The 42,701-nt window shown below is 68.8% G+C and carries 36 protein-coding genes; 16 read left to right on the top strand and 20 right to left on the bottom strand.

The window, feature by feature from the left end:
• The 9 genes from VLF18_RS01755 to VLF18_RS01715 all read right to left on the bottom strand — a co-directional run.
• Positions 1-579, bottom strand: a 579-nt coding sequence (locus VLF18_RS01755) for a hypothetical protein (protein WP_325277894.1), incomplete at its 3' end; no start/stop codon positions are given.
• Positions 580-755: 176 nt separating this feature from the next.
• Complete coding sequence (locus tag VLF18_RS01750) at positions 756-1,574, bottom strand: hypothetical protein (RefSeq protein ID WP_325277893.1); 819 nt, start codon at positions 1,572-1,574, stop codon at positions 756-758.
• Between the two features lie 19 nt (positions 1,575-1,593).
• The gene (locus VLF18_RS01745; protein ID WP_325277892.1) at positions 1,594-4,644 is read right to left on the bottom strand and encodes a serine/threonine protein kinase; all 3,051 of its coding nucleotides are present in this window, start codon (positions 4,642-4,644) and stop codon (positions 1,594-1,596) included.
• Positions 4,645-4,812: 168 nt separating this feature from the next.
• Positions 4,813-6,117, bottom strand: coding sequence for a sensor histidine kinase (locus tag VLF18_RS01740; RefSeq protein WP_325277891.1), 1,305 nt, complete (start codon positions 6,115-6,117; stop codon positions 4,813-4,815).
• Between the two features lie 233 nt (positions 6,118-6,350).
• Positions 6,351-7,691, bottom strand: a complete 1,341-nt coding sequence (locus VLF18_RS01735) for a sigma-54 dependent transcriptional regulator (protein ID WP_325277890.1) — start codon at positions 7,689-7,691, stop codon at positions 6,351-6,353.
• 173 nt (positions 7,692-7,864) lie between these two features.
• A complete protein-coding gene (locus tag VLF18_RS01730) occupies positions 7,865-9,094 on the bottom strand; it encodes an ABC transporter permease (protein ID WP_325277889.1) in 1,230 nt (409 codons plus the stop codon).
• Between the two features lie 24 nt (positions 9,095-9,118).
• A complete protein-coding gene (locus tag VLF18_RS01725; RefSeq protein WP_325277888.1) occupies positions 9,119-10,426 on the bottom strand; it encodes an ABC transporter permease in 1,308 nt (435 codons plus the stop codon).
• Positions 10,427-10,436: 10 nt separating this feature from the next.
• The gene (locus VLF18_RS01720; protein WP_325277887.1) at positions 10,437-11,162 is read right to left on the bottom strand and encodes an ABC transporter ATP-binding protein; all 726 of its coding nucleotides are present in this window, start codon (positions 11,160-11,162) and stop codon (positions 10,437-10,439) included.
• 96 nt (positions 11,163-11,258) lie between these two features.
• Positions 11,259-12,536: an efflux RND transporter periplasmic adaptor subunit gene (locus tag VLF18_RS01715; protein WP_325277886.1), complete on the bottom strand. Its 1,278-nt coding sequence runs from the start codon at positions 12,534-12,536 to the stop codon at positions 11,259-11,261.
• A gap of 263 nt (positions 12,537-12,799) precedes the next feature.
• Between VLF18_RS01715 and VLF18_RS01710 the strand changes: the two genes are divergently transcribed.
• From VLF18_RS01710 to VLF18_RS01700, 3 genes are read left to right on the top strand one after another with little or no spacing between them, the layout of a single operon-like run.
• Positions 12,800-13,381 carry a sigma-70 family RNA polymerase sigma factor gene (locus VLF18_RS01710; RefSeq protein WP_325277885.1) on the top strand — a complete coding sequence of 194 codons (582 nt, stop codon included), beginning with the start codon at positions 12,800-12,802 and terminating at the stop codon, positions 13,379-13,381.
• Complete coding sequence (locus tag VLF18_RS01705; protein ID WP_325277884.1) at positions 13,351-14,037, top strand: hypothetical protein; 687 nt, start codon at positions 13,351-13,353, stop codon at positions 14,035-14,037. Before VLF18_RS01710 ends, VLF18_RS01705 begins: the two co-directional genes overlap by 31 nt.
• Before the next feature lie 8 nt (positions 14,038-14,045).
• A complete protein-coding gene (locus VLF18_RS01700; RefSeq protein ID WP_325277883.1) occupies positions 14,046-15,275 on the top strand; it encodes a PDZ domain-containing protein in 1,230 nt (409 codons plus the stop codon).
• Positions 15,276-15,400: 125 nt separating this feature from the next.
• Here the strand turns inward: VLF18_RS01700 and VLF18_RS01695 are convergent, their stop codons facing one another.
• From VLF18_RS01695 to VLF18_RS01680, 4 genes are all read right to left on the bottom strand, one after another.
• Entirely contained in the window at positions 15,401-15,985 is a 585-nt protein-coding gene (locus VLF18_RS01695) for a hypothetical protein (RefSeq protein WP_325277882.1), read from the bottom strand.
• A gap of 156 nt (positions 15,986-16,141) precedes the next feature.
• A complete protein-coding gene (gene hemP, locus VLF18_RS01690) occupies positions 16,142-16,345 on the bottom strand; it encodes a hemin uptake protein HemP (protein WP_325277881.1) in 204 nt (67 codons plus the stop codon).
• A 122-nt stretch (positions 16,346-16,467) separates the two neighbouring features.
• Positions 16,468-17,085, bottom strand: coding sequence for a glycoside hydrolase family 25 protein (locus tag VLF18_RS01685; protein ID WP_325277880.1), 618 nt, complete (start codon positions 17,083-17,085; stop codon positions 16,468-16,470).
• An 82-nt stretch (positions 17,086-17,167) separates the two neighbouring features.
• Entirely contained in the window at positions 17,168-17,998 is an 831-nt protein-coding gene (locus VLF18_RS01680) for a PhzF family phenazine biosynthesis protein (RefSeq protein WP_325277879.1), read from the bottom strand.
• 487 nt (positions 17,999-18,485) lie between these two features.
• On the opposite strand from VLF18_RS01680, the gene VLF18_RS01675 reads away from it, so the two are divergent.
• The 3 genes from VLF18_RS01675 (at position 18,486) to VLF18_RS01665 (ending at position 20,947) form a co-directional block, all read left to right on the top strand.
• Entirely contained in the window at positions 18,486-18,770 is a 285-nt protein-coding gene (locus tag VLF18_RS01675; RefSeq protein WP_325277878.1) for a hypothetical protein, read from the top strand.
• Between the two features lie 99 nt (positions 18,771-18,869).
• The gene (locus VLF18_RS01670; RefSeq protein WP_325277877.1) at positions 18,870-19,952 is read left to right on the top strand and encodes a hypothetical protein; all 1,083 of its coding nucleotides are present in this window, start codon (positions 18,870-18,872) and stop codon (positions 19,950-19,952) included.
• Positions 19,952-20,947 carry a hypothetical protein gene (locus tag VLF18_RS01665; RefSeq protein ID WP_325277876.1) on the top strand — a complete coding sequence of 332 codons (996 nt, stop codon included), beginning with the start codon at positions 19,952-19,954 and terminating at the stop codon, positions 20,945-20,947. Before VLF18_RS01670 ends, VLF18_RS01665 begins: the two co-directional genes overlap by 1 nt.
• A gap of 94 nt (positions 20,948-21,041) precedes the next feature.
• Here VLF18_RS01665 and VLF18_RS01660 read toward each other — a convergent pair whose 3' ends face one another.
• Positions 21,042-23,504 carry a CehA/McbA family metallohydrolase gene (locus tag VLF18_RS01660; protein WP_325277875.1) on the bottom strand — a complete coding sequence of 821 codons (2,463 nt, stop codon included), beginning with the start codon at positions 23,502-23,504 and terminating at the stop codon, positions 21,042-21,044.
• Between the two features lie 375 nt (positions 23,505-23,879).
• Here VLF18_RS01660 and VLF18_RS01655 point away from each other — a divergent pair, with 375 nt between their 5' ends.
• From VLF18_RS01655 to VLF18_RS01645, 3 genes are all read left to right on the top strand, one after another.
• Positions 23,880-24,179, top strand: a complete 300-nt coding sequence (locus VLF18_RS01655) for a hypothetical protein (protein ID WP_325277874.1) — start codon at positions 23,880-23,882, stop codon at positions 24,177-24,179.
• Positions 24,143-24,298 carry a hypothetical protein gene (locus VLF18_RS01650; RefSeq protein WP_325277873.1) on the top strand — a complete coding sequence of 52 codons (156 nt, stop codon included), beginning with the start codon at positions 24,143-24,145 and terminating at the stop codon, positions 24,296-24,298. The genes VLF18_RS01655 and VLF18_RS01650 overlap by 37 nt, the downstream gene beginning before the upstream one ends.
• A gap of 68 nt (positions 24,299-24,366) precedes the next feature.
• Positions 24,367-25,902, top strand: coding sequence for a hypothetical protein (locus VLF18_RS01645; RefSeq protein ID WP_325277872.1), 1,536 nt, complete (start codon positions 24,367-24,369; stop codon positions 25,900-25,902).
• Between the two features lie 9 nt (positions 25,903-25,911).
• Here VLF18_RS01645 and VLF18_RS01640 read toward each other — a convergent pair whose 3' ends face one another.
• On the bottom strand, positions 25,912-26,373 hold the full coding sequence (locus tag VLF18_RS01640; protein ID WP_325277871.1) for a DUF6985 domain-containing protein: 462 nt from the start codon (positions 26,371-26,373) through the stop codon (positions 25,912-25,914).
• Between the two features lie 83 nt (positions 26,374-26,456).
• On the opposite strand from VLF18_RS01640, the gene VLF18_RS01635 reads away from it, so the two are divergent.
• Complete coding sequence (locus VLF18_RS01635; protein ID WP_325277870.1) at positions 26,457-27,311, top strand: hypothetical protein; 855 nt, start codon at positions 26,457-26,459, stop codon at positions 27,309-27,311.
• Positions 27,312-27,601: 290 nt separating this feature from the next.
• Here VLF18_RS01635 and VLF18_RS01630 read toward each other — a convergent pair whose 3' ends face one another.
• A complete protein-coding gene (locus VLF18_RS01630) occupies positions 27,602-28,882 on the bottom strand; it encodes a flavohemoglobin expression-modulating QEGLA motif protein (protein ID WP_325277869.1) in 1,281 nt (426 codons plus the stop codon).
• A 113-nt stretch (positions 28,883-28,995) separates the two neighbouring features.
• On the opposite strand from VLF18_RS01630, the gene VLF18_RS01625 reads away from it, so the two are divergent.
• From VLF18_RS01625 to VLF18_RS01615, 3 genes are all read left to right on the top strand, one after another.
• Positions 28,996-29,682, top strand: a complete 687-nt coding sequence (locus VLF18_RS01625; RefSeq protein ID WP_325277868.1) for a fumarylacetoacetate hydrolase family protein — start codon at positions 28,996-28,998, stop codon at positions 29,680-29,682.
• A 413-nt stretch (positions 29,683-30,095) separates the two neighbouring features.
• The gene (gene mscL, locus VLF18_RS01620; RefSeq protein ID WP_325277867.1) at positions 30,096-30,500 is read left to right on the top strand and encodes a large-conductance mechanosensitive channel protein MscL; all 405 of its coding nucleotides are present in this window, start codon (positions 30,096-30,098) and stop codon (positions 30,498-30,500) included.
• A gap of 121 nt (positions 30,501-30,621) precedes the next feature.
• Positions 30,622-32,319, top strand: a complete 1,698-nt coding sequence (locus VLF18_RS01615) for a serine protease (RefSeq protein ID WP_325277866.1) — start codon at positions 30,622-30,624, stop codon at positions 32,317-32,319.
• 212 nt (positions 32,320-32,531) lie between these two features.
• Here VLF18_RS01615 and VLF18_RS01610 read toward each other — a convergent pair whose 3' ends face one another.
• Positions 32,532-35,903 (bottom strand): hypothetical protein, encoded by a 3,372-nt coding sequence (locus VLF18_RS01610; RefSeq protein ID WP_325277865.1) that lies wholly within the window; start codon positions 35,901-35,903, stop codon positions 32,532-32,534.
• Between the two features lie 114 nt (positions 35,904-36,017).
• Positions 36,018-38,231, bottom strand: a complete 2,214-nt coding sequence (locus VLF18_RS01605; RefSeq protein ID WP_325277864.1) for a hypothetical protein — start codon at positions 38,229-38,231, stop codon at positions 36,018-36,020.
• Between the two features lie 210 nt (positions 38,232-38,441).
• Between VLF18_RS01605 and VLF18_RS01600 the strand changes: the two genes are divergently transcribed.
• The 3 genes from VLF18_RS01600 to VLF18_RS01590 all read left to right on the top strand — a co-directional run bounded on the left by VLF18_RS01600 (position 38,442) and on the right by VLF18_RS01590 (position 41,418).
• Positions 38,442-39,869, top strand: coding sequence for a M28 family peptidase (locus VLF18_RS01600; RefSeq protein ID WP_325277863.1), 1,428 nt, complete (start codon positions 38,442-38,444; stop codon positions 39,867-39,869).
• Positions 39,870-39,969: 100 nt separating this feature from the next.
• Positions 39,970-40,938, top strand: coding sequence for a hypothetical protein (locus tag VLF18_RS01595; RefSeq protein WP_325277862.1), 969 nt, complete (start codon positions 39,970-39,972; stop codon positions 40,936-40,938).
• A 72-nt stretch (positions 40,939-41,010) separates the two neighbouring features.
• Positions 41,011-41,418 (top strand): GFA family protein, encoded by a 408-nt coding sequence (locus tag VLF18_RS01590; RefSeq protein ID WP_325277861.1) that lies wholly within the window; start codon positions 41,011-41,013, stop codon positions 41,416-41,418.
• A 21-nt stretch (positions 41,419-41,439) separates the two neighbouring features.
• Here the strand turns inward: VLF18_RS01590 and VLF18_RS01585 are convergent, their stop codons facing one another.
• Both VLF18_RS01585 and VLF18_RS01580 read right to left on the bottom strand, forming a co-directional pair.
• Entirely contained in the window at positions 41,440-41,826 is a 387-nt protein-coding gene (locus VLF18_RS01585; protein ID WP_325277860.1) for a VOC family protein, read from the bottom strand.
• Positions 41,823-42,638: a TrmH family RNA methyltransferase gene (locus VLF18_RS01580; protein WP_414717172.1), complete on the bottom strand. Its 816-nt coding sequence runs from the start codon at positions 42,636-42,638 to the stop codon at positions 41,823-41,825. Before VLF18_RS01580 ends, VLF18_RS01585 begins: the two co-directional genes overlap by 4 nt.
• Positions 42,639-42,701 lie beyond the last annotated feature (63 nt).

Here is a 42,701-nt window from a genome sequence, read left to right as displayed (position 1 = left end):
CGCGCAGGTACTGCTGACGAAACTGACCTCGGACGGCAGGGTCAGCGTCGTCGCCGGCGCGTTCATGCGGAACCCGCCGTTGTTGTTGAGCAGCATGGTGTAGTCGTAGGTGGCCGTCGGCCGCACCGGTCCCGGCGTGCTCGCCGACAGGCTCAGCGCGATGCGCTCGGCCGTCGGCGCTTCGACCGCAATCACGTCGATCGTCGAGGCGACCGACGGTCCGCCGGTGCTGACGCAGGTGACGACGAAATGGTAGTTGCCGGGCGTCGGCAGGAACAGCGACGCGCCGTGCGGCGTCGCGCAGCTCGAGAAGCTGTTGCAGGCCAGGGGCGGCGTCGAGCCGTTCGAATCGGCCGGCCACTCGTCGAAGCGCACGCCAGCCGGGAACGTGCTGCCGGCATAGGTGCAGGCCTGGGCGGTCGCCGCCCAGCCCAGGTTGATGCGAGTGCCGACCTGCACCGTGCCGGGCGCGTCGCCCTCGAGCCGATCGGTGAATGAAGGCGCGGGATTGCCCGCGATCGCCGCACCGCCGAACCATCCGCAAGCGACCGCGAAGGCCGCCAGTATCCACGCGCGCATAGTGCCTCCCATCACGGATTTTCGCCGGCATCCCCCCCGGGCTTCGTCACGCTAGCGCAGTCGCCGGTGCGTCGCAACGCAACGTCGCGGTTCGGCGCAAGCGAACACGTATGGCCGTGCATCTTCGCCGACGCGCCGTAACGCGGGCGTCAATCCGGGCGTGCCGGCCGGCGCATTCAGCGCGTCGCGTTGTACAGACTGCGAAAACGCGGCGAGAACAGCGCCGGATCGGGCACGAGATTCGGACTCGCCGCGCGCACGGCGCGAATGTCCGCACGCGCCGCGTCGAGTCCGGCCGGCGAGTTGTCGAGCTCGGCCTGGATCTGCCGCGCTGCGGCGCGGATCAGGTAGGCCTGCGCGCGGGAGCGCGCATCGGTATAGCTGTCCGGATTGATCCGCGCGACGTCGGCATAGCGCCCGCCGAGATAGTTGCGGAACGCATCGAGCAGCGGCCCCGGGACGCGTTGCGCGATCGGCGTCTCGGGCGGTTTCGGCGGCGGCTTCGGCGGCTCGGGCTTCGGTTCGGTTTTGGGAGGCTCCGGCTTCGGCGGCTCCGGCTTCGGCGGCGTCGGTTTCGGCGTGTCGCCGCCGTCGGGCGCGGTGGTCTGGCCGCTCTTCGGGTCGGTCTTCGGCGGTTCGGGCTTGGGCTGCTGCGCGACGCGCGTGTCGCAGCTCGCGGCGCTGCGATCCTGTTCGGCCTTGAGGTTCGGCACGCTGCCGATGACCGCCGTGTTCTGCGACGAGCGCCATTGCGCGAGCGCGGTCGCGCAGTCGCCCTGCTTGAACGCGGCGAGCCCCAGATAGAACTGCGGCACATACGGTTCCCAGCGCTGCCCGTACAGGCGCACGCGCGGCGCGGCCGTCGGGTTGTCCTGGACAGCCTCCTGCATGCGCTGTCGCACCGCCGCCCAGTCGCCGTCCTTCGCCGCTTCCAGTCCGCGGCTGTAACTGTCCTTGTAGTCGGCCGCGACCGGTACGGCCGCGATGAGCGCCACGGTCAGGGCGCAGATTCCTTTACCAGCCCGCACGCGAGAAATAGTCCTCTGCCGAGATGGTGGGGAATGCGGCATTGGCCACGGCGCGTCGCTGCGCCTCGACCTTGGCAATGACCGTGACCGGCTTGCTCGCCTGCGGATGGCGGAACGTGATGACGTAGTTGCCGGCCGGCAGCTTCAGCGCGAACGGCGTGCTCGGCTCGTTCGGCAGCGCGACCGTCTTGCGGTTGCCGTCGACGACGGATTCGACCTGCGCCCAGGGCTGCGCGTTGAGCACGAGTTCGCCCTGCAGTGCGGCGAGCCGGTCCTGCTCGACCTGTTCGAGTTTCTGACGCAGCGCCGGCGCGTCGCGCAGCAGCGCCGCGGCGGCCGGTTCGTCAGCGAGCAGCCTGCCGTTCGCGCGCAGGAATCCGGCAAAGGCATCGAAATCGGTGAGGTTCGCGGCGGCGCGCTGCGCCGCGGCCGTGGTTTCGGCGAGCCGCGCGCGCAGCGCGAGCGCATCGGCGTCGCGCGGGTCGGCCGCGAGCAGCGCGGTCAGCGACGCCGCCGCCGTATTCAGCGAGTCCACACGCACCGGCGTCGCGCCGATCGCGTTGGCGACACGCTCGCGCGCGGCCTTCGCCTCGGCGTCGCGCTGCTCGCCCTGGGCCTGCGTCTCGACGCGCGCGAGCAGCGTCTTGAGCGCCCCGTCATTCGGGAACGCCGCCGTGCCGCTGCGCGCGAGCTCGAGCGCGAGCGCGGTCTGCTTCGCCGTCGCGCGCGCCTCGATGCCTTCGGCGACGCGGCGCGGCAGTTCGGCGAGCAACTGGCGCGCCTCGGCATTCTGCGCGTCGAGCTTGAGCACGTTGTCGAGCGCTTCACGCGCGTTGTTGCCCGGCGGCGCGAGGTAGCGCTGCTCGGCGATCGCCTGCTTGGCCTGCGACAGCGCGCGGCCGATGTCGGCCAGGCGCTGTCCGAGGCGCTGTTCGATCTCGTTCTTGAGCGCGGTCGCGTCGGCGCGCGACGGATCGGCGCGCAGCGCGAGCTCGGCACGCTCGAGCGCACGCTGCGGCGCGGCCGCGGAGGACTGGCGTGCCTCGGCGACGAGCGCCGCGGCGAGCTGTCCGGCGAAGGTCTGCACGCGCTTGTCGGCGGCGGCGAGTTCGCGCAGCTGGCCCAGCGTCGCGAGCGCGTTCGCGGCGCTCGGTTCGGCAAGACGGCCGGCCTTGAGTTCGCCTTCGCCGCGCGCGAGCAGATCGACGATCTGCTTTTCGAGCCCCGCGGCACGCTGCGCCTGACCGGCTGACTCGGTCAGCGCGACGAACGGCGCTTCCTTGCCGAGTTCGGGCCGCAGGCCGATCAGCAGCAGACTCGCACGATCGCTGTTGCCCGCGGCGAGCGCTTCGCGCGCCGGCGCGAGCTGGGCCGCGATGAACGCGTCCATGCGCTGCTTGACGCCGGCGTCCTCGGGCGCGAGGTCGCGCGCCTTGACCAGCAGCGCATAGCTGCCGTCAGGTCCGAACGGCTTGCCGGCCTTGTCTGCGGCGGCGGCGCCGGCCAGCAGTTGTTCGATCTGCTTTCTGCGTTCTTCGGCGCCGACGGCCGCGTCGATGCGCTGCTTGAGCGCCGCGAGTCCGGCGTCGTCCTTGCGCACGAACAGCGCCTGGTCGGCACGGTCGCGCGCGAGCGGGAAATCGTTCCTGGCCAGCGCTGCCTCGGCCTCGGCGCGCAGCGACTGCGCGATGCGGTCGAGCAGCGCCTGCGCGGCGTCGTTGTCCGGATCCTTCTGCAGCACTTTCTGCAGCACTTCGTAGGCGTTGTCGCCCGGCGGCGAGACGAACTTGCTGTCGCCGGCCATGCGCTCGGCATCCTTGATCCAGTAGCCGACGAGTGCCTGTTCCTCGGCCGACATGCCCGAACCACCCTGCCAGCGCCAGAGGCCGAAACCGACGACGGCGACGAGCAGGACCGCCGCCGCCGTGATCCAGGGCCACAGCACCGGCCGCCGCGGCGGCGGGCGCGACGGTGGCGGCACCGTGGCTGCGGCCGGCCGCCGTGCGGGCGCCGCTGCCGGCGGCGGCCGGGCCGGCGACGATGCGCCGCCGGTCTTGCGTGCCGCAACGTCCTGCGGACGCGGCAGCGGCGTCGACACGCCGCTCGCGCTGCGCAGGCCGCTGCCGGACGGGTCGCTCGCGGTGAAGCCGAGCTGGCGCAGCTGTTCGGACGAGGTCATGCCCGGCGTGAGCTGCAGCCGCATGAGCAAGGTGTCGCTCTGCACGACGCGCTGCTTCAGCGCGGTGACGAAGTCGTGCAGCGTCGCGAAGCGCTCGTCGCGGTTCTTCGCGAGCATCCGGTCGAGCACCGGCTGGAAGTGCGCGAACTCCGCGTCGAGCGGCGGCGGCGCCTGCGTCAGGTGCGCCATCATCACCGCGATCGGCGTGTCGCCGGTGAACGGCGTACGCCCGGACAGCAGTTCGTAGAACATGATGCCGAGGCTGTAGAGATCCGAGCGGCCGTCGATGTCGCTGCCGCTGATCTGCTCGGGACTCATGTAGTTCGGCGTACCGACGAGCATGCCGGTCTGGGTCAGGCGCGTCGCCGCCTGGTCCTGCTGCCGTGCGATGCCGAAGTCGGTGAGCACCGGCGTCGCCGCGTCGCGGAACATGATGTTCGCGGGCTTGAGGTCGCGATGGATGATGCCCTGGCTGTGCGCGAAATCGAGCGCGCCCGCGATCTGCACGACGACGCTGATCGCCTCGGCCAGCGACAGCCCGGCCTGCATGCGTTCCGACAGCGTGCCGCCTTCGAGGAATTCCATCGCGATGTAGGCGACGTCCTCGGTCGACACGATGTCGTAGACCGCGACGATATTGCGATGCGGCAGCTTCGCCATCGTGCGGCCTTCGAGCAGGAAGCGCTTCTCGAACTGGCGCGCATCGTCGGACGCGGTGTCGTGCGTGCGGCGCATCAGCTTGATCGCGATCTTGCGCTGCAGCGACTCCTGCATCGCCAGCCAGACCGTGGACATGCCTCCCGCGCCGAGCTGGCGCAGGAATTCATATCCAGGGATCTTCACCGGCGTCTGGGGCATGGCGAACGGCTTCCTCCGTCGGCCGGATCATAGCAACAGGTGCCGGGGTCGCGGCGCGGTCGCGCCCCGTCCCGGAGCGGTCGCGCGACCGGCAAGGACTCTGCCCGGCGCCGGACCGCGGCGTCGGGCAGGCCCGCAGTCAACGCCGCGGCGCGCCGCGAGCGAACGTCAGCGCGGCAGGACCAGCGTCACGCTCAAGCCGCCGCCCTCGCGATTGGCCAGGACGATGCGGCCGCCATGCGCCTCGGCGATCTCGCGCGCGAGCGCGAGGCCGAGTCCCGACCCGGAGCGCTTGGTCGAATAGAACGGCAGCAGCGCATTGGCCAGCACGGCCTCGCTCATGCCGGTGCCGCGGTCGGCGACTTCGATGCGCGTCTCGCCGCCGCGCTGGGTGACCGCGACCTCGATCGCCTCGACCGCACCGCCGGCCTCGTGCGCATTCTTCACGAGATTGATGAGCACCTGCTCGATCTGCGCGCGGTCGAACCACCCCGGCTGTTCCGGCGCGGGCGCGACCTCGATGCCCGGAAACTGCCGCGCGATCGCGTCCAGCAGACCGCGCCAGGACACCTCGTCCATGCGCGGCTGCGGCAGCTTCGCGAACTCGGCATAGCCGTGGATGAAGCCGTGCAGGTGGCGCGCGCGGTCCTCGATCGTGTCGAACACGGCGCCGAGCCGCTGCACGTCGCCTTTGCCCGACAGCACGCGGCCGGAGTGGGCCAGCGACGTGATCGGCGCGAGGGAATTGTTCAATTCGTGACTGATCACGCGAATGACCTTTTTCCAGGTCGCCACTTCCTGGCGACTGAGCTCGCGGGTCATGCGCTTGATCAGGTACAGCCGGTGCAGCCGCCCCTGCAGCTTGAAGCTGCGCTCGGAGAAGTGGAAGGTCTCGTCCTCGCCGTCGAGCGAGACCGTGAACAGCGCGTCGCCGCCGTCGGCGACCGCCTGGGCGAACGCCGGCGGCGACTCGGCCACGACCGTCGCGAACGACAGTCCCTGCAGCACGCGGCCGCCGTTGAGCAGCTGGCGCGCGGCAACGTTGGCGTAGACCACATGGCCGTTGGGTTCGGTCAGCACGATTGCGGTCGGCGTGTTCTGCACGACCGTGTCGAGCAGCAGCTCGCGCTGGAACAACCCCTGGCGTTCGTCGCGCAGCACGCGTCCGAGTTCGTTGTGCGCCTGTACGAGTTCGGCCAGCTCGTCGTCCTGGTCGGTCGCGATCGAGAAGCTGAAGTCGCCGTCCTTGAAGCTCGTGACGCTGCCGGCCAGCGCGCGGAACAGCGCGGCGGTGCGCGCGGTCAGCGCCCGCGCGAGCAGCGGCAGCGCGAAGGCGAAGATCAGCGCGACCGACACAAGGCTGAGCCACGGCGTGTCCAGCCACTGCTGCAGCGCGACGGCGAGCGCCGCAGCCGCGAAAGCGACCGCAGCCAGCGCAAAGGTCAGCTTGCCCTGGAGAGAGAAAGAGCGCATCCGGATCCTAGTGCGCACGACGCGCGATGGCCGCGTAGGTTGCTGGTGAGCGCGGCGAACCGCAACACCGGGATCGCGACGCGTCGACGCAGGGGGATCGCAAGCGATCGGCGGAATAACGGCGGCGCGCCCGTGTGTCGACGGGCTTTCGATGGGACTTTTGCGGCGTGGCGACCGCGATGTGGCGGTGCGCCGCGCTTGCCGCAGCCCGCCCTTTTCCGGCGTTTTCCGCTTTATGCCGGCAGCGCGATGCCGAGTTTCTCGAGCCGGCGATACAGCGCCTGGCGCGACAGGCCGAGTTCGGCCGCGGCCTGGCTGATGACGCCGCGCGCGCGCGCGAGCGCCGCTTCGATCGCGGCGCGGTCGGGTTCGTCGGCGCCGCGCACGGGCGCGCGCACGGCGGCGGCGAGGCCGAGGTCGGCCGGCTGCACGATGCCGTCGCGGCAGAGCACGCGCGCGCGCTGGATCGAGTTCTTGAGTTCGCGCACGTTGCCGGGCCAGCCGTGCGCGAGCAGCGCGGCGCGACTCTCGTCGCTGAGCCGCGCGTCGTCGCCGAGAAAATGCTGCGCGAGCGGCAGGATGTCGTCGGGCCGGTCGCGCAGCGGAGGCAGCGCGAGTTCGATGACGTTGAGGCGATAGAACAGGTCTTCGCGGAAGCGGCCTTCGCGGATCATCGCCGGCAGGTCGGCGTTGGTCGCACTGAGCACGCGCACCTTGACCGTGCGCGTCTTGCCCGAGCCCAGGCGTTCGAACTGGCCGGTCTCGAGCACGCGCAGCAACTTGATCTGCCCCGACAGCGGCAGGTTGCCGATCTCGTCGAGGAACAGCGTGCCGCCGTCGGCGAGTTCGAAGCGGCCTTCGCGTGCCTTCGAAGCGCCGGTATAGGCGCCGGCATCGGCGCCGAACAGCTCGGCCTCGATGAGTTCGTTCGGCAGCGCGCCGCAGTTCACGGCGATGAACGGGCCCTGCTTCACAGCCGAATTCGCATGCACGATTTCGGCGATGCGCTCCTTGCCCGCGCCGTTCGGCCCAGTGATGAGCACGGGCAGGTCGGCGCGCGCGACCTGGCAGGCCAGCTCGATCACGCGCTCGGTCGCCGAGTCGGCGAACACGACCTGGCGCAGGTCGAAGCGCGCGCGCAGCGCTTCCTGGCTCTTGCTGCGCGCACGCTTGAGGCGCGTGACCTCGCGCGTCGATTCGGCGAGTTCGAGCAGGTTCTCGACGGTCGCGAGCAGCTTCTGGTCGTCCCAGGGCTTGGCCAGATAATCGGCCGCGCCGGCTTTCACGAGTTCGACCGCGGTTTCGAGCCGCGTCCAGCCGGTCAGCAGGATGACCGGCAGATCCGGATATCGCGAGCGGATCGCGCGGAACAGCGCGATGCCCTCTTCGCCCGAGGTCGTGTCGAGGTGGAAATTCATGTCCGCGATGACGAGGTCGACGGCCTCTCGCTCGAGCAGCGCGAGCCCTTCGTCGGGCGATGCGGCCGAAACGCTGCGGATTTCGTTGAGCGACAGCAGGACTTCGAGCGCCGTGGTCACGGCAGGATTGTCGTCGATGACCAGGACGGTGCGCATGGGCTCTTTCGGGCTGGAGAATTTCAGGTCGCGCATGGGCTGCTTGGATGCAGCCCGACGCGGGTTGGTTGCGCACGATACAGCAAGAAAGTTGAGAGTGAAGAGGAGCGAGAAACGAGCGAAAGCCCGCGGCGGTTACTCGTTTCTCACTCCTCCCCGCTTCTGTACTGCGTTCACACGCTGCGCGTAGCCACCGCCGGCGGCACGCGCGACGCGCGCGTCGCCGGGCCGAACACCGCGGCCTGGCCGAGCAGCAGCAGCACGGCGATGCCGCCGGCGAGGTAGACCAGCGGAAGACGCTGGGCCTCGTAGTTCGTCATCAGCCAGTAGTTCAGGCCGTAGGTCAGCAGGATGCCGAGCGCGAGGCCGAGCGAGGTGATCACGAAGTTCTCGGTCATGAAGTAGCGCAGGATCGAACCGCGCGTCGCGCCGAGCGCCCGTCGCGTACCGATCTGCTTGGTGCGCTGCGTGACCCAGAAGCTCGCCATGCCGACGATGCCGAGTGCGGTGACCGCGAGCAGCGCGATGATGACGCCGACCAGGATGATGGTCATCGCGCGGTGTTCCTGGTAGCCCTCGGCGCGGATGCGCTCGACCGAACGCGGCTCGCGCACGATGCGGCTGTGGTTCGTCTCCGCCATCTTCGCTTCGGCCGCCTTCATGACTTCGTCGCGGCGCCCCGGCTCGGTGCGCACGAGATAGCGGCCGAAGTTGCTGAACGCGATGCGCTGCGGCACGAACGTGGAATAGAACTCCGCGTCGGGGCCTTCGTCGGACGCGAAACCGATCCACGGCACCTGCGTGCGCTCGACGACGCCGATGATCGTCTGCGGCGCGGCTTCGTTGTCGAGATAGGCCTGCTTGCCGAGCGCCGACTCGCCGGGGAACAGCTTGTTGGCGAGCGCACGCGTGACGACCATGACCGGCGGCCAGGTGTTGTCGCCGCGTTCGCGGAACGTGATCTCGTCGGCGGTGAAGAAGCGGCCTTCGGCGAGCTTGGCGCCGAAGGTGTTGAGGCCATGCTCGTCGACGAAGTAGATCGCCGACGGCGCGGTCGAGATCTTCTGCTCGGGCTTGAGGCTGATGCCGGTCGACCAGCCGCCGTTGGACAGCGGCACGGTATTCGTCGGCGTCGCGTCGACGACGCCGGGCAGGCCGCGCAGCATGGCCATGTCTTCCTCGATCGTCGTCTTGACGTTGAATGCGCTGCCGAAGCCGAGGCTGCCGATCGTGAACGTGTCGGCTTCGTTGATGCCGCTGTCGCGGCTCATCAGCTGCAGGCGCTGCGAGATGATGAACAGCGCGTTGCAGACGATCGCGAGCGTCAGTGCGATCTGCAGGCCGATCAGCACCAGGGCCACCTTGCTGCGCATCAGCGCGGAGAGAATAGGACGAAATTCCATGATTTCACCTGTAGCGTAGTGGCGTTATTGCGTCTTCAGCTGCACGGCCGGCGTGATCTGGCAGGCGCGCCACGTCGGGAATAGCCCGGCCAGCACCGCCGCGACGATCGACAGCGCGATGGCCGTCAGTACCATGAACCAGTCCATGCGCGCGACGTTGTTGAGATCGGCATATAGCGAGCGCACCGCCATGAGTCCGAGCCAGGTCAGCAGCAGGCCGATCAGGCCGCCGCTGACGCCGATCACGCCGGCTTCGACGAGGTGCTGCGTGAACAGCTGGCCGCGCGTCGCGCCGAGCGCGCGGCGCAGGCCGATCTCGCTCGACTTGCGCATGAATTTCGCGAGCAGCAGGCCGATCGTGTTGACGAGGCAGACGATCAGGAACGCGAACGACAGGCCGACCTGGATCTGCGCATCGCGCGACACCACGCCCTGCGCCTCGATCCACTCGTTGACGTCGGGCAGGCGGTTGTTGAGCGGACGCGGGAAGCGGCCGAGCTTCTTCTGTTCGTTGACGTAGTTGTCGAGGAAGGCCTTGTACTCGTCCTCGCGCGCCTGCGAATTGAGCTGCACCCAGAACTGGATCCAGACGCAGTCCGACGCGAGGTAGCCGTCCCAGCCGGGTTTCGCGTTGGCCCAGCACGAGTTGTTGCCGCTGGGCTGCGTCTGCAGCTCGATCGCCGTCGTGAACGGCACGTAGTATTCCTCGGCGTCGTTGAACGAGCCGTTCGTGAGGTCGTAGTACTTCACGCGCGGCTGCCATTTGTCGAGCACGCCGACGATCGTGTATTCGATCTCGTTGAGACGCACGCGCTTGCCGGTGCTGTCCTGGCCGCCGAACAGTTTTTCGTTGAGACCGCTCGACAGCACGGTGACGCGCGCGTGTTCCTTGTCCTGCGCGGCGTCCCAGGCCTGGCCGTACTTGAACGGCGGCTCGAACATCGCGAAGAAGTCCTTGTAGGTCGCGCGGCCCAGCGACGAGAACGGCTTGATCTCGGGATTCTCCGGCTGCAGCGGCCAGACGACCTTGTACATCGCAGCCTGCAGGTCGGCCTTGCCGGCTTCCATCAGCGCCTTGGCTTCGAGATAGGTGATCTGGTCGGGCGGCTCGTTCGGCGTGCGGTACGGCTGCTCGGCGCTCCAGTTGTCGAGCTGTACCGCATGGAGCGTGTCGCTCTTCCACGGAATCGGGTCGCTGCCCATCAGATAGAACACGGTCAGGCTGGTCATGCTCGTGCCGATGCCGAGCGCGATGCCGAAGACCATGAGCGCGGTCAGCAGCGGATTGCGCTTGAGGCTGTGCAGACCCAGTTGCAGGTAATAGGCGAACATCGCGCGCTCCTCAGACCGTGGCGACCGCGGCGTCGCTGCCGTGCGCCGGAACGCGCAGCTGCGGCTCGGCCTCGAAGTCGGTGACCTGGCCGTCGATCACGTGGACGTTGCGCTGCGCGCGCGCGGCGAGTTCCGGATCGTGCGTGACCATGATGATGGTCGTGCCCTGGCGGTTGATGTCCTCGAGCAGCTCCATCACGCCGCGCGCCATCAGCGAGTCGAGGTTGCCGGTCGGTTCGTCGGCCAGCAGCAGGCGCGGCGAGCCGGCCAGCGCGCGCGCGATCGCGACGCGCTGCTGCTGGCCGCCGGACAATTCCGCCGGATAGTGCTTCATGCGCGAGGCGAGGCCGACGCGCGACAGCGTTTCCTCGATGCGACGCTTGCGGTCGGCGGCGTTGAAGCCGCGGTAGCGCAGGGGCACGTCGACGTTGTCGAACAGGTTCAGGTCGGGAATCAGGTTGAAGCCCTGGAAGATGAAGCCGATCTTTTCGTTGCGCAGGCGCGAGCGCTGGTCGTCGTTCATGCCGCGCACGTCGACGCCGTCCACCCAGAACTCGCCGCCGCTGAATTCCTCGAGCAGGCCGGCGATGTTGAGGAACGTGGTCTTGCCCGAACCCGACGGGCCGGTGACCGCGACGAACTCGCCTTCGCGCACGTGGATCGAGAAGTCGCGCAGCGCGTGGGTCTCGATCAGGTGCGTGCGATAGACCTTGGAGAGGTGATTCATCTTCAGCATGGGGTACTCCCGGTGGCGGCGGCGAGGAACGGGGCGTTGCGTGGTGTGTGTGGAATTGCCTGCCGGCGCGCCGTGGGCGCCGGCAGGCGGCGGGCGTCAGCGCGCAAGTGCAATGCGCTCGGCACCCTTGAACTCGTCGAGACTGGAAATGATCAGGCGGTCGCCTTCCTTGAGGCCCGAGACGATCTCGACCGCATTGAGGCTGGTCGCGCCGACCTGGATCGTGCGCCGCACGGCCATGCCGTCGGCGCCGACGACATAGGCGACGCGACCGGCGCCCGAGTCGACGAACGGACCGCGCTCGACCATCAGCACGTTCGGGTGTTCGTCGATGAGGATGCGCGTGGACAGCCGCTGGTTCTGGCGCAGACCCGCGGGCTGCTCGCCGGTGAAGCGGATGCGCGCGGTGACCTGGCCGTTGACGACTTCGGGACTGACCGCGGACAGCTCGCCGGTCAGCGTCTGGCCGCCGTTCTGGATCTGCGCGGGCATGCCCATCGCGAGTTCGCGCGCAAAGGTTTCCGGCACCGGCACTTCGACTTCCATGGCCGACAGGTCGACGACGGTCAGGATGCCGGCGTTCGCCGCGACGTTCGCCTTCTGCTGCACGAGCAGCTGGCCGACCTGGCCCGCGACCGGCGAGCGCAGCTTGAGTTCATCGACCTGGCGCTGCAGGTCGGCGACGAGCAGGCGCTGGCGGTCGCGCGTCAGGCGCGCGGTCTTGAGTTCGAAATCGAGGCTTTCGCGTTCGAGCGCGACGTCTTTCCGCGCGTGGGCCAGCGTGATCTCGGCCTTCTGCAGCGCGTCCTTCGCGCGCATGACGTCGAGCTGCGGCAGCGCACCAAGCGTGAATGCCTTCTGCGTGCGCTCCACTTCGCGCGCGGCCGTCTGCCGATCGATGTCGGCCTGGTCGACCGCCTTCTGCGTGATCAGCTGCTGCTTGCGGTTGTCGATGCTCGTGCGCTCGGCGGCGAGTTCGGCGCTCTGCAGCGAGGACTGTTCCTGCTGGAGCCGGTTGGCGAGTTCGGGACTGACGACTTCGGCGAGCACCTGGTCCTTCTCGACCTGATCGCCGGCCTTGACCGCGAGCGTGACGATGCCGCCGTTCGGCGCATAGAGCGTCGGGCTGACGGCGGCGACGACGCGGCCCTGGGCCGAGATGTCGCGCGTCAGGTCGCCGCGCTTCACGTCGGCGAAGCGCAGGCGCTCCACGCTGTACGAAGCGCCGGCGCCGAGCATGCGGGTCATCCCGGGCAGCAGCCAGACGCCGAGCGCGATCACGGCGCCGGCGATCGCCGCGTGCTTCCAGTAGCGCCGCTTCGGCGCCGCGGCGGTGCTCATCACTCGGTCCTGGGCAGAGGTGTCGCGAATCATCGGTCGTGCTCCCGTGAGGCTGTGCGTCCGCATCGTGCGGCGGGTCCTGGACCGACTTTAGCAATGGCCGTGCCAAACAATTAGTTATTGTTTTTCAAGATATTTATCGCGATTCCCCAGCTGTACGCCTGTCCGCGGACAAGGCGACGGACAGGCCGCCGCGCGGACGCACGGCCGCGGCGGACAGAGTGTCCGGCGGTCCCGGCGCTGGCAAATTCGGCGCACGCTGCGACCATTGCCGGGCCAGCCGCATCTGTTAGCCCGTGGACCGATCGAACTTCGCCATCGATGTACCCGACAACGTGCTGCAGCGCGCCCAGCGCGGCGAGCTGCGCGCGTTCGAGCAGATCTACCGCCTGTTCGAGCGGCCGGTCTATTCGCTCGCGCTGCGGCTGCTCAACGACGCCGACGCGGCGCGCGAGATCCTGCACGACGCCATGCTGAAGCTGTTTCAGCGACTCGATCAGTTCCGCGGCGACTCGCCGTTCTGGGGCTGGCTGCGCCAGATCGCACTGAACGAGGCGCTGATGCGGCTGCGCAAGGACAAGCGCATCGAGTTCGACGCGAGCTATGACGAGATCGAGACCGACGCGACGCCGCCCTGGGTGCACGCCGACGGTCTCGTGCTGGAACAGGCGCTCGCCCGGCTGCCGGCACTCACGCGCAGCGTGCTGTGGCTGTACCACGTCGAGGGCTATTCGCATCCGGAGATCGCCGACGCGCTCGGAAAGACCGTCAGCTTCTCCAAATCCCAGGTCGCCCGCGGCACTGCCCGCCTGCGCGGCTTCCTGGACGGCACTACGGAGTCGAAATCATGTCTGACCGTCCAACCGCAACCGACCTGAGCGCCGACGCGCTGACGCGCGCACTGCGCGATCTGCCGTCCGCGACGCCGCCGGCCGACGGCTGGGCGACGCTGGCCGCGAGCCTGCGCTCGCACGGCCTCGTGCGCGAGGACGACGACAGCGACACGCGCCGCGTCGACGCGCATCCGCCGGCACGTCGTGCCGATGCGCGCGATCGCCGCCTGCCGCGGCGGCCGTGGCTCGCCGTCGGTATCGCCGCGGCGCTGGCGCTGGTCGCCGTCGCGCTCGTGCCGGGCAACCGCACGCAATCCGTGACGCCGCCCGGCGTCGCCTCGAACGCCGGCATCACGCCGGAAACCGCGGTCTCCGCCGGAACCGCCGAACTGGCCGAACTCACCGCGCTGCGCGGCGAGTCCGGCCGCATCGAGGAATGGCTGCGCACGCTCAAGGCCGACGAAACCCCGCTCGACGGGCGCAGCCTCATGGCCGCGACCGAGATCGAGGACATGATCGGCCTCGTCGATCTGCAACTGGCCGCCGGCAACGATGCCGGCAGCGACACGCTCGCGCTGTGGCGCGACCGCGTGGAGCTGCTGCGCGATCTCGCCGCGGTCCGCACCACCTACAGCCTGGCTGGCAACGGCGTCGCCGCGAACGGATCGGCGGCGGCGCCCGACAATTGGACCCATTTGTGAGGTATTCCATGAAGTCGCTTTATCCCCTCTTGGCCATCACGCTGATCGGTACGGCGCACGCGGCCGAACCGGCCGCACGGGCCGAACCCGCGGCCGCGGCGACGCCGGCTGCGAAAGCGCGCGCCGTCGTGCATGCCGACGCGCATGCGGATGCCGATGCGAAACCCTATGCCACGCCTGCCGAAGAGGCCGCGGCACGCGAGGAACTCGAAAAGCTGCGCAAGGAAATGCGCGATCTCGGCCGGCGCATGGGCGACATTTCGCTGCGCCTCGGCGAAGGCGGGCCGCGCAAGTTCGCCTGGCGCTATCTCGGCGACAGCGATCGCGCATTGATCGGCGTGGTCATGCGCCCGACCGACAAGGGCGTGCAGATCGCCGCGGTCACGCCGGGCGGTCCGGCCGACAAGGCCGGCGTGCGCCGGGACGACCTGATTCTCGCGATCGACGGCAAGAAGATCGCCCGCAATGAACTCGACGACGCGCGCCGGCAGCTGCAGGACCTCAAGGTCGACCAGCCGGTGAAGCTCGCGCTGTCGCGCGACGGAAAGAACGTCGACGTCACGGTGACTGCAGCGCGGCGCGAAGCGCTGAACTGGCCCAAGGTCATGATCGGCAGCGAGGCGGACTTCGCCGATCTCGGCGTCGATCCGGAACGCATCCGTCGCGAAGTCGAACGCAGCATGGACCCGGAACGCATCCGACGTGAAGTCGAGCGCAGCGTGAGGCACGCGCAGGTGGATATCGACCGCCACGTGCGCGATGCCGGCAACCTGCAGCAGCTGCGCGATCTGCGCATCAACCTGATGCCGTGGTGGGGCATGAACCTCGCGCCGCTGAATCCGGATCTCGCCGGGTATTTCGGCACGTCCGACGGCGTGCTCGTGCTGTCGGCCGATCCGCGCAACATTCCCGAACTCAAGGGCGGCGACGTGCTCACGAGCGTGGGCGGCACGAAGGTCGACTCGCCGTCGGACGTGATGCGCCGCCTGCGCGACGCCGATGCCGGCAGCGACATCAAGCTCGACGTGCTGCGTCAGAAGAAGGCGCTGACGATCAACACCAAGGTGCCGCAGTACAAGACCATGTTCCCGCTGCCTCCGACACCGCCGGCGCCTCCCGCTCCGCCGACCGCTCCGGCGCCGCCGGCCCCGGTCGCACCGGTCGCCGCCGCGGCACCCGTACCGCCGGCGCCGCCCGCACCGCCGCCGCTGCCGCCGCGCGACGACGACGAAAGCTGAGAAGGGACAGCGCGACGCAGTCGCTGCGCCCCGCAACCGCAGGGCGCAGTAACCGAAGGGCATTGCGCCGTGTGTCAGATGGCGTCGCGTCGCGGAGATGGCGCAATGCGCCTCGCTATTGCGCCCTACCGCAGCAACGCCGCATCCAGCCCCGCGCAGATGTCCACAGCGCGCCGGCGCCCGGTCGCGGAAATCTCGGCGATCGCCTCGGCCAGCAGCCACGGACGCCCCGCATCGAGGCCGGGACAGAAGCGCACGACGGCGCCCTGCCACGGATGACCGGCGCGCGACCAGGCCGCATCGCGCAGGCGCTGATGCAGTCCGCGCGGCGGCTCGGCGGTGCCGCAGGGTACACAATGCAGCAATTGCTCCCACGCGAGATAGTCGCTGTCGGGCAGCAGATACAGACGCGCGACTTCGCGGCCGTCGTCGCGATAGAAGCGCAGCGCTTCGCAGATGCCGTCGGGTTCGATGCGGTGGATGCAGTTCCAGCCGGCGATCGCGCCGAGATCGGCGGCGTGCCCCGACGCGGCGCGCCAGAGCCAGAGCACCGGTCCGAGGCAATGCCAGCGACGCGCGAGCGCCGCGAGCGGCGCAGTGGCCGGCAGCGCTATGGCCTGCAGCAGGGTCGCACCGGAAGCGGCGGCGTCGTTGCAGCGTTCAGCCGCACGCGTCTCGCCGGCGGCGCGCCGGAAAGGCAGCTTGTACATGCGAGCCTCGAGAGAGATCCGGCGCCGGCAATGACGAGGCGGCACCGGGCGCGGAGCTGGCTGGCAGGGAGGCCGGGATGGCGGTCGGCCCGAGGCTGGCTGCTCTGACGTGGACAGGGACGCACGCGGCGCGAACGCCGCGTGCCGCAGGACGAATTACTTGGTCAGGATCAACTTGTCGTTGCGCGTGCGGCGCAGACGGTATTCCTGGCCGAGATGTTCGATCACGAGTTCGCGCGATTCGCGCAGCAGCAGGCGCGAATCGACGCGGCGCTGTGCCGGCGCGGGCGTCGCCGCCGGCCGTGTCGCGGACGAAGTGCGGGTGGCCTGAAGCGCAAGAGTGGACGTCACGACCGACATGGCTGGCTCCGATTACCGGGTGGTGGCCAGATGATAATGATTCGCATTTGACTGTCAAGCAGTGCGCGCACTTTTCCAAACGGATACCCCGCCGGCAACCGCCGGACGTTGCGCTGCCGGGCTCAGCCGCCGGCCCACCAGCGCTGCAGCGTCGCGAGGTCGCCGTTGAACATGTCGCGATCGCAGTTGCCGACGCCGGGCACGCTGTGCGGATTCGGGCCGACGCTGCCGTCGGTGTACTGCCACAGCGTCCAGCTCGGCCACAGCGCTGCAATCGCCGGCTGGTTCGCGTACTCGGAGATCCACAGCCAGCAGTTGCCGAGCACCGACGTCGTCGCGCTGCCGAGCAATTGCTTGAGATAACTGCCGCCGTAGACGCCGGGCCAGCGTCCGGTCTGCTGATGCACGGCCTGCACGAAGGCTTCGGCCTGGGCCAGCGTCATCGAAGCGCCCTGCGTGTTCTGCTCGATGTCGAGCGCGAGCAGGTCCCCCGGCGCAGCGTTCGCAGTCGCGAGGAAATGCTGCGCCTGGACCGTCGCATCGCTGCCGTCGCCGAAGTGATAGGCGCCCCAGCGCAGTCCCGCCGCGCGAGCCTGCGCCTGCCGCTGCGCATAGGTCGGATCGACGTAGCCGGCGCCCTGCGTGGCCTTGTGGATCACGCCGGCCACGCCGGCGGCGGCGAGCGCGGAGAAATCCACGCTCGCGTTGTGGTGCGAAAGATCGACGACGGCGTTGATCATGCCAGTTCCCCCTGTGCCGCAACGGCAGTGTTGTGGAACTGTACCGGATGAGACCGCCGGCCGGGCAGGCTGCGCCGTCGCGTCAGTCCATCCGTCGCGCCGTGCCGGAGACGTCGACCGGCTCGCCCGGCGTCGTGCCGATCGCGATGCGAAGCAGCGAGCGCATGCCCATGTCCTCGCCCTGCACGATCGAGACGGCGCCGCCATGCGGCCAGCCGGCATCGCGCAGATAGCCGCCGAGCGCCGCGGCCGCGGCGCCGGTGGCCGGATCCTCGTAGACGCCGCCCGAGGCGAACGGATTGCGCGCATGGAAGCGCTGCGGCGATTCGGCCCAGACCAGCGCGATCGTGATCCAGCCCGCTTCGCGCATCAGCGTGCGGCCGGCATCGAGGTTGTAGCGCATGGCCGCGAGCGTTTCGCGCGAACGCAGCGCAAGCAGCAGATGATCGGCGCCGCCGTGGATTTGCGCCGGCGGCAGACGCGGATCGAGATCCGCGCGATCGAGGCCGAACAGCGCGAGCGCGCGTTCGAGCAGCGCCGGATCCGCGGCGGCGCTGCGCGTCGGCGGCGAGCGCAGCGTCGCCGCGATCGTCGCACCGTCGCGCCGGCCGGCGACGCCGATCCACGCGTGGTTCAAGGTCAGCGCGAAGTCGCCGTCGCCGTGACGCAGCGCGAGTGCCGCACCGAGCGCGATCGTCGCGTGCCCGCAGAACGGAATCTCGGTCTGCGGCGCGAAATAGCGCACGCGCCAGCCGCCGTCGATCGGCGCGGCGAATGCCGTCTCGGAGAAGCCGACGTCGGACGCAATGCGCTGCATCGTTTCGGCCTCGGGCAGCGCCTCGCCGATCCAGACGCCGGCCGGATTGCCGCCCTGCTCTCCATCGGAAAATGCCGCTATGCGCATGACGTCCATGAACTGCTCCCGCGTGGTGGATCGACCGAATCTAGCGTGCGCCGCCCGCCGGGTGTCGAGGGCCAATTGCGCAGCGGCGGCTCTCGCGTTCTGATCATCGGCGCCGCCGGATAGCGTCTGCACCGCCCGAAGGACGATGCCGCACGAGCGGCGGCCGCAACCGGGAAGTGCGCCTTGAAGGAAAACAGCCATCGGCGATTCGTCGCGCTCGTCGCCGGCACGTTCGCCGCACGCGCCGTCGTCGGCACCGCGTTCGCCCCCGCTCCGACGGTTTCGGCGGCTGTCGTCGTCGCACGCAGCGATGCGGCCGAAGCGCGCGAGCCGGCGGGCACCGCCGGCAAGGCCACGCAACCGTTTGCGGCGCGGCCGCTGCCGCCAGCCGACGCGCCGGTCGTTGCGATCTACGTGACGGCGGCGACGCGGCTCAGCTCGCGCGCATGCGCGAGTGGTCGCGGCAGGGTGCCGGGCCCTGCTGCGGGAACGCGCGATGCGCGGCGATGCGGAATCGGCGCTGGCCCTCGGCCTGGCTTATGCGCTCGATGCGGACGACGTGCCCATCGACGTGGCCGACTACTTTCTGCCGTACGGGGCGCTCGACAACGATGCAGCGCAGTCGTATCGCTGGCTCGCTCGCTATCTGCAGCTCGCGCCGGAGGGCTCGCAGGCGCCGCTCGCGCGTCATGCTCTGGCGCAGCTCGCTGCTCGGCTCGATCCTGGCGATCGCGCGGCGATCGATCGCGAGCTGCAGTTCGCGACCCCGTCGCGGAACTGAATGCATTCCCGGCAGGTCTCGTCTGCGTTGGTGCGGCTTGGCATGATCGACCGGCAACGGACATGGACCCTGACGATGGCAACAGCGAACGGACGCGGCATGACGGCAGTGATCGCAGCGTGCTTCATCGGCGGGCTCGCCGCAGGCCACGCGATCGCGCGCTGGACGTCCGCCACGCCGGAGACGCCGGCAAGCGGCGGCGTCGGGACTGCTGACGAACGCAGCAGCGCCGCGAGCGTGCCCGAGAAGGGATCCGCCGCGGCCGCGGCAGTTCCGGCTGAACCGCGCACCGCTGCGCCGCCCGCCGCGCCACTGCCGCCGCGCGATCAGCCGATCACGCTGTACTACGACGAACTTGCGAAACGCGCGGCCGAAGGCGACGGCGCCGCGGCGCGCCGGCTCGCCGACGATCTCTACGAATGCGCGACGCGCGATCGCCAGCTCGACATGGCCGAACGCCTGCTCGATCGCTCCGAGCGCGGCGGTCGCGGCGGCCGTGGTCGAGGCGGCCCCGACCGCATGCCCGGTCCGGGGCCGGGCGCCGGTCCGCGCGGCGAAGGCGTCGACGTCAACAGTCCCGAATTCGCCGACCGGCGCCTCAACGCAGCCGAACGTTTTCTCGAGAACGCGGTCGCCGCACAGGCACGCTGCGAAGGCGTGAAGCCGGAAACATTGGCTAAAAGTTCCGAATGGATACGCGAGGCGGCGCTCGCCGGCGATGCCGAGGCACAGCTCTGCTACGCGATCGCGCCGAACGAATGGAATCGCGATGTACTGTCGCCGGAATGGGTCGACTGGGCCGAACGCTGGAATGCGGAATCGCCGGCGCTGGTACGTCAGGCGTTCGAAGGCGGCCTGCCCGAAGCCGCGGCCGTGCTGTCGAACATGTATTCGGCCTGGGCGCCGCGCGACGCGCGCCCGTGGAGCGAACGCCTCGGCGACGATCCGTACTGGGCCTACGCCTATGCGGTGATCGCGCAGCAGACCTTGTCGGCGGACCAGTCCGCGCGCTGGTCCGAGATCGTGCGCAGCCACGCCGCGCGGCTGAACGCCGAACAGGTCGCGCGCGCCGACGCCTGGGCCGCCGCGGCGCGATCGCGCATCCGTTTCCAGCCGCCGGTTTCCGGACCGACGCCCGACAATTCGTTGTGCGGCAACATCCGCCGCGCCGGGAGCCGCTGATGCGCCGACTGCCCGCCCTGATCGCCGCCGCGCTCGGTCTCGCCTGCGGCTATGGATTCACGCGCTATCCGACGGAGACCTCGACGGCGGCGCCCGTGTCGGTAACGACATCGGACGACGCACCGGAATCGACCGCCGCGCAGAACACCTCGGCGCCACGCACGCCGCGCGTGCGTGCGAGCACGTCGGGCACGGCGCATCCGCTGCTCGCGCGCGCCGCGGGACTGCCGACGCCGCCGCTGCCGCCGGCGCAGAAAAGCGGGGTGTCGCTGCTCGACGAACTGCGCCAGCGCGCCGAGCGCGGCGACGCCGCCGCGGCCGCCGAATGGCTGGAACGCGATGCGCGCTGCTACGCGATGATGCCGTTCACGCCGGACGCCGGCGCGACGCTGCCGACGCCGGGATTCGCACGCGCGGCGCGCTCGGGCCGCTCGCGCCTGTCGGGCGTCGCGACCGATGTCAGCGCAGCCGCGCAGATCGAGGACGACGCACAGCGCAGCAGCGCGCTCGCCAGCGCGCAGCAGCGGCTGCTCGACGAATGCCGCGGCTACGTGCCGCAGCCGCCGCAGGTGCGCTATGCGTTCGGCGAGCTCGCCGCGCGCCTGGGCACGGACAAGGATTTCTGGAAATTCATCAACGATCCGCCGTTCGCGGCGGGCTACAGCCGCGATACCGAGCAGGCGATCGACTGGGCGCGGCGCGCGCCGGCGATGGTCTACGAACGCGCGGTGCGCGGCGACGCCGAAGCGGCGCTCGCGCTCGGTATCGCCTACGCGATCGACAGGCCGCGCGAACTCGACGGCGGCGGCAATGCATCACGACCGCTCGTCGCGGCGATCGGCAACGATCCGCTGCAGGCGTATCGCTGGCTCAACGTCTATCTGCGCGCCAACCCTGCCGCGCAGCAGTCGCCGCTCGCGCAGGCGCTGCTCAACCGCATCGGCGCCGACCTCAGCGCGCAGCAGCGCGCCGAGGCGGCGAATTGGGTGCCTTGAAGGCCGGGAATCGGGAATCGGCAATCGTGGAGCGAAGACCTGCCCGCTGCGGGATCAGCCGTTCGCTCCGTTCTTACGATTCCCAATTCCCGCTTTACTGCGTGACGAGACTCACGTCGTCGACGATGAACGACGTCGCCACCTGCGAGCCTTCGACGCCCTTGAAGTACACGCGCACGGTGCGGCCCTTGTACGCCGCGACGTTGAACGACTTCTGCGAATAGCCGCCCGGGGCGTTGAGGTTCGAATAGGTGGCGAGCGTCGTGATCAGCGCGTTGCTCGTATCGCGCAGCTCGACCGTCAGCGTGTCCCACGCCTGCGTCGTCGTGGTCTCGTCGGTCGTCACGTCGAGCCAGAACGTCAGCGTCGCCTGGGCCGCCGTCGACGGAATCGCGACCGACTGATAGACCGTGTCGGTGTGCGCGCTGCCGTAGCCGTTGAGCCACGCCTTCCAGCTGCCGCCGTGCGCCGAGACGCCCGAGTCGCTCGTGATCACGCCCGAGGTTGCGGTCCACGAACTGCTGCCCGACTCGAAGCCGCCGTTGACGATGCGCTCGACCGGCGTCGTGCCGCCGTTGCTCACGCTGAAGGAAACAGCCGTGGAATCGCGGCTGTTGCCGGCCGCGTCGAACGCGCGCGCGACGAGGCTGTGCGTGCCGTTGGACAGCGTCGTCGAATCGAGGCTCAGCGCATACGGCGAACTGCTGTCGCTGCCCTTGAGCGTGCCGTCGACGAGGAAATCGACGCGCGTGACGCCGACGTTGTCCGAGGCGTTCGCGGTGAGGCTGATCGAGCCGCTGCTGCCGCTGACCGAGGCCGACACCGTCGGCGGCGTCGTGTCGCCGCCGCCCGTGCCCTGCGTGACCCAGACCGGCGCCGACCAGAGGATCTTGCCGTCGTCCTGCGTGACCTTGGCGTAGTAGAAATGCGCGCCGGTGGACGGCGTGATTGTTATGTTCGCGGTCGTCGCGAGCTGCGTGACCGTGCCGTTGCGGCCCGGCACGCCTTCATAGATGCGCACCTGCGACGCGGTGCGGCCGGCACTGTTGGAAAAATTGGCCACGAGGTTCAGCGCGCCGCTGTTCGTGAAGCGTTCGCCCATGACGCGGCCGTTCGCGGTCAGGATCAGCTGCGAATTCTTGTCCATGGTCGCGAACACGCGGCGCGCCTTCAGCGCGGCGACGAAGTTCGCTTCGGTCAGCGTCGTGCCGGTCGGCAGCAGCACGCCGGTGCGGTTCGTGTACGACGCACCCCAGTTTGCGCAGTGATTGTCCTGGTTGCTCGTCGGCGCGATGTGGAAACCGCGTTCGAGCAGCTTGTTGAACGCACCTTCGTAGGTGCTGCGGCCGGTTTCGGTTTCGGTCGTGTTGGCCGAGAACGCCGAGGTATTCAGGATTTCCGCGGCAACCATGACTTCGTCGCCGTCGGCGCTGTAGCCCATGACCGTGCCGCTGACCGGAAACTGGTCGCTGGTGTCCGGATGATTGAACTGGCCGACCCAACCGCGACTTTTCATCGTCGTATACAGCGACGCATAGTTGCTTTTCGGCGTATTGACGTCGCCGATCAGCTGGCCGGAGCTGTTCGTTTCCCAGTTCGCGAGCAGGTTGCCGTTGATGATGTTGAGATGGCCACCGCCGGAGATCACGCCCCACTCCATGCCGTAGAGCGCGAGGAAGCCGGGGTTGCCCGTGTTGAAGCTGCTCGCCGCGGTGCGTCCCGCGGCATAGCGGTTGCGCGCGGTCGTCGGACTCGCCGAGGTGTTGGTCGAGGACGAACCGTCGAAATAGTGGTTGTGCTCGGAGGTCATCAGGAAATCGAGACCGCGGTCGCGCGCATACGGAAACGCGGCCGACGGTCCGAACGCGCCGCTCTGCGCGGCCTGCGACGACGTGCACGAGCCGATCGCGCCGCCGCCGTCGGAATCGTTGGTCTGGCTGTGCAGGTTGCCGAAATACACCGTATACGGCAGCGAGCCGGTGGCCGGCGCGCTCTTGTGCTGCGCTTCGCCGGCCGCGCCGACCGCGAGTCCCGCGAACGCGGGCATCACGGGTTTTTGCGGAGCGCCGACCTCGATGTCCCAGGTCTGCGCGATCGCGTGATCGGCCGCGGCCAGTGCCTGCTCGACGCGCTGCCCGAGGTCGCCTTCGCGCGTGCGCAGCAGCAGCGGCTCGCCGGTCGCCGCGGTCAGCCGCACGCGATAGTGGCCGCTCGCGAGCGCGCGGCGCACGGCGTCGCGGCCGTCCCAGGCCACGCGGACGTCGATGGGCTTGCCGTAGAACGGCGCTTCGCCGTACCACGACTGCACCGGCGCGCCGTTTTCGTCCTCGATCGCCAGACGCCAGGCCACCGCGGCCGGGTCGGTCGCATCGGGAAACGCGAAATGCAGGACGAACTCGCGCGCGTCGCCGCGTTCGCCGCGATACGGCGCTTCGAGCGTCGCTTCGAATTCGTGATGATCCGGACTGACGGCGTAAGCCGTGCTGCTCAGTGCGACGCCCGACAAGATGCCGAACGCCGCGGCAAGGGCCCCCGCCCCACTCCGCGTCTTACGCATAGTGACCTCCCAAAAGCGCCCGCTGGCGCAAAAACCGGGACATATAACGACCGCACGTTGCAGCCGGGTGTCGCCGGGATGGCAGCACGGGCGCGCGCGCATTGCGCGACGCGGCGACCGCGCGAATGCATTCGACGGCGACGGTCGAAACGCAGGGTCGGCGGCGCACGATGGCGGCAGCGGCGGGAGCTATCTGCGATCACGCACGATCTCCTGCGAGGCTGCGGCCTGGGCATGGGGAAGCGGCGACGATACCAGAGGCCTGCGGACATTTCGTGACGCACTGCGCGATGAGCGGACAGAAATGGCAGGCCTCGGCGGCAGGACTACCATCGCGCATCGCCTTCGGAATCGCCGCATGCGCCTCTGGCCCGCGTGCTTGCCGTCCTGCTGTCGCTCGCGCCGGCGGCGCGCCATCCGCTCGATCTCGCTCGTGCGAGTTACGTCGGCCATTCCTACGGCGGCCTGTCCGGCGCCTACCTGCTCGCGACGCGGCCGCAGGCGTTCGCGCGCTACATGCTGATCGGCCCGTCGCTCTGGTACGACGGCGGCGTGATCTTCCGCCTCATCGCAGACCGCGCTTCGATGCCGCCGCGGCGCAGGTGTTCCTCGCCGCCGGCGGACTCGAGAATCCGGTCATGGCCTCGGACCTGCGCCGCCTGGAAGCCGCGCTGATCGCGCAGGGACTGCCCGCCGACCGGCTGCGCGCGCGTGTCGTGGACGACGAGACCCACAACAGCATTTTCCCGACCGCGTTCACCGCGACGCTGCGCTGGTTCGGCGACAGCCGCTGAACCGCGTGTCCTGCGCGGGTCCGGTCCTGCGCTTGCATGGATCGAACGCGGAAGCGTCGGGGGAAGTCATGCACGCTGCTCGTCGTCTCGCTGCGGTACTTCTGATCGGCGCCGCGTTGCCCGCGCCGGCGCACGTGTTGCCCGCGTTTCCCGGCGCCGAAGGGTTCGGCGCGGCCGCGAGCGGCGGCCGCGGCGGCCGCGTGCTCTACGTGACGACGCTCGCGGCCGATCCGGCCGGCGCGAACGGCGGCGGCAATGCCGGCTCGCTGAACTGGGCGCTGCGCCAGAGCGGTCCGCGCACCGTGCTGTTCGCCGTCAGCGGCATCATCGACGGGATCGCGACCGTGCGCGCGGGCGACGTGACGATCGCCGGCCAGACCTCGCCCGGCGGCATCACCGTGCGCGGTCTCGTCTGCGGCACGCACTACGGCGGCGTGAACTGCGACAACCTCGTCGTGCGTCATCTGCGCTCGCGCCCGGCCTGTCATCTGAGCCCGCCCGGCGACTGTCCCGGCGCCGACGATGCGCTGCGTCTCGACGGCATCCGCCGCGCGATGCTCGATCACGTGTCGCTCGCCAACGCGAGCGACGAAGCCGTGCAGCTGAGCTGGGCCTCGCAGATCACGCTGCAGGATTCGGTCATCGCCGAGACCGTCGGCGATCACGCGACCTACGGCGGTGCGCTGCTGAACTATTCGAACACGACATATCCGCTCGACGGCATCAGCCTGCTGCGCAACCTCTGGTATCGCATCAAGGGCCGCCTGCCCGAGATCACCTGCGAATCGAGTTCGCCCGACGACCTGCCGCCGCGCGATATCAGCGCGTGCCGGAACGTGCCGCTGCGGCTCGAAGTCAGCAACAACCTCTACCTCGACCCGGGCTATTTCGTCGACTACGGCCCCTGGGTCGACGCCGAGCGCGAGAACGGTCCGTTCCGCGTGCAGCTCAATCTCGTCGGCAATCGCTTCGTGACACGCAGCGGCTTCAGCTACGGCCTTGCAGCCTTCGCGCTGCTCGACACCGACGACGGCGATCCGCCCAGCGAAAACACGCTCTACATCGCCGACAACCGCATCGACCGATTCGCACCGCTGGCCGACTACGCGCTGTTCTACTGCTGCAACGATTTCCCGCCGGGCCCCGCCGGCAACACCGACCTCGGCTCGGCACAGCGGCGCATCGAACGGCATGCGTTTCCGCTCGTGACCTATCACCGCGGCGACCGACTGCAGCGCTACCTGCCGCTCGATGCCGGCGCGCAGCCGCACGATGCCATGGACCGCCGCTACGCCGCCTCGGCAACGGCCGGCGCGATACCACCGCTGCCGCACGACCAACCGGCCGCGAACGACGCCTTCACGCTCGACTTCAGCCCCGGCGCGCCGCCGCCCGCGCCCGTCGACAGCGATGCCGACGGCCTGCCCGATGCGTTCGAGCTGCAGCACGCCGCGCTGGGCCTGAGCAATGGCGCGGCCGACAACAACGGCCTGCAACTGTCTCAACCGCTGCTCGGCACCGCCGGGTATACGAATCTTGAAGTGTATTTGGAGCTACTTGCGCGCCGCCGCGGCGATCGCGTGTTTGCGGACGGATTCGAGTAGTTCCGCACTTCAGACGCTGACACCCGCATACGACATCCGCCCGCCGGCGAGATAGATGCCGTAGTCGTGCTCGATGTCCCACGGTGCGCGGAACGACAGCCGCAGCGGCGTCGTGCGTTTCGGCTCGATGTCGATGCGTTCGAGCACGAGGTGCCGCCAGATTTCCGCGGACTCGCGCAGTTCCGGCAGCGATCCGCCGAGTTCCGCGAGCGTCACTTCGCCGTCGCGGACGGCATCGCGAACGGCGTCGTACCCGGCGAAGAATTCCGACGTGGCCGGAGCGACGGCGGCGTAGAAATCGTCGAACAGCGGCGCGAGTTCGGCGGCGGCGCGTTCGAGGTTCCGGGCGCTGCGCCCTGCGATGTGGACCGGTATGTCGCGCTGCCCGGCCAATACCACGATGCCGGAGTACGAGAACAGACCGCGGCGGAGTTGCTTGAACCGTGCGTGCTCGATGCGCTGACTGAACATGGTCGCCAAGGCCGCGTCTGGAGGTCGCCGGCGAGTGTAGACGCCGTGCCTATACTTTGCGCTTTCGCGACGGGGACGAACGCATGAATGCCGGAATCCGGTCGCTGACGGCGGTGATCGCGACGGGCTTCGTCGCGCTGCTGGCCGAACCGCTCGCCGCCGCGACGATCGGACGCGACGGCTGGTCGCTGCGGCCGCCTCGCGGCTGCACGCCGCACGTTGAACGCATCGACGCGCAACCGACCTACGACGCGCAGGCGCGTGCCGCGCTCGCACGCGATCCGATGCGGGTGCTCAAGCCTCACTATTACGACATGCCCGCGCACCTGCGTTTCGATCTGCGCGCGTGCTACGGCGGACCCGACCTGCTGGACGCATCGCTGCGCGTGTTTCCGGTCGCCGACTATCTGCGCATCTTCGACGACGGCCGGAAGCCGGGCGGCCACGTGGCCAAGGAATTCGACGCGCTGCGCCGCTGGCTCGCCGGCCCGCCCGGCGCGGTCGCTCACTGGCCAATGATCCCGTTCCTCGACATGAGCCCGCAGTTCACCGTGGAGCGGCGCGCGCTGCGCTTCCAAGGCGGCCGCGGCATTCGCGTGGTCACGCAGTTCGTGCCCGATGTCGGCTTCGCAACCTCGCGACGCGTGAGCTACGTGTTCCAGGGACTCAGCGACGACGGCCGCAGCTACGTGCTGCTGACCGTGCCGCTGACGATCGTCGACGGCGCCGCCGACGATGCGCAGGAACACCTCGGTTTCAGCTATGAACAGATCGAACGCCCCGACGGGGCGCAACGCTACGAGCGCGCGGTCGCGAAACTCGTCGCGAAACACGGAACGACACCCGCGCTCGCGGAGCTCGACGCAGTCGTCGAAGGCCTCGCGCACGACGCCGTGCAACGGGTCGGATCGGACCGGCAGGAACGTCGCGGGAAATGACCGGGCGGGGCGGGCCGGATAAGCGACACGGCAACCATCCTGGTCGCCGTGTCCGGGCCCATGCGCAGCTCTCGGACTGCGCCTGCTCCCCCTGGTGAACAACGACTTCCGCCGGAGGCGGCGGAAGCGGGTGAACAACGACTTCCGCCGGAGGCGGCGGAAGCGGGTGAACATTGGCATCCGCCGGCAGACCGACGGATGCGAACGCGGGCAAGACTAGCGCGCATGGCCGCGCACGGATCGGCGGTCACATTTCTTTGCAGTTGGGCGGTAGGGAATGTCGCGCCCGGTCAGACACCGAGCACGAGGTCGCCGGCTTCGACCGACCCGATCCGGATGTGATTGGCGAACAGCGAGAACGCGAGCATGCCGGCCAGGCCGTTCGCGCGCTGGACCCAGGGCGGCAGGTACAGCGGCTGGGCGATGTAGCCCGACTCGAAGTACGGCTCGAGCGCGATCACGTCGTGCAGCGCCATCTTGCCGGCGAACAGCGCGCGCGACAGGTTCAGGCGGCGGTGCTTCAGGGTCCAGCGGAAGAACGTGTGCACGGTCAGCAGGCCGTGCAGGTAGACGTTGTCCTTCGTGAACGCCGCGCCGCCCTGCACCGGCACGCCGCGGAACACGCGCTGGGTCGAGGCGAAGCTGTCCGATTCAGTCTGGCCGGCGTCGAGGAAATAGCGGAACACGTCGATGAAGTCGGCGCCCGACAGCGCCATGTCGATCGCGACGATGCGCAGCGAAATGCGCTTCATGCGTTCGATGTCGATCGAGCCCGACATGAGCTCGGCGAACACGGCGAGCCCCTCCTGCGTCGCGGTCACGCGCGGCGAGGAACGGCCCAGCGATTTGAGGTGCGGCTGCTCGCGGCCGTTGAGGCCGGTCAAGGAATGCACGAACGCCTCGTGCTCGACGAGCTGATGGCGGTCGTACTCGGAAAAACAGGTCGCCGAGCGCAATCGGATCCGTGTCGGTCCTGCGGCGGCCTTCGCAATCAGGTCGGGATCGATCTCGACCTGGATCTTGTGCGAGTGGAAGAACCCGTCGAGCTGCGCCTGCAGTTCGGCCTGCAGCGTTTCGGCCGGAATGCAGTAGTCGGCATCGCTCGCGAGGATTTCCTGATCGAGTTCGCCGGCAAGTCCGATGAAATGCCGCGCGGCGTCGAGATTGGTCAGCTCCGAACCCGGCAGCCGGTCGCCGGGGCGGCCGTAGAGCCGCGTCGAGTGCTCGGTGACGGCCGTGCTGCCGACGGCCTGCAGCAGGTCGGTCGCGATGCGCCAGGATTCGGCGCTGCGGCGCAGATAGTCGCCGACCGGATGCCCGGCGTCGGCTTCGCGGCCGATCGCGATGAGTTCGTCGCGCTCGGCACCGAGGTCCGGCGGCGCATAGCGCACGTCGGGCAGGCTGCGCTCGCCGCGCTGCCAGTTCTCGATGAAGCGGTGCTGCGCCGAGGCCGGCCAGCTGACGATCTGCAGCAGGCGGATACCGCGTATCGCCGCGACGAGTCGCGCGTCGAGCGCGGCGCAACGTTCGAGAGTGCGGGCTTCTGCGGCATCCGTGGCACGAGCGCTCATGCGGCGGACTATAGCGCGGGTGCGGTGGCGCATTGCTATGCTCGTCGTTCTGCCGGACGCCCGCCGCGCATGGCCGGGCGCCCGCCCCTGACCTGTGTCCTGCCGAGGTTGCCATGAGCTTCGTGATTCCCGTCCCGCCCGTCGCCAGCGTGCCCGTGCTCGACAGCGAGCAGCGCTTTCCGGTGCATCGCATCTATTGCGTCGGCCGCAACTACGCCGACCATGCCAAGGAGATGGGCGCCGAGGTCAATCGCACGCAGCCGACGTTCTTCCTGAAGCCCGCCGACGCGGTCGTCACCGACGGCCGCGACGTGCCGTATCCGAGCGCGACAGCCGACCTGCATCACGAAGTGGAAATGGTGGTCGCGCTGAAGAGCGGCGGCCGGAACATTCCGGTCGATGCCGCGCTCGACCACGTGTTCGGCTACGGCGTCGGCCTCGACCTCACGCGCCGCGACCTGCAGGCCGTGGCCAAGGCCAAGAGCCTGCCCTGGGACGTGGCCAAGGGCTTCGACGCGTCGGCACCGGTCTCGACGCTGCGCCCGGTCCACGCCGGCGCGCACCCGCAGCACGCGACGCTGTCGCTGCTCGTCAACGGCGAGCCGCGCCAGAACAGCGACATCAGCGAGATGATCTTCAACACCGCCGAGATCATCCACGAACTGTCCAAACTGTTCGAACTCGCGCCGGGCGACCTGATCTTCACCGGCACCCCCGCCGGCGTCGCCGCCCTCGTCCGCGGCGACTCGTTCGAGGCCACGCTCGGCGGCGTGGCTTCGCTCAGGGGACGGATCGTGTAACAGCGGGAGAGTGAGTGGAAGGAGTGAGGAAAGAGTGCAATTGTGGCAAATGGATCGGCTCACTCGAATACGAACGCGGCCCAAGGCGCTCTCCCCCGTGCCCGCTCGGAGAGAGGGTCGGGTGAGGGGGAAACACCAGCGAGCAAGGTGCGCCGATCTTCGCGGCAACCGGCAGCAATCGCGAACATCGAGCAGCCCGCTTTGCTGACGTTTCTTACCCTCTTCCCGACGTCGGACCGGAGGACGTCTTCCGCCGCCGCCCTCTCTTTTCACACTCCTGTCCACTATTTCCTTCTCGCAGACGCACTGGTGCAACACGTCGCACATCCGGCGACGCACGCCACGTCTTTCGTGTACAACTCCCGCGAGCGGCGGGCCGCCGCCTTCCAGCGCAACCCTAAGGAGACCTGACTATGAGCTTCTTCAACGAGTTCAAGGCATTCGCGATGCGCGGCAATGTGATCGACCTCGCCGTCGGCGTCGTCATCGGTGCGGCGTTCGGCAAGATCGTCACGTCGCTCGTCGACCAGATGATCATGCCGCCGATCGGCCTCCTGATCGGCGGCGTCGATTTTTCCGCGTACAGATGGATACTTCAGGCGGCCGGCCCCGACGGCAAGGGCGAAGTCGCGATCCAGTTCGGCGCGTTCCTCAACACGATCATCCAGTTCGCGATCGTCGCGCTCGCGATCTTTCTCGTCGTGAAGCTCATGAACCGGCTCATGCGCAAGCAGGAGGAAGTACCGGCAGCGCCGGCGCCCGAAGTCGTGCTGCTGACCGAGATACGCGATCTGCTGAAGAACAGCCCGCCGCGTTGATGCGGCTGTCCGAACGCTACCGCACGATGCGGCGGCGTCTCGAAGAGATCTGAGAGAACGCTTTCCCCATGTCCACACTTCGATCCGCGCAACGACGCGCGATCGGACGCGAGGAAGGGACATGGATGAACAAGCGGTACGCGCGGCTGCCGTCGCCGACGCATTGCGCCGCGGGCAATGGGTCGCCGAAGCCGAGTGGATCATTGCGGCCGCCGTCGCGCAGTTGGGCGCGACCGCGAACGCATCGCCGGACGCCCGCGGCGACGAACCGATACGCGCCGCGGCGCGCGTGCTCAATGCGAACCGCCGCTACCGCCTCACCGGAGAACTCATTGCGGCGTGGCGTGCGAATGGCGGCCGCTCCGATGCGGTGCTCGACACGCACTACGCGCAGGCGCTGATCGATTGCGGCGGGCTCGACGAAGCCGAGGCACACCTCGCGGTTGCGATCGAGCGAGCGCGACGGACGGCGCGGGACGATGCGGACCGAGGTGCCGTCGTCGAACTGCTCGGCTTGTCCGCGCGCGTGGCGAAGGACCGCTTCGTGCGCGCGGCCGGGCCGTGTGCGCCCGGCGACACCGGCGTCCGCGCGCTGCTCGACGAAGCCGTGCGCCGCTACGACGATGCGCTGCGCGACGCCCCGCGGAATCCATGGCTGCGCATCAATGCGATCGCGCTGCGTCTGCGGCGCGCACGTGATGCGGCCACGCCGCCGCCCGCGGACATGGCAGACGAAGCGCGCGCGCTCATTGCGATGCTGCAACCGCAACTCGCCGGGACCGACGACGACGACACGCCGTGGCATATCGCGACGCTTTCGGAAGCCTGCCTCGCGCTCGGCGACGCCTGCGACGCGGCGCAGCACTGGCTGCAGCGGCTGCTGGAACATCCGCGCACGACGGCGTTCCAGCTCGCCGCGTACGCGCGTCAGCTGCGCGAGATCTGGCAGGGCGACGCGCTGCGGCCCGACGACGGCTGCGCCGCGCGGCTTGCGTCGCGCCTGCTCGAGCACGGCCATGCCACGACCGGCACGGTCGCGTTCGACGCCGCGCAGATCAACGACCTGCGCGAGATCGACACGGCCTACGAGCGGAACTTCTGCAACGACACCGGTCTCGATCTCGCGCGCATCGCGCAGATCTGCGAGTCGATCGGCTGCGTCTGCACGACGACGGGGCGTCGCGTCGGCACGGGCTTTCTCGTCGATCGCCGCAGCCTCTGGCCCGACGCACCGGCCGAACTCGTCTTCGTGACGAATGCGCACGTCATCAGCGAAACCGTCGCCGGCGCGCTGCATCCGCACGATGCCTGGATCGCGTTCACGAGCGAAGCGATCGCCGGGCGCCGGCCCGGCAAGCATTACGGCGTCGCCGAAGTGCTGTTCTCCTCGCGCCCCGGCGACATCGGCATCGTGCTAGGCCGGTACGAACGTCTCGACATCACGATCGTGCGGCTCGACGAACAGCCGCCGCGCGCTCGCGGACTGCGCGTGCAGCGCCGCCTGGCGGCACAGGCGACGTCGGCGTTCGTGATCGGCCATCCGAATGGCCGCGACCTGCAGATCTCGACGAAGAACAGCACGATCATCGATGTCGACTGGCTGCCTCGCCTGTTCCATTACCGCACCGCGACCGAGCCGGGCAGCTCGGGCAGTCCCGTGTTCGACGACGACTGGAACGTGATCGGCGTACACCATGGTGGCCGCGACGACGCGCCGAAACTCAGCACCCACGGCGTGCACGCCGCCAACGAAGGCGTCACGCTCGACGCATTGTGCAAGCGCCTCGCGAACACCCCACCGCCACGTAGGGCGCAATAACCGAAGGGCATTGCGCCATCCCCCGACGCGAAACCCTTTGCGTACGGCCGCAATAACCGAAGGGCATTGCGCCGTCTTCCCGCGCATTGCGCCGTCTTTCCCGCGCACACGTAAAAGCAAAAAGCAAAAGGTGCGTGCACCGCGTCTTTCGCCGACGACCCGGCAGCGAGCCGCGAGACGGACTCGGCGCAATGCCCTTCGGTTATTGCGCCCTACGGCGCGCAGGTTCGTCCCAGCTGTTCCGTCAACCGCACGAGATCGAGCCGCCCCGCCGTATAGCCCGCGAGCTGCGGCGTCCATTCGACCTCCGCCGCGTTCGCACCGGTGAAGCGGAACGTCGCGGTGCCCCAGACGCGGCGATCGAGATCGGCGACGCGATAGTCCGGCGGAAAATCCGGGCCGCGCGTGATGCCGAGCTGCAAGGTCGCCGAGTCGCCGGTGACCGGTCCGGCGCCGACGAGGAACAGCGGCTTGCCGCCATCGAACACGTACCAGACCGCGACGAGCTGGCGCGCGTCGCCGCTGCCGAACACATGCAGGAAGAAACCATGGCCGCTCTGCGCCGGCTGGAACCAGTTGCCGCTGTGGCAGGCACGTATGCCGGCACCGGGCGCGTCGTCGGCCGGCGAGGCCGCGGCGACCAGCGATTCGATCGGCAGCTCGCCGCTGCCGAAGCCCGGCAGCGTGCTGGTCCAGCGCAAGGTCGCCTGCGTCGGCGAGCGGAACTCGAGATCGAGTTCGCCCCAGGCATATTGCTGCACGTCCGCCGCGCGGAAATTCGGCGGGAAGCTCGCGCCGCGGCTCGCCGTGACCGGCACGCGCACGCGCCCGCCGTCGGCGCGGCCCACGCCGATCATCCAGAGGGGATCGCCGTCGGCGTAGACGAACCAGCTCGCCACGACGTGCGTCACGCCGTCGATGACGACGGGTTCGAGCATCAGGCCGTGTCCGTCGGACTGCGGGTTCCACCACATGCCGGCGACGCGCGTGTCGATGCGGTAGTCGGGCTCGCCGTCGAAATCGCCGAGATTCACGCGCCAGACGCCGCGGCCGTAGGTGAACGCGAACAGTTGCGGCGGTCCGCCGGGCGGCGTCACGAGTTTCAGGTCTTCGGTGATGACGTTCGCGTAGCCGCTGTTCTCGACCGCCCAGTGCGCGCCGCCGTCGAGCGAGACGAACAGCCCCAGATCCGTGCCGAGGTAGATTTCGCGCGTGTTCAACGGATTGATCGCGATCGCGTGCACGGGCACGTCGGGCAATGCGCCGTCGCCGCTGCCGTCGAGCGGCTGCCAGTTCGCGCCGGCGTCGGTCGATTTCCAGACGTGGACTCCGCCAAACGTGGAATATGTTGCATACGCGATGTTCGTGTCGACCGGATCGAACGCGAGCCGCGACACCCAGCCGTCGCGCGGCGAGGCCGACGCCCAGGCCGTCGTCGTCGTGCTCGACAGCGCCGCGTCGCTGCGGAAGATCGCGTTGCGGTTGCCGACGAGCATCCGGTTGGAATTGCCGGGCGCGACCGCGACGGCCGAGCTGCGGCTGAAGAAGTCCGTGCCGAAGCGCGCGCTCACGGGACGCCAGGTCGACGCAGCGTTGTCGGTGCGCCAGAGCCGCGTGCCCGCGGCCCAGAGCCGGTCCGGCGCGTTCGGATCGATCAGGTAGGGCATGATGAAGATCGTCTGGTCGCTGAGACCCTGCGTCGCGCCGGCGAAGGTCTGCCCGCCGTTGACCGACTTGCCCATCGAGATGTACTGCGCGCTCGCATAGAGCACGTTCGTGTTGACCGGATTGACCGCGGCGAAGCCGCCGTCTCCGCCGTAGACGTGGCGCCAGGCGAACGCGCCGGTGTCGTCGCCGCCGAGCCAGGTGCCGTTGTCCTGCGTGCCGCCCATGTAGCGCCGGCCGTCCGGGAATACGGCGCCGGCGTAGAACTGCGTCGTGCCCATGCCGCGGCTCGTGTCGCGCCAGCGCACGCGCTCGCTGGCCGGCGCCGCGCAGAGTCCCGCGTCACCGATGCCGACGGGCGCGCGCGCGTTGTCGGTCACCGCGATGCCGCCGTCGTGCGCGCTGAACAGGCGCTGGTTCGCCGCGCCATCGTAGCGCGGATGAAAGCGGATCCGGTGCTGGTCCGGATGCACGTAGGAATCGTCGGGCGCGAAGTAGTAGCTCGCGAGCCCGAAGCGGCGGCCGCCGTCGCTGGACCGGAACAGCGTCATGCCGCCGACCCAGACCGTGTCGCGGTCGAGCGGATCGGCTGCGATCGCGTTGTTGTACCAGCCGGCCGCATAGAAATCCGGCTGCGAGGGATCGCCGCAGACCGTCGGCCTCACCGCGAAATGGAATTGGAACAGGCTCGCCGACAGCAGGTCGGCCGAGTCGTTGCGCAGCCGCGCCTCCCAGGTGCGGCCGCCGTCCTCGGAACGCCACAGCGCGTGCAGTCCGTTCTCATAGTCGCCGACGCCGTCGCCGCTGCGGTCGAAACCCGGCGCGATGCTCGCCGCGACCGCATAGATCACGCGCTGGTCGGCGCGGTGGATGTCGATCTGCGTGCGGCCCTGCCCGGCTTCGGACAGCACGGTTTCCCACTGGCCGGCGTTGCCTGCATCGGTGTTCAGGAATATCGCCGCGGGACACGGCCCGCCGCAGGCCGGCGGCGTGACCGTGCCCGGCAGCCAGTAGCGATCGGCGATCGAGCGCGACGCGCAGGTCGCGAGCAGCCAGTCGTGCTCGGTGTCGTTGCGGATCGCGAGGTCGGTGCAGCCTTCGTAACGACGCTGGTCGTTCGCATCGGCCGGTCGCAGCAGGCGTTCGAACGTCGCGCCGCCGTCGCGCGATCGCCAGATGCCGCTGTTCGTCGCCGCGTACAGGCGCCGCGAATCGCGCGGACTGAACACGATGTCGCTGACATAGCGGAAGTCGGCATTCTGCGTCGCGAGCAGCGGACTCCAGGCGACGCCGCCGTCGACGCTCTTGAGAATCCCCGAGCCGCTCATCGGCGACCACGGCATGCCGCTGTCGCGATACAGCTCGCCGGTGCCCGCATACAGCGTGTCCGGGCGCTCCGGATCGATCGCGAGCGCGCCGATGTTGAGGTTCACCGCGTCGTCGGACAGCGGCTGCCAGCTCGCACCCGCGTCGGCGGATTTCCAGACCCCGCCCGACACGCCGCCCGCATACATCACGTCCGGATTGCGCGGATCGAATTCGAGCGTGCGCGTGCGGCCCGTCGCGTTGGCCGGCCCGAGCCACTGCCACTGCGGTTGCGCCTTCGCATTCAGCGGATTGCCGTCGCCGCCCGGCAGATGACGGCGCATCGCCTTCATCTGCTGCTCGGCGCGGAACCAGCGCGCCGGTTGCAATTCCGTCTCGCCGGCCGGCAGACGCCGCGCCGCGAACAACTGCGCGCGTTCGAGCGCACCGGACACGCGTTCGCGCTGCCCGGCGCGCTCTTCACGCAGGTATTCCGCCGCGCCGCGGCCCGCGCCTTCGCGCTCGTACTCCCCGGCGAACCGCGGCTGCGCCGTACAGCCGGCCACCGCCACACCCATCGCGAACACCGACATCCACCGCCAGCCCGATGCCATCGTCATCTCCCCGAATGACTACGGCGGTCATCGTAGCGCCATGGCTGCGTGGACAGCCGGTGGCGATGTTGCAGAAATTACTTGGCTGGCGGGCAGGTATCTGCTGCGGCGCGGTCAGTCGTCGAAGCGGTCTATGAAGATCTTGTCCGGCGCGTCGCTGAGTTCCCACACGCCGAGATCCGTCGTGACGACCAGCCGCTGCTGCGCGTTCTCGTTCCATCGCACGTCACTGATCGCGCGGAACGGCGAATTGCCGCCGATACGATGCCACGTTGCCCCGCCGTCTTCGCTGCGGTAGACGCAGGCTGATGAAAATCCGACTCCGGAGCCGGCCGCGTAGACAAGATCCGGCGCCGACGTATCAACTTGAAGATCGAGAATGCGGCAGCCGGACAACACCGGACTCGTTGCGAACCACGTCGCGCCGCCATCGAGCGTCTTGTAAAGACGGGAAGGCTCGGCATCGTCCGCGACGGCAGCCCACAGCACACCGGCGCGACGCGGATGCGAAGCGATGGCCGTCACGTCCGGATACGTCTGCGTTGCGCCAGGCAACAACGGCAATCCATTGCTGCGCTGCTGCCAGTGCAGACCTCCGTCGGTACTGCGGAAAACTCCACTCGCCATCACTGGCTGGACCGGCGAACCGTCTTCAGCATCCGCCTGATGCAACGTGGACAGAAACACTTCGCCGTCAGCCGTTACTTCGAGGTCGACCGGAGCGATTGACTCGTAAACGTTGCCGTCGTCCGTATGAATCGGCAATCCGCCGTCGGCGGCATCGGCGCTTATCCACTGGTCGCCCCGCAGGTCGCTGCGAATCACGCGCCAGCCCTCTGTGGACGAAAGCGCAAACACGCGCTGTAACGGACCGCTCCGGCAGCGTCCTCGTGCCGGTGGCACCGTGCACGAACGCGGATCGATCGTGATCTGACGGATCGCGAGCCGCTGCACGCTGCCGGGTAGTTGACCAGGCGGCAAGCCCTGCTCGAGCGGTAGCCAGTTGCTGCCGCCGTCGTCGCTTCGGTACAGGCTGACGCGTGTCGGCGCACCGGAGATGTAGTGGCTGAGGCCACCTGCGTAGACTGTCATCGACGTGGGCTGCGCGGCACTCGTCGGATCAATCACGACCGTTCTTATGAACTTCGCACCGCTCCCAAGCATTGATGTCCAGTTCACACCCCTATCGCGAGTCTCGAACAGCGGTGTTGTTTCGAACGGGGTTTCCATCCAGTAGCCGGCAAACAGCGAATTTTCGTCACCTGGGAACAGTGCCAGCCCGCGCATATACCGGGCATTGAGCCCGTAATTGCTCGTCACCCAGTTCGTCGTGCTCGAACTCATCGCACGCGCGCCGGTGACGCTCGTCGTCGAGATGGCACGGAATGCTTCCGGTCCGTCGGACACGACCGCGAGATCGGTAAATCGCGCATATGTTGCGCTACTCGGCAGGCCGTCGCTGCAGTCTGTAGATCCCGCGAGGAAATCAGCGGAGCGGCGACAGCTCGTTGCATTCATCGCCACTGCCTCATACGGGGGCTGCGACGACACGGCCACACGCGTCGCAACGACGCCGCTCGACTGCCAGCTCGCACCGCCGTCGCCGCTTACGTGAACGCGGCCGTTGAGAACCGCCAGCACGGGGCCGCCCGGCACGAACACGATACTCGATCCCGTGCCGACACTCGGACCGCCTTGCACACCGTGGAACGTCGCGCCGCCGTCGGTGCTGCGTATCAGCGTCGGATTTGACATCGACTGCGAACTGAGACCCAAGCCGACGAGGATATGCTGCGGATTTGCCGGATCGACCGCCATCGTGACAATCGATTGATACGTGTAGCTCAGATAGGCCAGCGGTGAAAATGTCGCACCACTGTCAGTACTCTTGTAAATCGTGCTCCTGCCATCGGTGATAAGCAGCGTGGTGGCGCTTCCGGGTACGTCTGCCATCGGAAGACGGCTGCTACCGAAAGCCGCGAGCGGAAGATTCAGCGAATAGCCGGTCGGCACCCAATTCGACGCTGCGTCGTCACTGCGCATGACCAACCCCGCGCGATCGATCGCGTACAGGCGCCCCGGAACGTCTGCGTCAGCCACGAGACCGGCAATGTATGACCCCGTCGTCGCATGAAGTCCGGCATTCGCCGGCCGCCAATGGCGTCCGGCATCGTCCGAAACAGCGATACCTGCGGCGGTTGCATACAGGCGCCCCGGCGTTGCAGGGTCGACCAGCAAATAGTCGACGAAACCGCCGTCATTGCCGAGCGGCACCCAGCTCTGCGAGTGCGCCGCTCCGCCAACAGAGCACAACACGACGGCGAGCACGAATCTGCTTCTCATTGCAGCACCTTCCGAACGAAACCGATACAAGGACCCAGAGCGCCCGGATTATAGGTACGCGCGTGCGGTCGTTATCGGTTCTCCCCATCCAAGGGCGGATGGCTACCTCGCAAGTCCGCAATCCATGACCATAGTCCTAGATCGCGAAACGGGTTCGCATGGCAGCATTGGCGCTTTGCCTTCGGAGCTGCACCCATGATGCTGCGTGCCCTGCCCTGTGCCCTGTTCGCCCTGTTCGCTGCGGGCGTGTCCGCCGCGACGATCACGACCGTGCCGGAGGCGGCGGTCAAGCAGGCGATCGCGCTGCGCGAACAGGCACTGACCGACCGGCAGGCTTACACGCTGCTCGAATCGCTGACGACCGAGGTCGGTCCGCGTCTCGCCGGCGGCGTCAACGATCAGAAGGCGCGCGACTGGACCGTCGCGAAGTTCAAGGCACTCGGCTTCGACAAGGTCTGGACCGAGCCGGTCACGTATCCGAAGTGGGTGCGCCGCAGCGAAAGCGCGTCGCTGGTGGCGCCGTTCGCGCAGCAGCTCGCGGTGACCGCACTCGGCTATTCGACGGCCACGCCCAAGGGCGGCATCACCGCGCCGATCGTGTTCTTCGACAGCCTCGATGCGCTGAAGGCGGCGAACAGCGACGACGTCAAAGGCAAGATCGTGTTCGTCAGCGCGCGCATGCGCGCGCACAAGGACGGTCACGACTACGGCATCGGTTCATCGGTGCGCAGCCGCGGTCCGGCGATCGCGGCGAAGCTCGGCGCCGCGGCGTTCGTGCTGCGCTCGGCCGGCACCGACAGCCATCGTCTGCCGCATACCGGCGTCACGCAGTGGGATCCGGACGGCAAGCGCATTCCGGCCGCCGCGGTGTCCAATCCCGATGCCGACCTGATCGAAGCCGCGGTGCGCCGCGGCCAGCCCGTGCAGATGAAGCTGCAGCTCGATTGCGGCGTCGAAGGCGACTACACCGGCGCCAACGTCATCGGCGAAATCACCGGCAGCGAGAAGCCCGACGAAGTCGTCGTCATGGGCGGCCATCTCGATTCCTGGGATCTCGGCACCGGCGCGATCGACGACGGCGCCGGCGTTACGATCGGCATGGCCGCGGGTGCGCTGATCGGTCACCTGCCGCAGGCACCGAAGCGCACCATCCGCGTCATCGCGTTCGCGAACGAGGAAGCCGGCCTCTACGGCGGCAAGGCCTACGCCGCCGCGCACAGGAACGAGGTCGCGCAGCATGTGCTCGGCTCCGAATCGGATTTCGGCAGCGACCGCATCTGGCGCCTCAATGCCAGCGTGAAGCCCGAAGCCCTGCCGGCCATCGACGCGATGATGCAGGTGCTCGCGCCGCTCGGCGTCGAGCGCGGCAGCGGCCGCGCGAACGGCGGTCCCGACCTGAGCCCGATGCATGCCGAAGGCATGGCCGCGCTGAGCCTGACCAACGACGGCACGCGCTACTTCGACTACCACCACACCGCCGACGACACCTTCGACAAGGTCGACCCGGAACAGCTCGCGCAGATCGTCGCGGTCTATGTGAGCTGGGCCTACATGGCCGCGGAAGCCGACGGCGATTTCGGTTCGGCGCCGGGCGCGTTCAAGCGGGACGGCGGCGACGAGTGACGTCGTGCGGCCTTCCTGCCGCAACGACACGGTGACGGACTTGGCGGCAGTCCGCCGGCGCGCTACAACGCGTCGACCCGGGACCGCCGCTGGACAGTGCATGACCGCATACTGGATTTCGTTTGCCGCGCGCTGCGCGCTGGGCCTCTGTGCCGCGGCGCAAGTCGCCGCGCAGGATGCGGCCGACGCCGCCGACGCCGCCATGAAAGCGTCGCGCGAACGCGCCGAGGCCGACGAACGCGCGGCGCGCACGCAGCTCGTGAGCGAATCGCGGATCCTGTTCCCGCGGCGCGCCGGGAAGTTCGAACTGCAGCGCAGCGCGCGCGATCCGGAGCCGCTGAATGGCGCCGTCATGGTCTATCGCTACGGCGGCGATCTCGACACCGATTTCGAAATCCAGGTCCGTCCGCTCGGCAAGATGGCCGAAGACGAGGCGTTGAGCCGCGGCGCTCAACTGGCGGGCTCGTGCCTCGACATCAATCGCGGGGCGACGGCGGCCGGTGTACCGGTCGTGCGTCTCGATCCCTGGACACGACGCACGATCGACCTCGACGACGGCCGCGAGCTGCAAGCGCGGCAACGCATCTGTTCGACCATCGTCGGTCATTCGACGCGCGTCGTGCGCCACACGCTGATCGCCTATCGCGACTTCTATCTGATCGAGCTGCACGTCACCGCGCTGGCCTCCGACGCGCGCCTCGCCGCCTCGCTCGTCAGCCGCGCCGGCAACGAGCTGTTTCCGCGCATCCACGTGCAGAACATCGGCAATTGCGCACCGCCGGCGAAGCCGAAGCTCGTGATCGTCGACGAGATCGATCGCGGTGCCGATCGCGTCAGTCCCGACGGCGCCTATCTCTATGCGACGAAAAAGCCCGGTGAACGCGAACTCGCGAAGCTGCTCGAGCGCGCCGCCGAGCGCCGGCGCAAGACCTCGTGCGTGATCAGCTTTTCGATGGCCTCGCTGCTGCCGGACGAAACGTTCGAGACCTTGCGCTTTCCGGCTGGCTCGTGGACCGACGTGCTTCCGTTCGCGCCGTCCCGGGCCGCGGAGCGCGCCCGGCAACAATAAGGGCAGAAAGTGCCCTCATTGTCGGGCATGCTCTGCCGGCCCGCCCTTCGGGGCACGAACGGAGAGAACGCGATGACCCAGCAGACCTACCACGGCAGCTGCCACTGCGGCGCGGTCCGCTATGAGGCCGACATCGATTTCAGCCAGGGAACCGGCCGCTGCAACTGCTCGATCTGCAGCAAACTGCGCAAATGGGGAATCACGATCAAGCCGGAACAGTTCCGGCTGATCTCGGGTCAGGACGCGCTGTCGAGCTACCAGTTCAACACCCTGTCCGGCACCTATCGTTTCTGCCGCCACTGCGGCCTGCACGCCTACAGCGACGGCTACGTCGAACAGATCGGCGGCGCGTTCTTCTCGATCAACATCGCCTGCCTCGACGATGTGCCGCCGCAGACGCTGATCGATGCACCGATGACCTGGTACGACGGCCGCAACGACAACTGGTGGAATCCGCCGGCGGAAACGCGGCATCTCTGACACGACTTGAGTTTCTCGCGGTTACCGGCGCTGCAGCAGATCCCACTTGTTGCCGCAGAGATCGAGAAACACGACGACGCTGCCATAGTCCTCGTGGCGCGGCTCCTCGGCGAAGCGCACGCCGTGCGCGCGCATGTGTGCGTACTGCGCGTCGAATTCGTCGGTTTCGAGAAACAGGAACACGCGGCCGCCGGATTGATCGCCGATCTGCAACCGCTGTTCGTCCGTCGCCGCGCGCGCGAGCAGCAGGCCGGCGCCGCCTCCCGGCGGCGCGACGACAACCCAGCGCTTGCCGCCGCCGCGGTCGCTGTCTTCGACGAGTTCGAAGCGCAGCGCCTGCGTGAAGAACGCAATCGCTTCGTCGTAGTCGCGCACGAGCAGCGCGACGAGCGCGAGCCGCGCGCTCATGCCGCGCCGCCGTGCTGGCGGTAATGTTCGGCGAACAGCACGGCCGCGCTCGCGGCGATGTTGAGACTCTCGACTTCGCCGGTCCCCGGGATCGTCAGGCGCCGATCCGCCGATGCGATCAGCGCGGCGCTCATGCCTTCGTTCTCGGCGCCGAACACGAACGCGGTGCGCGCCGGCAGCGTTGCGGCGTACAGCGACACGCCGTCGCGCGGCACGGTCGCGGCGATCGTGAAGCCGGCGGCGCGCAGCGCGGCCAGCATGTCCTCGCCGCCCTGCGGACGCGCGAGCGGTACGACTTCCGCACCGCCTTCGGCGACGCGACAGGCCGCGCCGGAAAGCGTCAGCGACGAATCCGGCGGCAGCACGACGCCGGCGACGCCGAAATTCGCGGCACTGCGCAGCACCGCGCCGAAATTGTGCGGATTGCCGACGCCGTCGAGCAGCACGAGCACGGCCGGCTGCGGTGCCGGCGGCAGCCGGGCGAGCAGCTCGCGCAGCGGCAGCGGCGGCTGGCGCAGCATTTCGAGGCAGATGCCTTCGTGATGCTGGCTGGCCGTGAGTTTCGCGAGATCGGCCGCCTCGACGACGCGATAGCCGAGCCGCTGCTGCACGCACCATGCGAGCAGACGCTTGAACTGCGGAATGCGTTCCTCCGTGAGATAGACCTTGCGCACGTCCTGCGGACGCCGCGCGAATGCGGCGGCACACGCATTGATGCCGAACAGGCGCAGTTCGTCGTGGCGCTGCCGGACTTCCGGACGCGGCACGCGCTCGACATCGCGGGTGCTGTCGCGATGGCCGCCGTCGCGCACCGGCCCGCCGCGGCGCGATTCGCCGGCGGGCCACGTACGCGGCGCGCGCTCGCCGCGCGGCGC

The organism is Tahibacter sp., assembly GCF_035481375.1.
Lineage (GTDB): Bacteria > Pseudomonadota > Gammaproteobacteria > Xanthomonadales > Rhodanobacteraceae > Tahibacter.
This window is presented reverse-complemented; position numbering and strand designations above follow the sequence as displayed.

Excerpts from the sequence above, each read along its gene's own strand:
- VLF18_RS01615 (WP_325277866.1), top strand. The coding sequence starts at position 30,622 with ATGGATGAACAAGCGGTACGCGCGGCTGCCGTCGCCGACGCATTGCGC.
- VLF18_RS01720 (WP_325277887.1), bottom strand. The coding sequence starts at position 11,162 with ATGCTGAAGATGAATCACCTCTCCAAGGTCTATCGCACGCACCTGATC.
- VLF18_RS01675 (WP_325277878.1), top strand. The coding sequence starts at position 18,486 with ATGCGCGGCGATGCGGAATCGGCGCTGGCCCTCGGCCTGGCTTATGCG.
- VLF18_RS01635 (WP_325277870.1), top strand. The coding sequence starts at position 26,457 with ATGAATGCCGGAATCCGGTCGCTGACGGCGGTGATCGCGACGGGCTTC.
- VLF18_RS01600 (WP_325277863.1), top strand. The coding sequence starts at position 38,442 with ATGATGCTGCGTGCCCTGCCCTGTGCCCTGTTCGCCCTGTTCGCTGCG.
- VLF18_RS01725 (WP_325277888.1), bottom strand. The coding sequence starts at position 10,426 with ATGTTCGCCTATTACCTGCAACTGGGTCTGCACAGCCTCAAGCGCAAT.
- VLF18_RS01685 (WP_325277880.1), bottom strand. The coding sequence starts at position 17,085 with ATGATCAACGCCGTCGTCGATCTTTCGCACCACAACGCGAGCGTGGAT.
- VLF18_RS01715 (WP_325277886.1), bottom strand. The coding sequence starts at position 12,536 with ATGATTCGCGACACCTCTGCCCAGGACCGAGTGATGAGCACCGCCGCG.
- VLF18_RS01735 (WP_325277890.1), bottom strand. The coding sequence starts at position 7,691 with ATGCGCACCGTCCTGGTCATCGACGACAATCCTGCCGTGACCACGGCG.
- VLF18_RS01680 (WP_325277879.1), bottom strand. The coding sequence starts at position 17,998 with ATGGACGTCATGCGCATAGCGGCATTTTCCGATGGAGAGCAGGGCGGC.
- VLF18_RS01630 (WP_325277869.1), bottom strand. The coding sequence starts at position 28,882 with ATGAGCGCTCGTGCCACGGATGCCGCAGAAGCCCGCACTCTCGAACGT.
- VLF18_RS01585 (WP_325277860.1), bottom strand. The coding sequence starts at position 41,826 with ATGAGCGCGCGGCTCGCGCTCGTCGCGCTGCTCGTGCGCGACTACGAC.
- VLF18_RS01705 (WP_325277884.1), top strand. The coding sequence starts at position 13,351 with ATGTCTGACCGTCCAACCGCAACCGACCTGAGCGCCGACGCGCTGACG.
- VLF18_RS01740 (WP_325277891.1), bottom strand. The coding sequence starts at position 6,117 with ATGCGCTCTTTCTCTCTCCAGGGCAAGCTGACCTTTGCGCTGGCTGCG.
- VLF18_RS01640 (WP_325277871.1), bottom strand. The coding sequence starts at position 26,373 with ATGTTCAGTCAGCGCATCGAGCACGCACGGTTCAAGCAACTCCGCCGC.
- VLF18_RS01700 (WP_325277883.1), top strand. The coding sequence starts at position 14,046 with ATGAAGTCGCTTTATCCCCTCTTGGCCATCACGCTGATCGGTACGGCG.
- VLF18_RS01665 (WP_325277876.1), top strand. The coding sequence starts at position 19,952 with ATGCGCCGACTGCCCGCCCTGATCGCCGCCGCGCTCGGTCTCGCCTGC.
- mscL (WP_325277867.1), top strand. The coding sequence starts at position 30,096 with ATGAGCTTCTTCAACGAGTTCAAGGCATTCGCGATGCGCGGCAATGTG.
- VLF18_RS01610 (WP_325277865.1), bottom strand. The coding sequence starts at position 35,903 with ATGGCATCGGGCTGGCGGTGGATGTCGGTGTTCGCGATGGGTGTGGCG.
- VLF18_RS01745 (WP_325277892.1), bottom strand. The coding sequence starts at position 4,644 with ATGCCCCAGACGCCGGTGAAGATCCCTGGATATGAATTCCTGCGCCAG.
- VLF18_RS01625 (WP_325277868.1), top strand. The coding sequence starts at position 28,996 with ATGAGCTTCGTGATTCCCGTCCCGCCCGTCGCCAGCGTGCCCGTGCTC.
- VLF18_RS01695 (WP_325277882.1), bottom strand. The coding sequence starts at position 15,985 with ATGTACAAGCTGCCTTTCCGGCGCGCCGCCGGCGAGACGCGTGCGGCT.
- VLF18_RS01645 (WP_325277872.1), top strand. The coding sequence starts at position 24,367 with ATGCACGCTGCTCGTCGTCTCGCTGCGGTACTTCTGATCGGCGCCGCG.
- VLF18_RS01730 (WP_325277889.1), bottom strand. The coding sequence starts at position 9,094 with ATGGAATTTCGTCCTATTCTCTCCGCGCTGATGCGCAGCAAGGTGGCC.
- hemP (WP_325277881.1), bottom strand. The coding sequence starts at position 16,345 with ATGTCGGTCGTGACGTCCACTCTTGCGCTTCAGGCCACCCGCACTTCG.
- VLF18_RS01650 (WP_325277873.1), top strand. The coding sequence starts at position 24,143 with ATGGCCTCGGACCTGCGCCGCCTGGAAGCCGCGCTGATCGCGCAGGGA.
- VLF18_RS01595 (WP_325277862.1), top strand. The coding sequence starts at position 39,970 with ATGACCGCATACTGGATTTCGTTTGCCGCGCGCTGCGCGCTGGGCCTC.
- VLF18_RS01660 (WP_325277875.1), bottom strand. The coding sequence starts at position 23,504 with ATGCGTAAGACGCGGAGTGGGGCGGGGGCCCTTGCCGCGGCGTTCGGC.
- VLF18_RS01590 (WP_325277861.1), top strand. The coding sequence starts at position 41,011 with ATGACCCAGCAGACCTACCACGGCAGCTGCCACTGCGGCGCGGTCCGC.
- VLF18_RS01670 (WP_325277877.1), top strand. The coding sequence starts at position 18,870 with ATGACGGCAGTGATCGCAGCGTGCTTCATCGGCGGGCTCGCCGCAGGC.